General features: G+C 54.3%; 50 protein-coding genes, 1 tRNA gene and 4 pseudogenes (1 of these 55 only partly in view). 29 read left to right on the forward strand and 26 right to left on the reverse strand.

The features are described 5' to 3' along the window. Positions 1–648: the start of a sensor histidine kinase gene (locus AC0QDI_RS03520; RefSeq protein WP_474665278.1), read on the reverse strand. The gene continues 1,182 nt to the left of window position 1, outside the view; the window shows 648 of its 1,830 coding nt (coding positions 1–648); the start codon lies at positions 646–648; its stop codon lies off the left edge, out of view. 183 nt (positions 649–831) lie between these two features. Here AC0QDI_RS03520 and AC0QDI_RS03525 point away from each other — a divergent pair, with 183 nt between their 5' ends. Then, positions 832–1,098: a DUF5827 family protein gene (locus tag AC0QDI_RS03525; protein WP_273738537.1), complete on the forward strand. Its 267-nt coding sequence runs from the start codon at positions 832–834 to the stop codon at positions 1,096–1,098. Next, complete coding sequence (locus tag AC0QDI_RS03530) at positions 1,095–1,931, forward strand: ATPase (RefSeq protein WP_474665280.1); 837 nt, start codon at positions 1,095–1,097, stop codon at positions 1,929–1,931. The genes AC0QDI_RS03525 and AC0QDI_RS03530 overlap by 4 nt, the downstream gene beginning before the upstream one ends. Before the next feature lie 71 nt (positions 1,932–2,002). On the opposite strand, the gene AC0QDI_RS03535 is transcribed toward AC0QDI_RS03530, so the two are convergent. Continuing rightward, positions 2,003–2,581 carry an MBL fold metallo-hydrolase gene (locus tag AC0QDI_RS03535; protein ID WP_474665282.1) on the reverse strand — a complete coding sequence of 193 codons (579 nt, stop codon included), beginning with the start codon at positions 2,579–2,581 and terminating at the stop codon, positions 2,003–2,005. 204 nt (positions 2,582–2,785) lie between these two features. On the opposite strand from AC0QDI_RS03535, the gene AC0QDI_RS03540 reads away from it, so the two are divergent. From AC0QDI_RS03540 to AC0QDI_RS03550, 3 genes are all read left to right on the forward strand, one after another. Beyond that, positions 2,786–4,039, forward strand: a complete 1,254-nt coding sequence (locus tag AC0QDI_RS03540; protein ID WP_474665284.1) for a helix-turn-helix transcriptional regulator — start codon at positions 2,786–2,788, stop codon at positions 4,037–4,039. Positions 4,040–4,215: 176 nt separating this feature from the next. Next, positions 4,216–4,290: transfer RNA gene (locus AC0QDI_RS03545), tRNA-Glu, on the forward strand. A gap of 186 nt (positions 4,291–4,476) precedes the next feature. Beyond that, positions 4,477–5,580, forward strand: coding sequence for a tyrosine-type recombinase/integrase (locus AC0QDI_RS03550; protein ID WP_474665286.1), 1,104 nt, complete (start codon positions 4,477–4,479; stop codon positions 5,578–5,580). A 792-nt stretch (positions 5,581–6,372) separates the two neighbouring features. Here AC0QDI_RS03550 and AC0QDI_RS03555 read toward each other — a convergent pair. After that, positions 6,373–8,550 carry an Eco57I restriction-modification methylase domain-containing protein gene (locus tag AC0QDI_RS03555; RefSeq protein WP_474665288.1) on the reverse strand — a complete coding sequence of 726 codons (2,178 nt, stop codon included), beginning with the start codon at positions 8,548–8,550 and terminating at the stop codon, positions 6,373–6,375. Between the two features lie 772 nt (positions 8,551–9,322). Here AC0QDI_RS03555 and AC0QDI_RS03560 point away from each other — a divergent pair. The 3 genes from AC0QDI_RS03560 (at position 9,323) to AC0QDI_RS03570 (ending at position 11,295) form a co-directional block, all read left to right on the forward strand. Next, positions 9,323–9,763, forward strand: a complete 441-nt coding sequence (locus tag AC0QDI_RS03560) for a hypothetical protein (RefSeq protein ID WP_474665290.1) — start codon at positions 9,323–9,325, stop codon at positions 9,761–9,763. Between the two features lie 199 nt (positions 9,764–9,962). Continuing rightward, on the forward strand, positions 9,963–10,814 hold the full coding sequence (locus AC0QDI_RS03565) for an IS5 family transposase (RefSeq protein ID WP_474665292.1): 852 nt from the start codon (positions 9,963–9,965) through the stop codon (positions 10,812–10,814). A gap of 94 nt (positions 10,815–10,908) precedes the next feature. After that, entirely contained in the window at positions 10,909–11,295 is a 387-nt protein-coding gene (locus tag AC0QDI_RS03570) for a DUF4260 domain-containing protein (RefSeq protein WP_474665294.1), read from the forward strand. A gap of 51 nt (positions 11,296–11,346) precedes the next feature. On the opposite strand, the gene AC0QDI_RS03575 is transcribed toward AC0QDI_RS03570, so the two are convergent. Then, positions 11,347–12,207 carry an IS5 family transposase gene (locus AC0QDI_RS03575; protein WP_474665295.1) on the reverse strand — a complete coding sequence of 287 codons (861 nt, stop codon included), beginning with the start codon at positions 12,205–12,207 and terminating at the stop codon, positions 11,347–11,349. 412 nt (positions 12,208–12,619) lie between these two features. On the opposite strand from AC0QDI_RS03575, the gene AC0QDI_RS03580 reads away from it, so the two are divergent. Further along, entirely contained in the window at positions 12,620–12,856 is a 237-nt protein-coding gene (locus AC0QDI_RS03580) for a hypothetical protein (RefSeq protein WP_474665659.1), read from the forward strand. Between the two features lie 337 nt (positions 12,857–13,193). Here the strand turns inward: AC0QDI_RS03580 and AC0QDI_RS03585 are convergent, their stop codons facing one another. Continuing rightward, complete coding sequence (locus tag AC0QDI_RS03585) at positions 13,194–13,943, reverse strand: proteasome assembly chaperone family protein (RefSeq protein WP_474665297.1); 750 nt, start codon at positions 13,941–13,943, stop codon at positions 13,194–13,196. A 601-nt stretch (positions 13,944–14,544) separates the two neighbouring features. Here AC0QDI_RS03585 and AC0QDI_RS03590 point away from each other — a divergent pair. From AC0QDI_RS03590 to AC0QDI_RS03615, 6 genes are all read left to right on the forward strand, one after another. Then, complete coding sequence (locus AC0QDI_RS03590; RefSeq protein WP_474665299.1) at positions 14,545–15,510, forward strand: transcription initiation factor IIB; 966 nt, start codon at positions 14,545–14,547, stop codon at positions 15,508–15,510. A 286-nt stretch (positions 15,511–15,796) separates the two neighbouring features. After that, on the forward strand, positions 15,797–16,192 hold the full coding sequence (locus AC0QDI_RS03595; RefSeq protein ID WP_474665301.1) for a DUF7344 domain-containing protein: 396 nt from the start codon (positions 15,797–15,799) through the stop codon (positions 16,190–16,192). Beyond that, on the forward strand, positions 16,179–16,430 hold the full coding sequence (locus tag AC0QDI_RS03600; protein WP_474665303.1) for a HalOD1 output domain-containing protein: 252 nt from the start codon (positions 16,179–16,181) through the stop codon (positions 16,428–16,430). Before AC0QDI_RS03595 ends, AC0QDI_RS03600 begins: the two co-directional genes overlap by 14 nt. A gap of 303 nt (positions 16,431–16,733) precedes the next feature. Next, the gene (locus tag AC0QDI_RS03605) at positions 16,734–17,147 is read left to right on the forward strand and encodes a hypothetical protein (protein WP_474665305.1); all 414 of its coding nucleotides are present in this window, start codon (positions 16,734–16,736) and stop codon (positions 17,145–17,147) included. Positions 17,148–17,694: 547 nt separating this feature from the next. Next, positions 17,695–17,835, forward strand: coding sequence for a hypothetical protein (locus tag AC0QDI_RS03610; protein WP_474665307.1), 141 nt, complete (start codon positions 17,695–17,697; stop codon positions 17,833–17,835). Positions 17,836–17,889: 54 nt separating this feature from the next. Further along, positions 17,890–18,096, forward strand: coding sequence for a hypothetical protein (locus tag AC0QDI_RS03615; RefSeq protein ID WP_474665309.1), 207 nt, complete (start codon positions 17,890–17,892; stop codon positions 18,094–18,096). A gap of 1,178 nt (positions 18,097–19,274) precedes the next feature. Here the strand turns inward: AC0QDI_RS03615 and AC0QDI_RS03620 are convergent. The 3 genes and pseudogenes from AC0QDI_RS03620 to AC0QDI_RS03630 form a co-directional block, all read right to left on the reverse strand. Continuing rightward, a pseudogene (locus AC0QDI_RS03620) lies at positions 19,275–19,966 on the reverse strand (IS6 family transposase). A gap of 210 nt (positions 19,967–20,176) precedes the next feature. Continuing rightward, positions 20,177–21,214, reverse strand: a complete 1,038-nt coding sequence (locus AC0QDI_RS03625; protein WP_474665311.1) for a zinc-dependent alcohol dehydrogenase family protein — start codon at positions 21,212–21,214, stop codon at positions 20,177–20,179. A gap of 70 nt (positions 21,215–21,284) precedes the next feature. Continuing rightward, the gene (locus tag AC0QDI_RS03630) at positions 21,285–22,355 is read right to left on the reverse strand and encodes a 2,3-butanediol dehydrogenase (protein ID WP_474665313.1); all 1,071 of its coding nucleotides are present in this window, start codon (positions 22,353–22,355) and stop codon (positions 21,285–21,287) included. A gap of 141 nt (positions 22,356–22,496) precedes the next feature. On the opposite strand from AC0QDI_RS03630, the pseudogene AC0QDI_RS03635 reads away from it, so the two are divergent. Then, positions 22,497–22,599 (forward strand): annotated as a pseudogene (locus AC0QDI_RS03635) (IS1595 family transposase); the annotation flags it as partial. Positions 22,600–22,611: 12 nt separating this feature from the next. Here the strand turns inward: AC0QDI_RS03635 and AC0QDI_RS03640 are convergent. From AC0QDI_RS03640 to AC0QDI_RS03675, 8 genes are all read right to left on the reverse strand, one after another. Then, positions 22,612–23,379, reverse strand: coding sequence for an SDR family oxidoreductase (locus AC0QDI_RS03640; RefSeq protein ID WP_474665315.1), 768 nt, complete (start codon positions 23,377–23,379; stop codon positions 22,612–22,614). A gap of 393 nt (positions 23,380–23,772) precedes the next feature. Further along, on the reverse strand, positions 23,773–24,468 hold the full coding sequence (locus tag AC0QDI_RS03645) for a DUF120 domain-containing protein (protein WP_474665317.1): 696 nt from the start codon (positions 24,466–24,468) through the stop codon (positions 23,773–23,775). Positions 24,469–24,630: 162 nt separating this feature from the next. Continuing rightward, the gene (locus AC0QDI_RS03650) at positions 24,631–25,263 is read right to left on the reverse strand and encodes an FAD-dependent oxidoreductase (RefSeq protein WP_474665319.1); all 633 of its coding nucleotides are present in this window, start codon (positions 25,261–25,263) and stop codon (positions 24,631–24,633) included. A 186-nt stretch (positions 25,264–25,449) separates the two neighbouring features. Beyond that, positions 25,450–26,643 carry an LLM class flavin-dependent oxidoreductase gene (locus tag AC0QDI_RS03655; RefSeq protein ID WP_474665321.1) on the reverse strand — a complete coding sequence of 398 codons (1,194 nt, stop codon included), beginning with the start codon at positions 26,641–26,643 and terminating at the stop codon, positions 25,450–25,452. A gap of 272 nt (positions 26,644–26,915) precedes the next feature. Then, positions 26,916–28,055 carry an acyl-CoA dehydrogenase family protein gene (locus tag AC0QDI_RS03660; protein WP_474665323.1) on the reverse strand — a complete coding sequence of 380 codons (1,140 nt, stop codon included), beginning with the start codon at positions 28,053–28,055 and terminating at the stop codon, positions 26,916–26,918. Between the two features lie 113 nt (positions 28,056–28,168). Continuing rightward, positions 28,169–29,056, reverse strand: a complete 888-nt coding sequence (locus AC0QDI_RS03665; protein ID WP_474665325.1) for a 3-hydroxyacyl-CoA dehydrogenase family protein — start codon at positions 29,054–29,056, stop codon at positions 28,169–28,171. Positions 29,057–29,147: 91 nt separating this feature from the next. Next, positions 29,148–30,578, reverse strand: coding sequence for a zinc ribbon domain-containing protein (locus AC0QDI_RS03670; protein WP_474665327.1), 1,431 nt, complete (start codon positions 30,576–30,578; stop codon positions 29,148–29,150). Next, positions 30,578–31,756 carry a thiolase domain-containing protein gene (locus tag AC0QDI_RS03675; protein WP_474665329.1) on the reverse strand — a complete coding sequence of 393 codons (1,179 nt, stop codon included), beginning with the start codon at positions 31,754–31,756 and terminating at the stop codon, positions 30,578–30,580. Before AC0QDI_RS03675 ends, AC0QDI_RS03670 begins: the two co-directional genes overlap by 1 nt. 1,013 nt (positions 31,757–32,769) lie before the next feature. On the opposite strand from AC0QDI_RS03675, the gene AC0QDI_RS03680 reads away from it, so the two are divergent. The 8 genes and pseudogenes from AC0QDI_RS03680 to AC0QDI_RS03715 all read left to right on the forward strand — a co-directional run bounded on the left by AC0QDI_RS03680 (position 32,770) and on the right by AC0QDI_RS03715 (position 40,780). Beyond that, positions 32,770–33,546, forward strand: a complete 777-nt coding sequence (locus tag AC0QDI_RS03680) for an IclR family transcriptional regulator (protein WP_474665331.1) — start codon at positions 32,770–32,772, stop codon at positions 33,544–33,546. Between the two features lie 160 nt (positions 33,547–33,706). After that, positions 33,707–34,894, forward strand: coding sequence for a CaiB/BaiF CoA transferase family protein (locus tag AC0QDI_RS03685; RefSeq protein WP_474665333.1), 1,188 nt, complete (start codon positions 33,707–33,709; stop codon positions 34,892–34,894). 306 nt (positions 34,895–35,200) lie between these two features. Further along, positions 35,201–35,338, forward strand: coding sequence for a DUF8025 family protein (locus tag AC0QDI_RS03690; RefSeq protein WP_474665335.1), 138 nt, complete (start codon positions 35,201–35,203; stop codon positions 35,336–35,338). An 841-nt stretch (positions 35,339–36,179) separates the two neighbouring features. After that, positions 36,180–36,602 carry an FAD synthase family protein gene (locus tag AC0QDI_RS03695; protein WP_474665661.1) on the forward strand — a complete coding sequence of 141 codons (423 nt, stop codon included), beginning with the start codon at positions 36,180–36,182 and terminating at the stop codon, positions 36,600–36,602. Between the two features lie 139 nt (positions 36,603–36,741). After that, positions 36,742–37,735: pseudogene (locus AC0QDI_RS03700) on the forward strand (IS630 family transposase). Positions 37,736–37,945: 210 nt separating this feature from the next. After that, positions 37,946–38,272: pseudogene (locus tag AC0QDI_RS03705) on the forward strand (pyridoxamine 5'-phosphate oxidase family protein); the annotation flags it as partial. 630 nt (positions 38,273–38,902) lie between these two features. Next, a complete protein-coding gene (locus AC0QDI_RS03710; RefSeq protein WP_474665337.1) occupies positions 38,903–40,351 on the forward strand; it encodes an aldehyde dehydrogenase family protein in 1,449 nt (482 codons plus the stop codon). Positions 40,352–40,564: 213 nt separating this feature from the next. Further along, entirely contained in the window at positions 40,565–40,780 is a 216-nt protein-coding gene (locus AC0QDI_RS03715) for a HalOD1 output domain-containing protein (protein WP_474665339.1), read from the forward strand. 124 nt (positions 40,781–40,904) lie between these two features. Here the strand turns inward: AC0QDI_RS03715 and AC0QDI_RS03720 are convergent, their stop codons facing one another. The 6 genes from AC0QDI_RS03720 to AC0QDI_RS03745 all read right to left on the reverse strand — a co-directional run bounded on the left by AC0QDI_RS03720 (position 40,905) and on the right by AC0QDI_RS03745 (position 50,298). After that, positions 40,905–42,548, reverse strand: a complete 1,644-nt coding sequence (locus AC0QDI_RS03720; protein ID WP_474665341.1) for an ATP-binding protein — start codon at positions 42,546–42,548, stop codon at positions 40,905–40,907. Beyond that, positions 42,548–43,255, reverse strand: coding sequence for a DUF8166 family protein (locus AC0QDI_RS03725; RefSeq protein ID WP_474665343.1), 708 nt, complete (start codon positions 43,253–43,255; stop codon positions 42,548–42,550). The genes AC0QDI_RS03720 and AC0QDI_RS03725 overlap by 1 nt, the downstream gene beginning before the upstream one ends. A gap of 31 nt (positions 43,256–43,286) precedes the next feature. Beyond that, positions 43,287–44,552: a DNA double-strand break repair nuclease NurA gene (locus AC0QDI_RS03730; protein WP_474665345.1), complete on the reverse strand. Its 1,266-nt coding sequence runs from the start codon at positions 44,550–44,552 to the stop codon at positions 43,287–43,289. Then, a complete protein-coding gene (locus tag AC0QDI_RS03735) occupies positions 44,552–47,263 on the reverse strand; it encodes an AAA family ATPase (RefSeq protein WP_474665347.1) in 2,712 nt (903 codons plus the stop codon). Before AC0QDI_RS03735 ends, AC0QDI_RS03730 begins: the two co-directional genes overlap by 1 nt. Next, positions 47,260–48,777, reverse strand: coding sequence for a metallophosphoesterase family protein (locus tag AC0QDI_RS03740; protein ID WP_474665349.1), 1,518 nt, complete (start codon positions 48,775–48,777; stop codon positions 47,260–47,262). Before AC0QDI_RS03740 ends, AC0QDI_RS03735 begins: the two co-directional genes overlap by 4 nt. A 723-nt stretch (positions 48,778–49,500) precedes the next feature. After that, positions 49,501–50,298: a hypothetical protein gene (locus AC0QDI_RS03745; RefSeq protein ID WP_474665351.1), complete on the reverse strand. Its 798-nt coding sequence runs from the start codon at positions 50,296–50,298 to the stop codon at positions 49,501–49,503. 103 nt (positions 50,299–50,401) lie between these two features. Between AC0QDI_RS03745 and AC0QDI_RS03750 the strand changes: the two genes are divergently transcribed. Then, the gene (locus AC0QDI_RS03750) at positions 50,402–52,531 is read left to right on the forward strand and encodes a DUF262 domain-containing protein (RefSeq protein ID WP_474665353.1); all 2,130 of its coding nucleotides are present in this window, start codon (positions 50,402–50,404) and stop codon (positions 52,529–52,531) included. A gap of 232 nt (positions 52,532–52,763) precedes the next feature. On the opposite strand, the gene AC0QDI_RS03755 is transcribed toward AC0QDI_RS03750, so the two are convergent. From AC0QDI_RS03755 to AC0QDI_RS03765, 3 genes are all read right to left on the reverse strand, one after another. Next, entirely contained in the window at positions 52,764–53,285 is a 522-nt protein-coding gene (locus AC0QDI_RS03755; RefSeq protein WP_474665355.1) for a hypothetical protein, read from the reverse strand. Between the two features lie 69 nt (positions 53,286–53,354). Further along, positions 53,355–53,639: a hypothetical protein gene (locus tag AC0QDI_RS03760; protein WP_014053177.1), complete on the reverse strand. Its 285-nt coding sequence runs from the start codon at positions 53,637–53,639 to the stop codon at positions 53,355–53,357. A 103-nt stretch (positions 53,640–53,742) separates the two neighbouring features. Next, the gene (locus AC0QDI_RS03765; protein ID WP_474665357.1) at positions 53,743–54,471 is read right to left on the reverse strand and encodes a hypothetical protein; all 729 of its coding nucleotides are present in this window, start codon (positions 54,469–54,471) and stop codon (positions 53,743–53,745) included. 238 nt (positions 54,472–54,709) lie between these two features. Between AC0QDI_RS03765 and AC0QDI_RS03770 the strand changes: the two genes are divergently transcribed. Further along, positions 54,710–54,862, forward strand: coding sequence for a DUF7837 family putative zinc-binding protein (locus tag AC0QDI_RS03770; protein ID WP_474665359.1), 153 nt, complete (start codon positions 54,710–54,712; stop codon positions 54,860–54,862). A gap of 167 nt (positions 54,863–55,029) precedes the next feature. Then, entirely contained in the window at positions 55,030–55,257 is a 228-nt protein-coding gene (locus tag AC0QDI_RS03775) for a hypothetical protein (protein WP_474665361.1), read from the forward strand. Positions 55,258–55,287: 30 nt separating this feature from the next. Here AC0QDI_RS03775 and AC0QDI_RS03780 read toward each other — a convergent pair whose 3' ends face one another. Further along, the gene (locus AC0QDI_RS03780) at positions 55,288–55,575 is read right to left on the reverse strand and encodes a helix-turn-helix transcriptional regulator (RefSeq protein WP_474665363.1); all 288 of its coding nucleotides are present in this window, start codon (positions 55,573–55,575) and stop codon (positions 55,288–55,290) included. A 146-nt stretch (positions 55,576–55,721) separates the two neighbouring features. Between AC0QDI_RS03780 and AC0QDI_RS03785 the strand changes: the two genes are divergently transcribed. Continuing rightward, positions 55,722–56,030, forward strand: a complete 309-nt coding sequence (locus AC0QDI_RS03785) for a HalOD1 output domain-containing protein (protein WP_474665365.1) — start codon at positions 55,722–55,724, stop codon at positions 56,028–56,030. Between the two features lie 185 nt (positions 56,031–56,215). Continuing rightward, complete coding sequence (locus AC0QDI_RS03790; protein WP_474665367.1) at positions 56,216–57,640, forward strand: hypothetical protein; 1,425 nt, start codon at positions 56,216–56,218, stop codon at positions 57,638–57,640. Positions 57,641–57,671: the final 31 nt, after the last annotated feature.

Below are 57,671 nucleotides of genomic sequence, written 5' to 3' on the forward strand. Positions count from 1 at the left end.
TCGGTAGCGAACGATAGCAACCGCGTACAACGATCCGGCCACGACGAATCCGATCGGTGACGTATCGAACTCGACGAATCCGGCGACGTAGACGCCGTTTGCGACCCAGGTCGCGAGCGTTCCGGCGAGGAGCGCTGCACTCTGGCCCGTGTACAGCGACCGGGACCGGTAGAGAAAACCGAGAATGAGGACCGTTACCAGTCCTAAAACGAGGTACGCGTAGCCGAGGTGGATCCAGAGCAGCGGACCGGGGTCGAGGGACCCGTCGAACGATTCGAAGAAGAGATGTGACGGATTGACGACGGCGAGGACGGCCAACAGTATCGGTTCGGCCGACAGGGCGGCGAGTATCGGAGTCGTGAGGAACTCCTCCCGTCCGGTGTACACGAGGGTAAAGACGAGAAACGTCATCGTCGCGAATCCGACGCCCAGGAATAACGTGCCGGTCAGTACGGTAGTTGCAAGGGGATGACTGATAACGTACAGCAACACCAGCGACACGTCCCACACCCCCGCCGCGAGGACGGTCCCGAGAAGCGAGATCACACCGGTTTTGTCGCGGTGCTGCCAGAGAATCACCGCGAGTCCGCCGCTCAGAAGCGCCGAAAGTACGTAAATCAATAGAATGGGGGCAGGTCCCTGTATCATCGTTCGTACTCGAGTACCGAGTATGTAAAGTGCAATGGCCGTTTCGCAAGCGACCAATGGTCGCGTCGGTCCGGAAGCGGCGCTCATCGAAACACGTACAGATCGCGGTCGACGGTCCGTTCCCGTCTCGATCGATCGATTCGGAACGAACCATTTAGGCACCGGCCGACGGTACGGTGGTGTATGCCCGTCCCGAAATCCGAGTTCGAGAACCTCCCGCCGTGTGACTTCTACACGCCGGCGGAACTCCTCGAGGACGACCAGATGTACACCGTCTACGAAATCGCTCGATTGTTGCAGGGCCTCGAGCCCGACGCGGATATCGATCGCGAGACCGAGGATATTCTGCTCGACTGGGCGATCCCGTGGGTCATGACCAACGCCGAGGACCTCGTGGTCGCGGAGCCCCGCGACGAGGACGAGCCCGGCTATTACGGCCTGAGCGAATGATCCTCCTCGTGGTCGGTGCCGATCGCGTCGACGCCGGCAAGACCACGTTTTCGGCCGGTCTGCTCGCTCGAACCGGCGCGGCCGGCTACAAGCCCCGCGCTGGCAACGACTTCTGGTTCGATCACGACGACTGCCGTCGCGCCCTCGACGAAGGGCGGCTCTACGGCAAAGATGCAACGGCGCTCTCGGCAGCGGAGGGCCGGGGTCGACCGCCCGAACGACTCAATCCCGTCCACCGGCTCTGGCGGCCCACCCCCGGCGGCGGAAGCGGGCTACTCGGGAGGACCGATCGGGAGTTCCTCGTCGACCGGATCGGTCGCGGGGTCGAGGAGTCGCTGTTCGTCCGCAACGCGACCGCCGAGATGCCGGACGCTGTCACCGACGCCCTCCCGCTCGCGGACGCGATCCCGGTCGAGACCGTCGCGGAGTACAACGACCTCGCCGAACGGGAGCACGTCCCCGCGTTCGAACGACTGACCGACGAGATCGAGGCGGCCGAGGTCGCCGTCGTCGAATCCTACGGGGACATCGCGCTTCCGCTCTCGTCGCTGGATCCAGCGTCGATCGCCGCCGTCGCGGCCGTCGAACCCGGTCGCGTTCGGATCTACGACGGCGATCGCTACTGTCGAGCCTGCGAGATCGCGAGTTCGAGCCCCAGAGACGGAACGCTCGAGAAGCGCGTCCCCGACGCGCTCGAGTATCTCGATCCGCTCGAGCGCGTCCGGCTGCCACCGCTGCGTACCGATATCCGATCGGATCCAGAGCGGATCGCCGGTGCGTACGATCAGGCGTACGATGCGTTGCTCGACGCCGCTGGACGAGTACCGGTCTAACCTCTCTCCGCGAATCTACCGCCGCTCCGACCAGCGTTCTGGTCGGCAGTTCGAGGCCGGACGAACCGAGGTTACATCTGTCGCGCCATCTGCGCAGACAGTTCGACGTGCTCGTAGGGATCGCTCGTCACGCTCGGCCCGTGACCCGTATGCATCGCCTCGAGTCCCGGATCTATCCGCTCGAGCACCCGATCGATGCTCTCGATCAGGGTCTCCCGGTCGCCCTCCTCGAGATCGGTTCGGCCGAAGCTCCCGTTCTGGAAGACGAGGTCGCCCGCGAACAGCACGCTCGCGTCCGCCGAGTGAAAACAGAGGTGGTCGTCTTTGTGTCCCGGCGTGTGGAGCGCGACGTAGTCGTCGTCACCCAACCGGACCGTCTCCTCGTCCGCGATCGGGTGGTCGACGCCGTCGATCGAGGTGTCGTACCCCCACGCGTCGACGCCGAAGGCGTCTTTGGCCGCCTCGAGGTTGCCGACGTGATCGCGGTGCGTATGCGTCAGGATGATGGCGTCGATGTCGTCGATTCGATCGCGGACGGCGTCGACGACGTCGAAGTTCGCTCCCGTATCGACGAGCACGGGCCGATCGCCGGGGACGAGAAAGACGTTACTGGTAAACGCTCGGACGCCTTCCGCGAGGTTCGATATCATGGGCGGCGCTACTCGGTCGAGTGATTTGTGGCTATCGACACGGGCCGGAGCGAGCCGAGGGGACGGTGCAACGTGACCCGGCGGTTCGAGAGTTTCGAGCGGATGGCCCTCGAACGCTCCACCGACGACCCGGCCCGTGATCCAGTTTACGGCGATCACGCTATTCACAAGGATTTTTAGCTCCGGCACGTACTGAGTAGACGAATGAACCGGCCGGGCACCGTCGGATTCGTCGTTCTCGTCATCCTCGCGCTCGTGGCCGGGGTCTGCGGACCGATCGCGTCGGCCGACACCGAGTCCGCTTCGCAATCAGTTACGGAGCCGGCCCCGATTGAGGCGCGATCCGCGGCGATGGCCACTCAGGCGGACGGGAGCCCGCTCGTCACCCAGGAAACGCAGGATTTCGACAATACGACGTTCGAGATCACCGTCCACGAAAACGGCAGCGCGACGTGGACGTTCAGATACGAACGGCTGTTCGCGAACGATGACAACGCGACCGCTGCCAGGGAGAACTTCGAGACCTTCGCCGAGGAGTTCGAATCCTCAGAGACGGAGTTGTACGACGGGTTTACCAATCAATCGCACACCCTGACCGAAATCGGTGCGCAGACGACCGGTCGAGAGATGGACGCGACGAACTTCCGCCGCTCAGCGCAGGTCGAAGAACGATTCACCGCAACGGGCGCTGCCGAGAACGAATCTACCGCGACGGGCGTCGTCGAAATGTCGTTTACCTGGACGGGATTCGGCGTCGTCGAAGCGGACCGGATCGTCGTCGGCGACGTCTTCGAACGTATCCCGCTCGCGTCCAATCAAGCGATCGTGATCGAGGCGGGCGGCGATCTCACGTTCCGCTCTATCGAACCCGAGGACGGACAGTACGCCGGCACCTCGCTCGAGAACGCGAAGTCGGTTCGGTGGAGCGGCCAGCGAGAGTTCATCGACGGCCGGCCCCGAGCGGTGTTCGATCGGCCCGGCGCCGCGGGTACCGAAGCCGGACTCCTCGAGACGATGAGTACTCTCGGTCTGGGCTGGTATCTCGTCGGTGCCCTCTTCTGTGCGGGCGTCGCCGTCGCAGCCGTGGTCTGGTACCGACGACGCGGGCCCGGTAGTGAGGACGTCGCCGCTACGACGTCCGATTCTACCGACGATTCGACGCCACCGCCAGCAGCGGCCGACACGAGCGGTGAGTCCGACGGTGAACCCGATCCGCTCTCCGACGAGGAACTCATGACGGACGAGGACCGCGTCGTAACGCTCATCGAAGAGAACGGCGGCCGGATGAAACAGGTCAACATCGTCGAGGAAACCGGCTGGTCGAAGTCCAAGGTCAGCATGTTGCTCTCCGATATGGAAGACGACGGCACCATCAGCAAGCTCCGCGTCGGCCGCGAGAACATTATCAGTCTCGAGGGGTTCGAACCGGAAGCGACCAAGTCGCCGTTCGACGAGTAGCGGCCGCCACCGAAACGCCGGCCCCTGAGCCGCTCTCGCGTGGCAGAGGTCGACAGCCCCGAAACGAAACGGAATCCTTAAACATCGTACTGCGCAACGATTGAATAGAGACGACGCCCGCTCCGACGTCCTGTGTACTACCGCAACGCAGGGCCCGGAGCGAGACGGCGCGTCGCGCTCCGATGGTGTAGTCCGGCCAATCATATTGCCCTCTCACGGCAATGACCTGGGTTCGAATCCCAGTCGGAGCACTCCTTCCTTCCGCTGTCTTGCGATTTTGGCTGTGAACAATGAGTGTGTCCACCATTGCTTCAAGCCAATCCAGAAACTAGGATCCGACCACCCCGACGCCGTACAGCGATTAACCCACTTGCCCGACCATCCTTTTTAACAGGACTAACCAACCGGAATCTCAGCGCTCTCCGGAGGGGTTCGGCATGGTAGATCTTGATGAGTTCTCACTCGTCACCCAGCCAGCAGCGCAGTACTTGAACGAACGCCAGCAGCTTGATTACCGATCCGAACGCGAGGACTGTCTCACGTGGCTGTTAACCTTCGGAAAAACACCAGACAAAGCCGACGGATATGCTCGGGGGACCGTCAAGCCGCGTGCCAACCGGATGGACCAGTTCTACCGGTTTGTTTGGGAGTCCGAGGGCGGCTATACCGCGAACGTGTCCCATGAGCACGCCGATTCATGGATGACTCACCTCGCAAAACAGGATGTTAGCCAGACCCACAAATGCAACTGCCAGAAAGCAATCAAGATGCTATTCAAATGGCGGAAACACGAACACGGCCTCAGTGAGTGGGACCCCGAGATCACCTTCACGCAAGATTCCAGTACAAACCCCCGCGAATACCTGACCCGGGACGAACGAAGCGCGGTCCGCGAGGCCGCTCTGGAGTATGGATCTGTTCCCAGTTACAACAACCTCACCCCGGCCGAGCGGGATCGCTGGAAGCGCTACCTCTCTCAGCGATTCGAGAAACCGAAGTCGGAAGTCAAACCCGACGACTGGAAGAAAGCGAACAGTTGGAGGATTCCCTCGCTCGTGTGGGCAAGCCTCGATGCTGGTCTCCGCCCCATAGAGGTAGAGCGGTCGCGGGTCGGTTGGATCGATACCGAAAACGAGGTGCTCCGAATTCCCAAAGAGGACAGTTCCAAGAACCGCGATAACTGGGTTGTTGGACTCCGAAGTCGAACAGCACGAGCACTAGAGAAATGGCTAGCAGAACGGGAGGCGTACCCAGAGTATGACGACACAGACGCGATCTGGCTGACGCGGAAAAAGAACCCGTACAGTACGAGCTCGCTTCGCTATCTCCTCAAGAACCTCTGTGATCTCGCAGATATCGAGACAGAACACCGGCAGATGAGTTGGTACGCAATCAGACACTCGGTCGGGACCTACATGACTCGGGAAGAAGACCTAGCGGCAACGCAGGCACAACTTCGGCATAAGAGTGCTGAGACAACGATGAAATACGATCAAGTGCCTGTAGAAGATCGGCAAGACGCACTCGACCGGATGGGGTAACCACCCACATACGATCTTCAGCGACCCGCTTCCCACTACGTATCGCCCACTCCTGTGGACTATGGACGAGTAGCCTCTGCATCAATCGCAATATCATCAATCTCGAATTCTCAAGCGAGATACTGAACTCGTACACATCTTCACCTTGATTCACAGAATCTGTTGATACTACTTGAGGCTCTGGGTATCGTACCTCAGTCACGACCGGCTCGGGAACTCCCACCGACCCCGCCGCCGATGAAATGGAAGCTGAGGCCCATTGCCGAGCGCTCAAGAATACGCGGTGCTGAAAACCAGTATGGGGTCACATAATACACCCTTGGCTCAAGTACGTTTCTGGGTACGTACTCGTGTACATCCATGAGTATGTCAACAAGCACGTGAGTACGTACATTCTGCCGAACGCTAGAATCCCCAGTGGATCTCGTGGTATTGTTTTCTCCAGAAATCCGTACTCAGCCGCTATGACGGATACATCTTGATTAAGACGTTCTCAGGATCATACCCAAAGACTCCCAACCAGAGTCACGTCCAATCCTACGCGGCCACAAGCACTGACACCAGTATGTGATAAGCAACGGACCTTCCAATCTTGGGAAGGGCTGAACGTCCGTATTCAGAGTGTGCCGCTTGCACGAGAGCTCGACGGTTCTGGAAGGTCTATTGTGTCACCGACGCCATCATCGTAGGATTCGAAAATCCGAGTCGGCTGAGAGTGGTACTTACTGCGACTCTCGTGAAGGAGCGTCGGGATCACCAAGCCAAGTATCTGAGTCAGAAACGAACTCTGAATCACAGGGTCTGCTGGAGTACAGCATCGATGCGATTAATGACGGACTCGCAATCATCGTCGCGGCGTGTGGTCTCTCGCAGCGTATCGAACAAGTCAGCAAGGTCAGTCGTCAACTCATCATCTATGTTGGTCACATCAATCACAGGCAGTTTTTTGAGAGCTCCCGGCCCCAGTTTTTCCAAACCACCTTGCCGGGTCTGCGTGTAATTGGAAACGACCCGTTCGGCAACGCCACTATTCAAATACGCGAGCAACGCCTTCAGTTCCGTCTCGTTCAGCGTCACGTCGTAGAGTCCATCGAAATTGTGGATGTTTCGGGCCGCTGTCTCATTCAGCAGGAACGTGAATCCGTCTCCGCTCGCGTTTTGAATCAGAACCTGGGGAGAGTCTTGTCTCCTCGGCCGGTACCAGTACGGACGATCTTCGAACGTAGTCGTCTCTGATAGACCGTGCTTGCTAACGCCGTCACGCAGATATGCAAGCACATTCGCTACCCTGCCGGAGTCGTCGTCTGGTAGTCCCGATGAGTCCTCAGCCATCTGCTCGGTAAATACGCGGATCGACTCCGGGATCTCTTGGATCAAGTCAGGATCGAACAACCACACGTCCTCCCCGCTCTCTCGTAGTTCCTCCCAGTCTTCGTCGCGGAAATCATACCCGTCGACGAGTCTTGGCCGCCGAATCAGCCGGGAAAGATGCTCGTTGTCTAATTCGAGGTCGTCAACGTCGGCCTGTGAGAGGCAGAAGAAATCGACTGCACCAGTCGTCACGCCACGATGTACTATGGCGAACTCGTCAAGGCGTCTGAAACTACTCGTATCGATGTCCGTCGGGGTGAATAATGCTTCCCAGTTCTTGACTGGATCGAGCTGTGTTTGTTGCACGCAGTTGATGAATCCCCAGTCGGTGCGTCCCGGCTCACCCTCCTTGACTGCGTCACGAAGTTCATACCCGCTAACCGAGTCATCGACGCGAATGAACCGTGTTTCGCCATCTGCTTCATTCTCAGGTGTTGCTTCTAAGAATGTGATGAGGGCCGTCGTGTGAGCGTCCGGGAAGATTCGTTCACCAGCCGGGTTGAATTGGACGAACGCTTTGATCGAGAACACCTCTAGGAGGAACTGCTTGAGGGATTCTCCGTAACGTGTCGTGAGGAGGCTTTGCGGTGTGAGAAAGGCTGCGCAATCCCCTGCAGAGAGGAACTGTCGTGCGTGGTAGATGAAATACGCATGGAGCGGTGAGCGTGCGCTGATCTCGTTCCCGATCGACTGCTCTATTTGTGCATTGATCCGGTCTTTGTACGCTGCCGGGAGCGAATCTCCACTCGTGTAGGGAGGGTTGCAGATGATCGCGTCGACATCTCGCTGCAGGTCTGCTGGTGAGAGGTCGAGAAAATCAGTCGTACGCGGGTCGTGCGCCTGCCCGTACAGCGTGAGCGCGGTCGTCCCCATGAGGTTCGAGAGGGGACTCTTGTCAATGCCGTTAACGTGGGCTGGTTCTGTGCTCACATCCCACTGCGGGTGGAATGGGCTTGATAGGACACCAGCTCCCATCCCGGGGTCAAGCACACTGTCATCGCCACCGGCTGCCCACGCCTGCATGAGCGTCCCGACAGTTGGGGGCGTCCGGAATTGACCGAGTATCTGACGGTCGTCATTCGACGTCAGGTCTGCATAGAGCCGGCCGATGGCTTCAGCCGGCTCTCTCGACTCCAGCAACCAGTCCCGAGCATCGACTACCGGTGCGAGATCGGCGTCGTCAGCGAACCAAACGATCTCATCAAGAACGCACTCGCTGAACGCTGAATTCTCTGTTTGATCCGCTGCTCGTCGAAGTGCCTCTCGCGTATTGGTGGGTAGCGATGGCAGGTCGGCGTGCTGGTGGTGCCACTCGTAGAGTGTCGTCTTGAGAAGTACGTTCAGTACAGCTTGCCGAGCAATGATCGTCCGAGTATGCGTCGTAACCGGAGCATCAAGCCCGTGGAGTGCGCACCACTCCGTAACCTGATCCTGTAGGGACTCGGGCAGAGCAGAATCGATAGTCGCGGTAAGAGCGTCGGCTGCCGTCCGGAGCCTCTCTACGAGAGTTTCATGCGTGCTCTCGTCGAATCGGTCCGGAACAGGTTCCCAGTCACTGACGCTCAGTCTCTCAGTCCCGGTTGGAGTGATATGCGACACGACACTAGCACTCTGGGTGACGGTGACCCGTTCGGTATCTTGAGAGTTGTAGCACTCACCAGTAGACGGTCGTAATCGACCGACGGACTCTGTTTCTGAAGGAGTTCGAGACATCGGAGTAATGCAATTTCATGAACGCGTATTTTAAAAGGGTAAGCCACTCAAGGAGTTAGCGTTCTACCCACTGCCAGCTACGGCCGCACCGGACACCACGACAGACATGCTTCTTAGCCCCGTCCACGGCGATTCCGAGAGGGGCCCGTCGAATTTCCTAGAACCATAGTTCTTGTTTAGACGGCGAACAACGAGAACGATCAGCGATACCAAGCGCGCGTGAAACCACTCTTCGATGTAATGCTTTCTCCAGAACAACGGAACTCAGCCGCTATGAGGGACACATCTTGGTTGATACGTTCTTAGGATCATACCTACAGGCACCCAATCAGAGGCACATCCGATCTGATACGGCCACAAGCACTAACGGCGGTGTGATGAGCAGCGCTCCTTTCAGAACTTGGAGAATGTTGAACGTCCGTATCCAGAGTGTGCTGCTCGCATGAGTGCGGTTCTATAAGTTCCATTGAATTACCGACGCCATCACAGCAGGATTCGGAAAATCCGAGCCGGTAGAGAGTAGTACTTACTGCGACTCTCGTCGTATTTCCCGAATCCGGGGGGCGGTGCTCTCAGCGGGCCAGGGTTTAAACCACGGTGGTTATTTTGCCGGTGTACCTGAACGGCAAGCAAACATACGCAACCGTTCAGAAGCACTATGACAGAGACACGCACTTCCGACTCGGCTGACGCGGAATGGACGCATCCAATCCCGAAGGATATCGTCATCGCCGTAGCTGACGAACACGAGCTTGACGCACAGTTGTTACACACACTTCTCGAAGAAGGAAGTTCAGTTTGGGACGGGCACAGAGATGACCTGGAGGAAACCTTCAACGCGCTACATTTCGGACCGTCTGGGTTCAGGGTGCACTCGGTGGAAGGGTTTATGATCGCGTGGGGCCCGGACTATCACCCCAAATACCTCCTCCGCGACGTGTATCTCTCAGATCACGTAACGGAGTATCACGGTAAGGCAAGCCAAGTCCGCCTCGTCATGGCAGTAACACAAGCACATCGACGATTTGCTGAACGCTTACAAGGCCATGAAAAAGATGACTGGTACCCAGTCGTGATTCCTCAACCAAGCGAGCAGTAATCTCGCTCAAGCAGAATATAGAACGATTCGAAGGCGTTTTTCAATCTATTCTAATCGAATCAACCGATAAGTAGACAGTGTGAATGAACACTGCGGCTTCTATCAAATGGCAATGGTGTTGAGTAAGTCGTGCTAAATACAAGGCGCAGGCCGTGTTTAGACGCTAGTAATATTGCCTCTATGTCGGGAACTCTAGGAAATGAAGCGAGCACAGGTGGATGTGCACTCCAAACTGGCCCGCTTCACCGAACGATGCGTCAAATTGTCTCAAAAAGCTGTCGGAAGTGATCCAAAAGAACCTCTCAGCAAAGGAAAATGTGGTTACGCTGATTGGGTAATTGTGGCGATTCATGGCCTTCGAGAATACCTCGATCACTCCTACCGGCAATTGCTAGATGTGCTTCGAGAAATGCCTGCTATCGTCGCTAAACTCGGGCTTTCAGTGAATGAGCTGCCGAGCTTCACCACCGTTTGTGCTCGAAAGCAAGAACTCAAGATGCCTGTCTGGCGAATGCTGTTGCAGCTGTCTGCGGAACTATTCGATACCGGAGAGGTACAAGCAATCGACTCGACCAGCATCGCTCATCGCTCGTCTAGCCATAACTATGCAAAGCGTGTCAAAGGGACGTTTGAGTCGGTCGAAACCACTATTCTTGTAGACTGTTCTACGCGGGCTATTCTCGACGTACACTGCTCGATGAATCTACCACATGACACGCAGATTGCGTGGAAAGTCCTGAAAAGGAACCTCGACAACGTGGAAACCGTCGTCGCTGACAAAGGGTTTGATTGGGACGAACTCCGACAGATGCTGCGAAGCGAGGGGATTAGACCGGTGATCAAGCATCGTGAGTTCTACTCGCTTGACGCCGCACACAATGCCCGGATTGATGATGAAACCTACCATCAGCGGTCTATCGCAGAATCGATGTTTTTCGCGTTGCGCAAGCGATTCGGTTCAACACTTAAGGCACGAACGTGGTTTGGACAGTTCCGAGAACTCGTCCTAAAGGCCGCCGTCAGAAACATCGAACAATCACTCAGGGCCTAACTCAGATGATTTCGACCGTCTAAACAAGACCCAAGGCGCATAGTCAGCAATTGACCTGCTATATTTTTTATGCCTCTGATAGAAGAGGTCCCACATGGAGCCACAGACACTCTTACGTATCGAGGGATTGGCCGCGGTGGGAATCGCGTTGGGGAGCTATTTCACGCTTGACGGGCCAATTTGGATGCTGGTAGTTCTGGCGCTGTCCCCTGACTTGTCCATGATCGGGTATCTTGCAGGCCCACGACTCGGAAGTCTGAGCTACAATATCGTGCACACGTACACACTACCGCTCGCGCTCGGTGCCTTCGGTTTCTGGGCAGATAGCCGACTCGCTCTTCTCATCGCACTAATTTGGGCTGGACATATCGGCGCTGATCGAGTATTCGGCTATGGTCTCAAGTTCGAGTCCGGGTTCACGGATACCCATCTCTCCACCCAGTCAACCCCACTTGAGTCCCCCACAGAGGCTGACCGGTAACATACGTACTCTGCCGAATACTCGCTCTGGGCCTTGTTTGAACGCGTGATTTCACGGGTGTGAGTCCTCGATGGCGCGTTCGATGTTGCGGACCGCGGGTTTCATGACAAGTTCACGGAATTGCCCGAACCAGGTTCGCGCCCAGAGCGTATCGCCGTATCTGCGTCGGAGTCCGAAAAACACCGATTCAGCGTTCGAGCGCTGGTGATACGCCCGATCCTTGATGAGCAAGTTTCTCGCCCACCTCCGCATCCCAGGATCTCGTTGCGGAATCAGCGGCGTGATACTTTCTGCACGCAACCTCGTGCGAAGTTCCTCCCAGTCGTAGCCCTTATCGGCAGCGACAGTCGCCAAATTGTCGAGATTCCGCACTAACACCTGCCAGCCGACTTGCGTATCGTGCGGTTGTTTCATCGAACAGTGTATGTCGAGAATCGTACTGGTTTCACAATCAATGAGCAGCGTCGTCTTCACCGCCTCGAACGTGTAGTCCGTCCGTTTTGCGTAGTGCTGGCTGGCCTGGACGCGATCGACACCAGTTGCATCGATCGCCTGTACATTACCGAGATCATACAGTTCGATGGACTGATCGAGGATCGCACGCCACTGCTTCATCGGAATCGCCTGCTTTCGTGTACATACAGTCGAGAAGTGTGGGACCGTTTCAGGCGTCAATCCGAGTGATTTCGTCACTCCCGGCATCTCGCGGAGGACGTCCATCAGCTTCCGGTACGGATGACCGATATACTCCTTCAACCCCTGAACGACAAGAATCACCCAGTCAGCGTAGCCTTCTTCTCCCGGACGGTAGGCCGGAGCTGGCGGACCAACGACGGCTTTTTGGGCGAGCGACACAACCCTCTCTGTGAAGTGGGAGGTCTTCGTGTGCACAACGAACTCGTCCCGCTTCACTTCCTAGTAGATATGGTATTTTCCCCGAGCTACTAGCACGTCGATATGAGTTCGATCGACTCTACACTGCGAACGTTTGAGCATCTAAACAAGGCCCTCGCTTTGTATTCAGCACGTTGCTTTTGGCAGCTATCGGAGAGGAAGATAGCCGCTCCGGTAACGCCTTTGCCTGTACTGAATGCGGGTTTCACGAGCAGTTCTGGATCAAACAATCGTGCTCCTCTCTGCGGCTAATCAGATATACTAGTACGTGACATCATGTACACTCGATCACCGTGCGAACGGTCACAAGTACTGTGTTGACAGGCAAACCTGGGGATATAGTTAAGCCCGAGCATCTAGAACAGTCTGTTGATAGGTGACCTGACAGATGTCCCTGACCACTGATCCACGTCCACCACTTTCCGACTGGGTGTTGGACGCATACAATATCCTCTGTGATCACATCACCAGGCAGGAACACGGTGAAAGTCAGCGCCACGTCCTGGCGATCCCTCGTGACGAGGCGATCAAAGTGCTGCGATCCACTGACGAGATCAGGCTTGAACCGGGGGATGCTGACCATGCACTGACGCGGCTGCTCGAGCGTGGCTACCTCTACGAGGTTGACAACGAACTCCGCGTCACCGAGCCACCTGAAGACATCTGAGTCCACACGCCGCCCCGTATTATTAAGACGAATATCGCAGGACAGCGAGTAGACAGACCAGCGAAACGCTTTTCGGCGTTACTGGTGAAACAGGCACGAGTGATTCAATATGGGGGGCTGGGAGCGTCTGAAACGAGCGGTCTCGACAGACAGGGAACCGAAACGCCCAGATGAACCCGAATATGCGGACGTGATCCATGAGTGTCGGCACTGTGGAACGACTGTGGATCAGCGAACAGAGTACTGTCCGACATGCGGTGGATCAGAAATTGCGACATACGCGATCGAATAACCGAAATACCGGGTCAGCGTGATCTCCCAAGATCGAGGTGATCTCCTATCGAAACATCCCCCGGACAGGTTCTTCCTGCTGGCCCTGCGCCTGCTGTAATTGCTGTGCGACCTGCTGTTTCTGGCGCTGAATCTCCTCTGCTTTCTCCTGTAGCTCACTGGTGTCGATCTCGAACTCGACGAACGGTTCAAGCGCGTTCTCGATCACGGACCGGGCCGCGGCCGGATCCGGGAGCCGTGGATCCGCCCGGACGAGCAGCAACGCTGCCGGAACATTCGCCTGATAGCACGCATTGATGAGGGCACCGGTCACACCACTCACAGCGCCATCCTCCTCTGCAAGTGCGATATCCGCCTCCTCGAGTTCCGTCTTCAGGTCATTGGTTGTTGCCACGCCGACGACGTTACCCTGCTGTTCCTCAGACTGGGCCGGTGCACCAGCAAGGAAGATCGCCCGATTAAAGTCCTCTACCAGCTCCTCCAGCACACACTGGCTCAGATCCGAGAATGCGTCTTCCGGTATCGGGACATCACTCTGCAGCGTCATGATATCAGGATCCGAACCACCGTAGACGCGTACCGAGTCTTGGACCAGACCGTCCGTAAACGATGCAACAGGTGGCAAAGTATCGGACCGGATCGCCCCATACTGCTCGAGGTCCAGCTGGTCGGTAATCTGATCGACGGCGATCGAAGCCACCAGTCCGTGGCCCGGTAATCCCTCGATCAGTGTCGGTGCCGCCGCATCGAAGTTAGCTGACCGATGAAACGTCACATCAGGAGTCTCTGCGGTCATGCCTGACGACCTACACCGACTAGTCAGATATGCGTACGGGGAACCGGCAGGTTCGTATCGGCCACTTAGGCACCTATATAGCACTACACGCCCTGATTCTCCGGTGGAAAGTAGTCTTCCCGTGTCTCACCCTCCGGCTGCTCCGCCACGTCAAGCACCGGTACGTCCTTGTCCCTCTTGTTAGTCGCAGAAATGTCCGCATCCTTCTCCGTGAGTCGTGTTGTCGGTCGTGGTGATCTTGTCAGTGTGCCCCGGGAAATAGGTCTCGCTCAGCTCGAACCAGACGCTTGTATCGACGGATGCATTTGAACAGTCCACTCTTGGCCATTCGTCCCCACGTGAGCCAGCCCCGCGACACCCAATCTACACCGGCGTATGAGTCCATATTCGCTTATGGAAACTCAGTGGACTACCTCGAGCAGTTCACGCTCGAGAAAGCAGAGGGTGAGCCCGATGTCTGAGGGAGAGGGTCAGTATCTCGAGCCATTCAGGAAGAGTATGGTCTCGGTTGCTGGTTGAACCGGTCGACCAACAGCCGAACCGATCCATCACTAATACCCTGAGTGTTTAACCTTCCAGAGAGACAATAGACAATTGACTGATGGAACGCCCGACTCGTCAGAAAGAGCGTGATGATGAGACAGAGCGCGAATCAACTGAACAAGAGGACGTTCAGACCTGTCCTGAATGTGACTCAAGTACACTCATTAGAAGTCCAGATGAGAGCGAAGTGAGCTGCGAGGATTGTGGGTTGATTCTTGAAGAAGAGGCCATCGATCACGGTCCGGAATGGCGCGCATTCAACAACTCGGAAAGGGAAAGCAAATCTCGCGTTGGTGCGCCGATGACCCAGACGATGCACGATAAGGGGCTCACCACCACGATCGACTGGAAAAATAAAGACGCCTATGGGCGGTCCCTCTCTGCAGAAAAGAAGAGTCAGATGAACCGGCTGCGGAAATGGCAAACACGGATCCGAACAAAGGATGCTGGCGAACGAAACCTTCAATTTGCGCTTTCTGAAACTGACCGGATGGCTTCTTCGTTAGGAGTCCCGCGATCTGTTCGGGAGGTAGCTAGTGTCCTCTACCGTCGCGCCCTTGACGAGGACCTCATTCGCGGACGCTCAATTGAGGGCGTTGCCACGAGTACACTGTATGCGGCTTGTCGTATGGAGGGGATTCCAAGATCGCTGGACGAAGTCGCCGCTGTCTCACGCGTTGAACGCATGGAGATTGGTCGCACGTATCGGTATCTCTCCAAGGAACTCAGTCTTGAGATGGAACCTGTTGACCCGAAGAAATACGTGCCTCGGTTCAGTTCTGAGCTTGATCTCCCCAAAGAAGTACAGGCAAAGGCAAATGAAATCATTGACACGACAGCTGAAAAAGGGATGTTGTCAGGAAAATCACCGACTGGATATGCCGCGGCTGCGATTTATGCGAGCGCACTCCTCTGTAATGAGAAAAAGACACAAAGGGAAGTTTCCAATGTTGCTCAAGTAACTGAGGTTACCATTCGAAACCGATACCAAGAACAAATCGAGGCATTGGGGCTTGGTAATTAGGAGAGAGTTATTGGACGATTCTCATAGGGCTATTTTCGTTCCGATTTCGGTGACCCAACCGATATGTAGGTGTGCGAATCTAACGCTGGTACCTCTACCAACTATTGGTGACTTCTGTAGAGCCGTGCTGAATACACAGCACACATCTCGCAGTATGGTTCGCTGAATTGGCTGCAAGGGCAGCTAAGATGGAGATCCTCGATAGATATGGTAAAGTTAAAATATGGAAATTATCAAAAGTTGCACGCCAACAAGGGTGAAGTGCGTAGAGACAATTGGCCAGAGTATGACTGCAAGTCCGTCTAACGATGAGGAATGGGCTGAGCGGTGGAATAAGTTATTTGATATCCTTTCTGTCGAGCCGCGGCGAGAAATCATCAATTCGTTGCTGGATGTGCCACAAGAGCGGCGGCTCTCGCTACCTGAGGCTGCAGAATCCCCTAACCAGTCGATGGACTCTGAGTCATTAGCTATTCACTTGCGCCATCATCACCTCCCTAAGCTCGCCGAAGAAGGGTACGTTCGCTGGGATCCCGAACGGTTCTGTGTCCAGCGTGGCCCCAACTTTGCGGAACCGGCATTTATCGTTGAGAACGTGTTCGAGTCGATGGACGAAATCCCCGAATCCTTGATTGACAACTGTAGGATTATCCAGAAGAAAATTAACGATGACGCGAACTGACGTTGTCACCAACGTTGTCAAAGCGGTGGCCGCCCAAGATGCGGTAGAACCAGGGGAACTCGATTTGTTGTACGAGTACATCGACCCGGAAATATTAGAGAAAGTGTATGAGCAAGAGAAGGGCGACTGGACCTTTACGTTCCAATATTCTGATCATCAAGTCACTCTGACCCACGAGGAACAAATCTTCGTCGATGGTGTCCTGCATACGCCGAGTGTATCAAGAGGGAGTAAATGACCAGTGAGTGATGCGGGTTCTCCACTGTGAACTCGATGTCTTCCAGGCTAACTTCCACCGCTGCATTCAGCACGCAGTCTCTGCTATCTCCCGGATAAATCAGTCGTCGATCCAACACCTACTTGACCTGTACTGAACGGCAACTATGTGTGCGAACTGAACGAATAACAGGGAGGAAAGGCCATTTGACCGATGAGAAGACTTATGCTTGTGTTATGATGGATTATTAATGTGAATCGACGGATGCTACTGGGAACTGTTCTCCTTCTCATCATAGTTCCGCTCGCTGGCTGTAGTCTGACCATGGACTATTCGACAACTGTTGGGGAACCCACCAATGGCACTGTAATTGAAAATGCTTCTGCCGAGTTCGTTGATAACTGGCAAGGAGTGAATTACGAAATTGAATATAACTCCAGCTATATAGATACGAACAATACCTCTGTTGGGAATTCAACATATAGTTTCAAAGTATATGAGCACGTAAATGGTTCTCTGGAGTTTGTGGACCAATCGGGTTTCAATACCATAGAGCCAGCCTCACCACCCGTATATCAGAATTCAGTATCTCCACCGTGGGACGCTGGTGAGGAGAGAAAATATGAAATTCGTGTTGTTGATACTACAACTAATACTACCACGGACAATATCAGTGATGCTACCACGGATACCGTTATTGACTCTGTAACCATAACAATCGAAAACCATGGTTCATGATACGTTCTTCCCCTGTACTTACCGTGTGTTTCACGAAGATATCTGGATAAAGAAAACATGCTGCTATCTACTGTTAATGAACGCGATGATGAGAAACTCACGGTGATGCGCTACAAGGACCTTTACGAGGACCGTCGCCCGTCGTTTCAGCCGATCATGAAGCGGTGGGACGGTTCATTTGTTGACTCTCGAGCCAAGGCGCTCGAGACCACGTCGGCAGAAAGGTCTTAGCGTCGCCAGTCGCGATACTCTTCTATGGCCGAATCCGTATCCGAATCTCAGTCCCGATCGCTCCGATTCAAAGGCCGTTCTCCACCGTGGAAGGCCGACGAAGACAGCGAGGACGGCGAGGAGAGTCCGAAGTGGGAGATCACTCCGTGTACCCGTCGTCAAACCACAAACGACGATTCAACGGCGACGTGTGCCGTTACAGACCTTACGGTTCCACTATGGCCGATATTGGGAACGGGCAATGATTGGACCCCAGTACGGTTTTAGTCGGTAAATGTGACTGTCTAAGTATGGTACGTCCAGTGTTCCACTATTCATGAGTACACCAACAGAGCCCGCCACTGACACGACCTACGTCGGACGCTTCGGAACGCTCTGTCGATACATCCCACTGTTCGACGCCAGTGCTCCGGACGGCTGGACGATCACGCACCGTGCCTACGACCGGACGGTCTGACTGCATCTCGAGACCGATATCTCGATCGAGTGTCGGAAGACGCCCGACGGGTGAGTGCTACTGCTCACCGATCGCCAGACCGATGAAGAGTATCCCGCGCTCCCGACGAACGCGACTCGGTGGAACGCCTACGGCGCAGTTCGATCCTTCTTCAAGGGAGAACCACTGCTACCAGCATCTCCGAGTTCCGGCTCAGAGTGGGAGACGCATCGAGAAGGCGTTCTGACGCTCGAGCGGATCCAGAACGAACGACAGGAGTGAGTCGGCGGCCGAATCACTTTTACCAGCGGTCGTTGGCCCCGATGGTATGCCTGCGTCTCTGACGATTAACGACCTCCTCCTAATCGAGGTGTTAGTCGCCTACCATAACGACCTTCGAGAGCGTGATCCTGACCACGCCCGGCAAGTATGGAAACGGGCACGGAATCTAGCCGCCGGGCGTGGCGAGACGATCGACGATGTGATGGGCCGGTACCACCGTCGTTAGCTCGACTCTTTTTATTGGATGCCGTGGCCAAGGTCGGCGATGTACGATCGTACTCCCCAGGAGGAACTCCTCGTGATCGAGGCTCTCGTCGAGTATCACAGTGATCGGAAAGACGTCCAACCCGAACAGGCGGCTCGAGCGTGGGTGCTAGCGAACGAAGACACGACCAGTAGAACCGAACAGCGAAACGCACGGCGAAAGCGTCTGGCAGCAACTGACGCCGGACGGCATGATCGAACTGTCGCGCATACCTCGGACGCGACAGTCGGGACTATCACGGCCGGGGGGTATCAATTGCGTGGCCAGTAGGTTTCATTCGAAACCCGGTGTATCTCGAAAACCGCCCGCCTAGATGTTTGAGAGGAGTCGGCGGGCATGTCGCGTACTGTGGGTGTGACGCGACAATTGTGCCCACCATATCATGAATTATCAATTGCGTGGCCAGTAGGTTTCATTCGAAACCCGGTGTATCTCGAAAACCGCCCGCCTAGATGTTTGAGAGGAGTCGGCGGGCATGTCGCGTACTGTGGGTGTGACGCGACAATTGTGCCCACCATATCATGAATTATCAATTTAGTGGCTCGATGAACGTTACACGTGTATCTGAAAGAGCCGCGGCGGCGCGAGGCAGGAAAACGCCCGCTCGCGGCTCAGGGGGAGTCGCGTTTGCGCTAACGCGACAGCTAAGCCAAGGGACGCGATCGTGTTGAATTCGTTGCCAATAGAAATTGGTCCGTGGCGATTGCCAGCACAACAGCTATCAGGCGCTAGTCGAAAGACAGCGCTGGCCGTCGCGTCTGCCGGTCGCTTGGAGGTTGATTTGTTGCCCCCTGCCGAGGCCGATCGTCACGGTGGTGGATTTTTGTTAGAGGTAGTGGATACAATGCAGTCTGAGAAATTTATACTACAGCACTGTATAGTTTAGCACCTCCGCTGGAACTTGTTTGTTAATTTACATGTTCGGTAGCTGTGTGTTATAGTAGTGAACAAACTATTCAAGTATTCTCTTGGGCTCGCTCGACTGCCGACCCACGAGTTATGGAAGCGGTCGATCCGCATTTTGAGGGTGTGAAACAACTTTTCGATGTGGTTTCGATCGACGCAGTCGAGGTGACCGCTCAATCCTAATCGATGAAGGGCAGTCAGATATCCAGCACCATCGACGAGAAACTCAGCACGAGAGAGATCGTGTTTCTCGGTGAGTCCATGCAGAAACGCAGCAGCTGGATCGTGCCTCGCCGTCCAAAGAGCGCGATGTCGAGAATGAGTATCGTGTCGAGGTCTATTGCAGCGTACATCCAAGATTGGTCGCCATTAATCCTGACAGCGGTTTCATCAACTGTGACCCGCGACGGCTTCACCGTCCTCAGAACGGTTCGCGTTCTAATAGGCCGCACGAGATCTTCGCTCTCGTGGACGTCGGCGGGTCTGGCACGCTGTCAGCCAGCCGATGTACCCAGTTCCGGATCGCTTGATGAGAGCGTTCAACGCCGAGTGAGCGAAGAATTGCTTGTGTCTCCCGAAGGAACAACCGGTCGCATGGAGCCGGGCGGCGAACGCCCTAACGGGCGTTGCCGTCCGCTCACGCTCTCAATTTTCATTAAATTCCGCCACGTAGCTCTCGCTGAGCAGGTCTGCGAGCATATTCCAAACTAACTCTACGACCTGCTCACTGCTCAAACCGCGCTAACTAGACGGTGCCATGCCATCCAGAAGGCCTGTTTAAAGACCTGTGTCTGACTCAGACTCTTCGTTGGAGACGAGGGTAGTTCTTGACCACCAGATCCAAAATTTCAAACGACGGTACGAGCCCAAAATGAGAAGTCCGTGATCGGGTTCGACCCTGACTCACTACTAGTTGACTTTCACCAATACCTTGATAGCTTCTCGCTCGTCCATCGCTTCATATCCCTCGGGAACGCTGTCGAGGTCGACGGTCTTCGTGAAGACTGGGGACGGATCGAGGGTGCCCTGAAGAACGTCGTCCATGAGTTCCTCCGCGTAGGCCCGGACAGGGGCAGGACCACCGGTCAGCGACGCATTACTGAAGAACAGGGGCTGTATGAACGCCGGATCTTCGACGTGCGGGACACCGACGTAGCCGATATCGCCACCAGGGCGGACCATACCGGCCGCGGCCTCCAGCGAGGATTCTGCGCCGACACATTCGAGGACGTGATTCGCGCCTCCGTACGTGAGTTCTTGAACTTCCTCGATGGCTTTCTCACCCCGGTTGGAGACGGTCTCCGTCGCGCCGAGTTCCCCGGCGAGTTCGAGGCGGTCCTCGTGGTGGCCGACCGCGATAATGCGCTCCGCGCCGAGTCGTTTTGAGGCGAGAACGGCACAGAGCCCGACGGCACCGTCACCGATGATGACGGCCGTGTCGCCGGCCTCGACATCCGCACAGACAGCAGCGTGGTGGCCTGTCCCCATCACGTCCGTAAGCGGAAGGAGTGCTTCAAGCGTGTCCTCGTTGTCGGCGTACCGGTCGGGGACGCGGACGAGTGTCCCATCGGCCTGTGGCGCACGAATTTTCTCGCCCTGCGCGCCACGGCCCTCGCCACTCCAGGAGCCACCGTTCAGGCACGACGTGTGGAGTCCCTTACGACAGAGTTCGCATTCGCCACAGCTTATCGCGAATGGGGCGAACACGCGGTCGCCGGGTTCGACTGACCGGATGTCGTCGCCGACTTCCTCAACGATCCCCATCGGTTCGTGACCGACGGGTTCTCCCTCTTCCTGTTCCTCTTCGCCGCGGTAGAACCAGAGGTCCGACCCGCAGATGGCGGTGTGCGTGACGCGGATGATAGCGTCTTTCGGGTCCTCGAGTTCTGGTTCGGATTGCTCTTCGATTCGAATGTCTCGTGGGCCTCGGTAGACTGCTGCCTTCATAGTTAGTATACAAGTTAAACTGCGACCTCGTATTAAATGGGTTCGGTGCTATCCAGAATATTTCATGGGATTAAGGTTTGACGAGTATCTTCACCTGATCACTTTCCGAGTCAAGTAGAGGTTCGAACCCTTCTGAAACGATATTTTCGAGATCAATCTGGTCAGTAATCATCGTCGAGGGTTCAAACCGACCCTTGTCGAGAAGATTGAGCACGCGTTCAAATTCCGTTTTAATCGGGCCCGTCTGGTATGCCAGTGTTCCATTGATGTCTCGCTCGGGGATGACGATGCTGTTCGTATCAATCTCGTGTGAACCCTCAGAGATACTGACAATAGTCACCTGACCTCCCGGACGGGCACTCTGAATCGCATCTTCGAACCCGTTTTGAACGCCTGTAGCTTCAAGCGTTACATCCGCACCACCGTTCGTGGCATCGGCGATCGCTGTGACTGCATCGGTTTCGGTCGGATCAATTACCAGATCAGCTCCAGCGTCGGTTGCGAGTTCTCGCCGTGAATCACGAGGTTCTGAGACAAATATCTTATCAGCACCAGCAGTAGCCGCACACTGTACGAGCCCGATCCCGATGGGACCTGCGCCGAAAATGGCGACAGAATCGCCGGTTTGAATCCCAGCGCGTCGAACTGCTCTGAGGCAGACACTGAGTGGTTCGACTAACGCGGCATGTTCAACAGGAATGTCATTCGGCATTCGATGAACGTTAGAGGCTGGGACGGTGGCATATTCGCCAAATCCACCCGTCTGTGCTGAGAGCCCGATGAAGGCTAGATCTTCACACAAGTTGTACTGACCTTCGTTACAATACTGGCATGATTCACAGGCGATACCCGGATTAACTGCGACGGGATCACCGGGGTCGAATTCCGTCACGTCAGCACCAACCTCATCAACGACACCACCAAACTCATGACCAAGACGTACCGGTGGTTCAGCTCCCGTAATAGGGTTCGGTTCACCGAAGTTCGGGACGAAGATCGGGCCTGCTTCGTACTCGTGGAGGTCGGTACCACAGATTCCGGCCGCCTCAACTTTGATCCGTATCTCGTTCGATCCAGTTTCCGGAATCGAAACGTCCTCTACACGTACGTCTTGCTGCCCGTGGTATATAGCCGCTCGCATGATAAGAACAAGCATTCATAGTTACTAATAATTTTCGGTGGGTTACCAATCCAAAGAGTTGGGTCAGTTTCGGTGTACTCTCACGGCTAAGACGGATACTGCTGAAAAATAAAGAACGGTTGGATAGCGGTACATGGCTTCGCAAAAAATATAGATAGCTCAATGATTCGACTTCTGCTGGCTGGTCGCCAGCAGGAATCACTAACCGTCTACCGACGGCTTTCAAGTGGACGAACCGTTTGACTACGTAAGTGCGCTACCAGTATCCATTTGCGAGGAGGCCACCGTCAACGACGAGGTTGTGACCGGTAACATGCGAAGACATGTCACTTGCTAAAAAGACGGCAGTCTTGCCAATCTCTTCGGGGCTGCACAGCTCACCGAGCGGAAGATGCTCTGCATGTTCTTCATCAATACCGGCGTCGGCCAGCATCTGGGTTTCAACAAGTCCCGGATTAATCGCGTTGACGCGGATGTTGTCGGGGCCAAGCTCGACGGCCAGTTCCCGTGTGAGGTTGGCTACTGCGCCTTTCGACGTGCAGTACGTTGAGGCTTGGTCAAGGCCACTTAGTCCACCCACCGACGAGAGGTTGACAATTACGTTCGTCTCGTCTTGCTCACGCATCACCTCTGCTGCAGCCTTACATCCAAAGAACACTCCGCGGATGTTGATATCGAGCGTCCGATTAAATTCGTCCTCTTCCACATCATAGAGTGATCCACCTTCGAAGATTCCCGCATTATTCACCATAACATCGAGTGATCCGAAAACGTCAACAGTTTCCTGGACCGTTGCTTGCAAATCATCTATCGAAGTGACATCTGTCTCGACGAAATGTGCCTTAGCGTCGTGTTCCGTTTCAATCAATTCGTGGGTCGGCTGACCGCCCTCGCGGGGTTCCTCACGGAGATCCGCAATAGTCACGTTCGCGCCGACTTCTGCCAGTTTCAGTGCGATTGCTCGTCCGTTCCCTGATGCGCCACCAGTTACAATCGTGGCTGCGTCATCTAAGCTTGCTAGCATGCAACAGAACACTGTATACGATTCGATATAAATATTTCCTCACAAATACTGTATTTTGGTGAGTTGAATTCGGTTACAAGGTAGGTTCAAATACCTCGTTTCACAATTTTTTCGACGGTATTGCTTAAGCTAGTGAAGGGGCTCCATAGTACAGAAATATCCCACTTTCTACTGCCGCTGTGCCTAAATAGACAACCTTTGGCAGAATGTCACTCCCGTTCAACACCGAACCTTTTGAATTTCAGCATGGAGACTTAGAGCACGGACCATCTTGGCTTTCAGCCTTTATTGAACAGTGGCCCAGCACAGTGTGTGGCATTTGTTACGAACTGATCCGAGTACCAGTTCGACAGAATTCTGTCGCCAAATGAAAATCAACTAACCGAAAAGCGTTCACTTAGTTATTATTTCTACCATATCTTTATCTGATAGATTTAATTTATCTCTTAGTTTTACATCTGATAATAGTTCAAGCTTGCTGTCCTCGTGAGAAGTCCGTTTCGGAACGATAACATGTGCTTGCTTATACCAAGATCCGTCATCTACGTGAACAGTCACTGGATAACATTGGGCAGAACCAAAGTCTTTATCCCCATCTGTCCAGCTATCAATAGGAATAGATTTTTGAGACTCAAGACGGGGTCTTCGTTCTGTACTCTTTTCTGTAAGGGAAATATTCAATGTCCCAGGATATGGTTCATACCCGAGTTTGTCAATAAACTGTTCTTGATAGCCTTCAAGCGAAACAAATTCTTTTCCTTTGCCAAGGCCACTCGTCACTGTGCCCTTGAGAAGTTGTGGATAATCTGCCCTAATAGATTTCCCATCATTATCACTTGGCCTATGATCGTGCTTATACGGATCCCGAGACCAGGATGGGCCATCATATAGTGAATCTTCCTTGTTTAGTTCCTTCACCTCTGTTTTTTTCCTACTAGCTTGTATCGAAAGAATGTCTTCTAAGAGTTCATTGACATGGTCTATGCAATGTACTATAGAAGTGTGTGAGTTCAGTACAGGAATGTATTCATTCGAAAAATAATTGCTGATGGGACTATTTCCATGATTGTGGTTGCCAAACCCGTGCATAGATGATGTACTATCTTGCCAGCCACTTAAAGGTAGCCCTTGTGAGACTACAGATTCTCTGCCTTTAGCTGCGTCTCAGACCTTGGTTTGGTAGTGGTAATGGAAGCTGTACATTTTTGCTGAAAGTATGGCTGCTAGTAGCAGTTTAAGCTGATTACGAACTCAAGCAGGCCCAAAGTTCTCGATCTCGATATCTTCTGACGGAACACCATCGTTCTCTAGAGCTTCTTTAGCTGATTTAACGAAGCCAGCAAACCCAAATATATAGACAGTCCGACCATCATTGATTGACTCAAGTTGAGAGATTACATCTTTGACAGATTCTGCCTGAACGACTTTGCCACCGTTTTCATGGATCGAACGAATTCGATCTTCATGCGGTGTGGTCTCTCCCTTATACCCGATTACTACTTCACTTTCTTCCTGTATGGCTCGCTCACCGATCCCGACAGCAGGACCGATGCCAGGACCAGCAGCAAGGACAATCGTATCGCTGGTACCCGTGTATCGAATGTCGCCGTACGGTCCGTCAAACGAGAGTGTAGTGTCGACAGGTTGACCTGCAAGCCACGGTCCAAGTGTCCCTTCAGGATCAACGCCGATTGTAATCTCAAAACTGTCGGTTACTTCGGGCGAAGAGATCGTATAGTAGCCAGTTTCCTCCTCTCCGTCAATCTCAGCCTTGATAAGGATAAATTGACCTGGTTCTGCCTGGAACTCATCAGGAGTTGCGACAGTGAGTGCGACCGTTTGCGGGCCAACCGATTCACTTGATTTGATAATTGATTGGTGCACACTCACTCGATTCTAATTAGATGCATATAAGCATTACCCTCATTGATAGCTTGCAGATCACTTCTCTACTGTAACGCTTGAGCACTATGACGTACTCCAAATCCAGGATGTTCCATCTCCCTGTGAATAATTATAGGCCAAAAACAGCTTGAGAGTCCAAAAGAGGTGTAGATCAGTTATTTCCTATCAGAAGTGGCGGCTGTCGTCCGAACCATCGAGTTTAAATACATCGTCATCAGGAACCGGTTCCTCGTAAGGGTTGACTTGGCTTTTGGAGAACTCACGCGGACCTAGGCGAGACTTAAATGCAGGCATAACTTCTTTTGCGAACAATTCAAGTGACTGATCCCACTTGTGCCGTGGAACCTTCCAGTCGTGGTGATTGATTAGCAATTGACCGAACTGCCCAATTTCTTCCTGTATTGCCTTGATTTGTTTGACAACATCTTCTGGAGTGCCGATAAGTAGAGGCAGGTTTTCGGCAATCCATTCCATCGTCATATCCTCTCGCTCCAGTTCTTCATCCGTTGCCATGATGGGAGCGAGACCAAGATCAAACATATAGTCGTAGTAGTCTTTGGCCCCGTCACGGATCTCTTCGAACGCTTGTTCTTTGCTCTCAGAGATGTAGATATCACGGACAATACACCATTCTTGGCGTGCTTCCAGTGGATCGCGACCGGCATCCTCGGCACCGTCCTCGATCGCCTCCGCAGTCTCAGCAAGGCTAACACAAGCGGGGTTATTTGGTGCCTTTAGTGGGATGAAGCTAAGGCTGAGTGGACGGTACCCATCCTTCGCTGCATTATAGAAGGAGCTCCTGGAGGTCAATCCAGCAACCGATGATTTCGGTTCCTTTTGGTATGTTGGGAACTGGATCAGACGATCCTCGTATTGGAAGAATTCTCCATCATAGTCCGTTGGTTCTTCTGCCTGAAGATACGTTTCGATGACGTCGATCGCTTCCCACATTCGATCCTTTGCCTGGTCATCTGTAGCGTTGAACATTTCCATGTCTGGCGGCAGAGCACCACCACCGTACCCGAGAATTACCCGTCCCTGAGACATCTGGTCAAGGAAAGCAAGCCGCTCAGCGACCGAGAAGGGGTCATTAACGTCATACGGTAAGTTGACCGTTGCTGGCATCAGCTTAATTCGGTCCGTAACTTCTGCCATCCGTGCAAGTTGCATTTCGGGAATTGGGACCGTTTCGTGACCTCCGCTGTGGTGTTCTCCGACCCAGTATTCGTCAAATCCAAACTTCTCGGCCAACTGTGCCTCTTCGACCATTTGGTCGAGAGACAGATTCCAGTTCGTTTCTGGCCGCCATGCTGGTTGAGCAAAAACCCCGAACTCTAACTCCACATCGTTCTGTGACATTCCATTGTACACGTGGCCCCCATCGATAATAAAAATTATGTTTGATAGCTGATTGTCATGGCATTCCCCTCATCTTTAGATACGGTTTCTTGCAAGTCATTGAAGTTGATTAGATTCGGATGTGCATCATCGTCATTTGGCCGAAGATCAATCATCTTGTTTTCACAACCAATGATTTGGCTAAACCATCCCTCAGTTCCAATGACGATATCAAAGTCCAGGATGAATAGAAATACATACTGATGGCGAATGGAAGGATCACAGCACGTTAATCATAGTAGCTGATCCGCGATGATATTCTTCTGAATTTCGCTCGTTCCTTCGTAGATTTTCGTGATACGGGCGTCTCGGTAGTAGCGCTCGGCCGGGTAGTCTGTCACGTAGCCCGAACCGCCGTGAACCTGAATACCCTCATCCGCCACCTCAACCGCAATTTCGCTGGCGAACAATTTCGCCATGCTCGAGAACTGTGCGGCGATATTCTGATTGTTCTGTTCGACTTCGGTCGCGGCGCGGTAGGTCAGCGACCGGGCTGCCTCAACCTTGGTGGCCATCTCGGCGATCTTGTGCTGGATGGCTTGGAAATCGGCGATCTTCTGGTCGAACTGCTCGCGCTGGTTAGCATATTCGATGGCAGCGTCGAGCGCACCCTGTGCGGCGCCGACGGCCTGTGCGGCGACGTTGGTTCGGCCAGAGGCAAAGAACTCCATTAGCTGGTAGAAGCCTTTGTCAACCTCCCCGATGACGTTCTCTTCGGGCACGCGCGCGTTGTTGATGACAACCTCGGCAAGGTCCGACGCACGGATACCGAGCTTATTGTTGATCTTCTCAGTCGAGACGCCATCAGTATCCATCGGCAGGAGGAACGCGGTGATCCCGCGGTGGCGCTCTCCTGGACTCGTTTTCGCCATGGCGACGCCAACGTCGGCGACCGTCCCATTCGTGATCCACATTTTGTTCCCGTTCAGGACGTACTCATCGCCATCTTTCTCAGCGGTCGTCTCAATCCCCGCAACGTTCGATCCGTGGGCAGGTTCCGAAATCATCGAACAGGAAGCAATTTCTCCGCTTACGACCCTCGGGAGCCACTCCTCTTTCATCCACTCGTCGCCGAACTCAACGATCATATTCGTCCCAAAACCTGCGCTGCCGACCGCGGATCCGATCCCGGGATCAGCTCGCCACAATTCCTCGGTAACAATCGTCTTCGAAAGCTTGTTCATGCCGGCACCGCCGTACTCGATCGGGATACTCGGTGCGACGAAGTCGTACTTGGCAGCTTTTCGTCGTAGCTCTTCGGGGTATTTGCCCTTGCGGTCATGCTCCTCTGCTACCGGTGCCATCTCGTTTTCACCGAACTCACGAACAGCATCACGGATAGCTTCGTGCTCATCAGACAGACTGAATGCCATGCGTGCACTCTACAGACGAGTGTAAAAGTAGTTTCGAGTTGAATCGGTGCGGCGGAGATCTAGTACGTAGCCGACCGACAGTAGTTCATATCCTTATTGCCGTTAGGTGTCTCTCACGCATTGTCAACCCAGTCGCCGCTCATGCCAACTCGTTCGCCGTCTTCCCAGATGTAGAACCCTTCACCCGTTTTCTTACCGAGATTGCCTGCCCTGACTTTCCGGCGAAGCGTCTGCGGCGGCCGAAATCGTTCACCTAACTCTGAACGGAGATATTTGGCAATGTGGAGACGGATGTCGAGCCCGACGTGATCTGTCAACTCAAGCGGCCCCATCGGATGGCCGTACCCGCTCCGCATCGCCTCGTCGATATCTGCCGGGTTGGCGACGCCTTCTTCGACCATTCGTATCGCCTCGAGCCCAATGACGACGCCGAGTCTTGAGGAGGCGAACCCAGCAGTGTCGCGAACAACGACATCTTCTTTTTCGAGGCTTCGGACATAGTCAATGGCGATCATCTCGGTCCGTTCGTCCGTCTGTTCGGCAATCACAATCTCGACAAGGTCCATCAAGTGGGGCGGATTGAAGAAATGAAGGCCGACAGCGCATTCCGGACGTTCAAGCGCACTCCCAATCTCTGTTACTGACAGCGAAGACGTGTTTGAGGCAATGATCGTTCCCTCGTCCGTCGCATCCTCAACATCAGTATAAATTCGCTTCTTGAGGTCCATGTCCTCTGGCACCGCTTCGATTACCAGTTCGGCGTCGTCAACTGCCGATTCGAGATTGGTCTCACCTTCAATTCGGTCGAGCGTCTCCACCATCGCCGTTTCCGACACTTTGCCACGGTCAACACCGCCCTGCAAATTCTCGCGAATTCCCTCAAGGCCCGCTTCGACGAACTCCGATTCGATGTCTCGAAGAACGACCTCGTGGCCCGCCATCGCCGATACCTGTGCGATTCCGTGTCCCATACTACCTGCTCCGAGCACTGCAGTTCGCATAGATAACTGGACCGAAAGTATCGTGAAAAACGTTCGCATTCGGGTTTCGGTGTGAACGGACCGTTCGATAGAGTACTGGCTTTGCTCTTAGTTACTTGTTTTGCGACGGTCGAATCTTGAACCCGTATCGCGTCACACCCTCTTGAGTGTAGATCCGACGGATTGTTGTCTCGACTCGATCACCGACAGCGAACGCTGATGGCTCAGCGTCAGTTCCCATCGCCGGAACGCTGACAGTCTTCTCATCGGTTTCGACCTCCAGCGCGACGATTGCAGCCGCATAGTCGCCCGATTGCGACTGCTGGGTGGCGAACTCCGGCGGCGCGCCACCTTGTGAGATCGTCGTAACAGCTTCGACAGTCCCATCGCCGGGGAGCTCGATGGAGTCATACTCGTTGAGTGCACCGCAGTCGTCGCAGCTACCCTCTGGCGGGAATGCGAGTGTGCCACACTCGAAACAGCGACCTGCCTCAAGGCGATACCGTTGCGGGATCAAGCGACGCCAAGAAGGGACGCTGACGTACGCACCACCGCCCGCCGGCGGCCCCGAGGTGACAACGCCCCGTTGACGCAGATATTCAGCGTATGAGAGGCTATCACCACCTTCGAGGGTCGTCTCCGTCGGGATATCGCCATCGACGGTGACGAAGAAGGCATCCGCGCCGGCGCCGCTGCCATGGGAAACGCCCAAAATGGACTCATAGCCGTCTGTGAGAGCGTTAGCGAACGAGACAGGAACGCTCGCAGCACCGAGGTCACCCAACTGGTGGACAGTCGTGGCGGCCTGAATTTCGTTGGTCCCGACGTTGGCCGCGCTCGCGGCGCGGTAAGGCAGTTTCCCGTTCGGTGCTTGGATGGCTGCGGCTTCTGGTTCGGACTCGACTTTGAGGCCGGAGACAGCGCCGCCGATCGTCTCGGTGAACGCCTGCCGATCATACTGCGTAACACCAAGGCCTTGGGTTTCATTCTCACCAATATCTCGGAATCGTGTGCCGGGATACGGCGCAGCGTACTCCGCTCGGTCAACAATCTCGGCAGGCCCGTCGGCCTTGAGGACGAACGCCGCCGCCCCGGCCCCGGAGGCGTGATCGATCTCATCGTCCGGATCACCATGCGGGGCGTCGGCGGCAACGATGATGGCAGTGCTGGCTGCAGCCTCGATTGCGTCTATTCCAGCCCAGAGTCCCCGTGTACCGGCACGCGTACTGCCAGTAAAGGTCTGTCTCGTCGTGGTCGAAGAGAGGCCAAGCATCGCACCGAGACGGGCAGTGATATCTTCTTCAGCCACCGGTGGCCTCGAAGACGCAAAGCCGAGCCAGTCGATTGTCTCTGGCTCACAATCGGCCGCCTTGAGCGCGCGGGTTGCGGCTTCGTAGGCCATCGTCAAGGAGTCTTCGTCGGCAGCGAGGACAGCTTTCTCGGAAATGCCCGATGCCTGGAAATGGCCCCACGCGTCTGCAAACTCCTCAGCCGTGATACGGAATCGTGGCGCATAGGCTCCGATGGCCGCGATGGCAACCATTAGGCGTTCACCTCTGTTTCCTTCTCGAAGATGTGAATCACTGAGGCGCCACCACTTCCCCCGACATTGTGCGTAAGCCCTCGTGTGGGATTATCGACCTGTCGATCACTAGCCTTTCCGGAAAGTTGCTTGAACACTTCGACGACTTGGCCAGCGCCGGTTGCACCGATTGGATGGCCCTTTGATTTGAGCCCACCCGAGGTATTTATAGGGAGGTCACCGTCAAGTTCGGTCGCACCGGATTCGATAAACTGGCCGGCTTTACCTTTCTCACAAAACCCCAGATCCTCGTAGGCCAGCAGTTCAGCGATCGCGAAGCAGTCATGAACCTCTGCGAAATCAAGATCAGCAGGATCGATGTCGGCCATTTCGTAGGCTGTTTCGGCGGCGCGCTGGCTCGCTGGGATACCGGTGTATGAATCGCGCTGGAAGAGCCCGACGCTATCACTGCCGGCGCCGACGCCGGCAACCCGAATTGGGTCGTCAGTGTACTCGTCGACGATTTCCTCGCTAACGATCAGTGCGCAGGCTGCGCCGTCGGAGGTTGGACAGCAGTGATAGAGATTAAGCGGGTCCGCGACGATTGGCGCCGACTGAGCGTCCTCAAGTGAACACTCAAAGCCGAGCTGAGCATGTGGATTCTTTGCGCCGTTTGCGTGGTTCTTCACGGCGACGCGCGAGAGCTGTTCGCGCGTAGTGCCGTACTCCTCCATGTGAGCGCTGGCCATCTGAGCGTAGACGCCCGAGAATGTGGTGCCAGAGAGGCGCTCCCACTCGGTTTCGCCGGAGACACCGAGCCAGTACTTCGTCGCATCCGAACTCATGTCCGTCATAATCTCGAAGCCGCCCGCGAGGACGACGTCTGCCATGCCGGATTTGACCGCTTGGACGGCTTGACGGACCGCAAAGCCGCTCGCCGCGCAGGCGTTCTCGACCCGTGTGCAAGGGACACCACCAAGGCCGACGTGTTCGGTTACTGCCGGACCCGAGAGACCAAGCTGCCGACCGCCGACCCCGAGAGTGCCGATGAAGGCTTCATCGATATCGCCCGTCTCGAGCCCGTTTGGGACGCTCTCTACTGCCGTGTCGAATGCCATTCGAAACAATGACCGGTAGCTCTCATCAGGGAACGATCCATAGTCTGATTGTCCTGCACCGACTAAGTACGCGTCTGGCATACGTGTGCCAGTATTGATCGATACAAAATAAGCACTCCGTTGTTCACACTAAGTACAATCGGGAAATAGATGACTGCAAGTAGATTATAGGCGAGTGTTGGCTCGATAGTAGTGGGACTGTGTAGCAGCTATTAGAGATACACGAGGATACCATTACGAAGTCAGAATCTCCCACCTAAATGGGACTTATTATAGTACTTCGCAGTATTACAAAACATTTGTAAATACATTCAGCCATTTGAGTCGGAAACAAAATTGGAATGCAAATCGGAAACAAGAAAGCTAGCTGAAGTCCCGTTTCATAATTCGAAATCTCCTTGGTCACGCTGATCACGCAAAGCACGGATCTCCATTCAACCGATAAATGAACCTAATTGGCAGAGAGAAATAATCTGCTTTACAGTGGTATGTTTGTATAGCAGGGAACAGTAGTACGAAGAACCATTTACTACTGTAAATCACATCTCAATCTATCTATTACAGTGCAGAGACACCGAAAGATAATTCTGAGAATTTGTGGTATTGTGAAGGCAGTGAATGGGATAGTTCAGCACATATTTTACCGTACCATTCGAACGGCATACTCCTCTTGGCCGATCACAGAAAATAACCCCAGAGCACGATCGATGTTTCGCAATAAGAAACGTCACAGTGATAAGAATCTAAAGATAGACTCGAAGAGAGGAGTGGAATAAATAACTTACCAGCGCGCGAAAGAGCGGTTCCCGTCAATAAGAGTTGAATGCGCAACGGAGCTCGGTGTCGGACTATTCGTACACTCTTCGAACCTAGAATTCCTTGCTAACGCCGATCACAGCTGATTTCGAAAGTCATAGTTCAATAACCAACTGTGGTCTCGTCATTCCCATCTCCCACGAGAACTCAATAAATGTAACTCATGGCTTATAACTTACTTGTCTCGAATACCTCGTCGTAGAGCCAATGAAACTGAAACGAACACAGACGGATTTCGAATGAGTAAATTTTTACCGTGAGAAAATGTATACCGAACCATGGCTCCACATGAAAACGGTTCAACAACGACACGAATCAAGAGTGTCGAAACCACTCTTGAAATAATTGGTGTACTGAAATGCCAAAATGGAGCAACCGTCTCAGAAGTGGCCACGGCAATCGACATGTCAAAGGGGACAGTACACAAACATTTGGCTACGTTACGGGAGCACGATTATGTCGTCAACAACGATGGCAACTATCAAGTCGGTCTCCATTTTCTAGATATCGGCGGGTATACGCTCTCCCAGTTCGACGGCATCAAAAAGATTGAGTCCAAGGTGAGAGAAATCGCAGACCAGATTGGCGAAACAGTCCAATTCTCAACCGAGCAACACGGTCGCTCCGTCGTGCTAGCTCGAAAGGCAGGACACAAGGGTGTCTTTAGCCGCGCGCGTCTCGGAAAGCGGTTCTATATGCACCAGACCGCCGGTGGAAAAGCGATCCTTGCCAATCTACCAAAACAACGTGTGGAAGAAATCATTGACCACCATGGACTGCCCACCGCAACGGATTCAACGATAACAACTGAATCTGAACTTTTTGAAGAACTAGAAACAATACATAATCGAGGGTACGCGTTCAACAAAGCTGAAAGTACAGACGGACTACACGCTGTCGGTGTACCGCTGATGGGGCCAGACGGGGACGTTCTCGGGGCGTTTGCTGTTGCCGGACCAAGCCGTCGATTGCACAGCGAGCGGTTCGAAGAGATAATCCCAAACGCCATACAAAGCGCTGTCAATGAAATTGAGTTGAATCTCACATATTCGTAATGTAGGGATACTCGTTATCTTCTGGCACCAACACTCCATACTCCCAGATCATCTGTACTGTTTTCGTGACCTAGTACGAATAAGATAGTCTCGAAAATGGGAGATGTGAAAGTCGGCAGTTCCCAAAAGACTTTCTTAATCCGGTATGATTATCACCAGTATGCAGCCGTTAGACGATCTTACCATCGTTGACTTAACCCAATCAATAGCCGGTCCCGTCTGTACACAGTTACTCGGGGAAATGGGGGCAACCGTGATCAAGGTCGAGCCACCATCAGGCGATAACTTCCGGAACTTGATGGACGGGAGCATGTTCACTCCGTTCAACCACGGCAAGCAAAGCGTCTGCGTCGATATGAAAACCGACGAGGGCCACGCAATCGTTACGGAACTGGTCGACGAGGCAGATATCGTCGTCGAAAGTTTCCGACCAGGGGTCCTTGAAAAGTACGACCTCGACTACCAATCGGTACGCGAGCGAAACAAAGACATTATCTATTGTTCACTATCAGGATTCGGCCGAACTGGGCCCTATAGCTCGTATCCTGGATATGACCCGTGCGTCCAGGCAATCTCTGGCTTGATGGCGATCACAGGCTACCTCGACCGACCCCCAGTCCGAATCCGTGCGAGTCTCATCGATTGTGGGACGGGCGCCAACGCCGCGTATGCAATTCTGGCCGCTGTCCGCCAGCGAGACCGAGGGGGTTCGGGCACTGAAATCGATATTTCTCTGTTCGACGTCGCCGTGGCGTGGATGTCCTACTGGATCTCGCGGTACGATCGAACCGGAAAATCCCCCGAACGCGCAGGCGGACAGGGTATCGGAAGTGCACCCAATGGTGTCTTCCCAACGGGAGACGGGTACATCTACCTCGCAACGCTCTCAGAACAGATGTACGAGCGACTCTGTCGATTCCTGGGCCGCGAAGACCTGCTCGAAGACGAGCGTTTCGAGACAATCGACGACAGGCTCGAGCACCGTGAAGTTCTCAAAGACGAGTTCACTTCCGAATTCGAATCGTACGAGTCAATCGAACTCGAGAAAGGCCTCATGGACGCCGGTGTCCCAACCGGAGCAGTACGGACTGTCAGTGATATTGTGGACACAGATCCGCACGTTGCCGATCGGTCGATGCTCGTCGATTCATACAATCCAGAAACCGACGAAGAGGTTGTCACGCCTGCACTACCATTCAGGTTTAGTTCCACAGTTGACGACAGAACGTTCTCTTCCCAACCCCCGAAAAAAGGAGAACACACGGCCGACATCCTTGAGGCACTCTCGTACGCAGACAGTGAAATCATGAACCTATTCGAACAAGACATCGTCTTCGCCGAAGAATAACATTTGCCAACAAGCAGTGGTGTAGAAGTCTGCACAAGAGAACGGCGCGATGTTCGGATTAGGGTTTGAAGGCGTGAAGGGGTGAATGATGCTTAAATTTAGATGACTCACACCATATAGCAGTAATACTCTGCTGTAATCTGTGGCTCCCAACTAAACTGTGCCGCATCGGCGGAGCTCGAGCCTTTACGCTGGAATCAACAGCGACACCCTTCAGATTGCGCTACAAGAGTTAGTCGAGGCACAGATCGAGACCGCGAGTAAACATACACCACAGCGGCGTTCTTCTACTTCAAGGCAACTGGAGTGTTCAAATGGCATGGCGCCTATCGCGCGGCTTACGAGTCAGAGATATTTGCGGCCGATTTCGAGTCCCGTTATGAAACCTGTGACCTGACGATTACCGTCGAGGAGGTCACGCAGTCAGGGCAAGACACGTCCTAACGGCTCGACCGAGTAGTGGGCTCAACACTGAACACAAACGGGGCACATATCACCTCCCGTATGGCCGAGTAGCTGCTCAGGGTGCGTGACCTCTCCAAGTTAACCAACAGGGACTAATCATGCAGGAAGGTGTTGGTTAACACAGACTGACACCCCATTTCTCTGCCCCTTGAGAGGGTTCGGGGCGGCCGGATGCGGCCGCGCCTGACCTAACTCATGTCGCTTGATACCAGTACCAACAGCAGCACTGTGTGTGAATTTGCCGTTGCCAGACAAGAGGGTGTCATAGAACTCTTCCCACACAATAGTCACGATGGATATGGTTATAGAGAGATACTATCTTAGATAGGCGTGTACCAAGTGAACAGAACCTATAACTCGTCAGATCGTCCCTTTTCGTTTCCGAATAATGATCTCTCGTATCCATTCCATATGGTTCGACTTAAATTGGACGAACGCTGTGAAGATTGTCTCGACAATCTCGGAACGGCTCCAAAATCTCACAGCCAGCGGCTAGTTCATCCACTTCTTGGATGGTCTCTTCATCAACTGCAACGCCGAATTTCATCTTTGCCAAATCTGGAACGTGCTAAGAGTGGCCTGCACCAAGTGCACGCCGATTTCAAACTGCTGAACAGGCCATGCGAACTCTTCTATGACACGCTCACACACAATCCAACTGTTCGAGGGAGACGGGTACGCGGATCAGTTTCGGGCATATCAAAGAACCGGTGAAAAATTAAACTTAACGCCTCGTTCTACTCTTCCTGATGACGGTGTTCGTTAATGTACCCGAAATAATTATAGGGCATGCTACCGGAATTACAATATGACTCGAATAATGGCACAGGGTACATTCGACATTCTCCATCCTGGTCATTTGCACTATCTTCAAGAAAGCAAGAAACTAGGAGATAAACTCTATGTCATCATTAGCCGAGACTCACGGATGAACGAAAAGAAAAATCTCTGTATGAACGAGGAAGCACGCCGACAGATCGTGGACGCTCTCACAGTCGTTGACGAGGCCGTTCTCGGTTCTGAAGGATCGATTTTCGAGATGGTAAACCAGATTGAACCGGATGTCATTACGCTTGGACACGACCAGACCTTCGATGTTGACGAACTCGAAACGACGCTCGCCGAACATGGCCACCCTGATATCCGTGTCGTTCGAATTAGTGCATTCGAACCGGAGGAAGATGACGAGATAGTTTCGTCGAGCAAAATAAAGGAGAGACTCCAGCGGCCTCGGTCGAGATAATCGGGGCTGATACAACCGTTCGTAGAGATTTGGTCCGGGCTTCCTGTCCTCTCTCATCTGTTTGTGCTATGCTCGTCCCGATGACCGGTAACTTATAGTAACCGTTAGAACTATTCACTCGACATTTTCGTTGAGTATAGTGGATCATCTTGACGAGATCTCTGTCGAAGAACTACAAACGACCCTCGGTAAGGTGGAAGAAAAGAAGCCGACACCCGGCTATTAGCCGCAACAGCGTACAAAAAGGTCTTACGCAAACTGAACTAGCTGTGTGGTACGACGTTCAGCGACGGACGATCTATAGCTGGCTCAAGCGACTCAACACCGACGAGTCGCTTGAGCAGGCTGTTACTGATGCTTATCGATCTGGGAGAAGCCGAAAGCTTTCAGAACAAGAGCAAAAAAGTTCGAAGAAACTGTCCATGAATCGTCCGAAGGATTTGATATTGACGGGGCGGCGTGGACGCCGGGGCTCTTCCAGCAATATCTCGACGAGACCTACGATGTCGAGTCCTCAATCCCGAGCTATCGGCGGATGCTCAACGAAGCGGGATTAAGTTCTTAAAAACCTCTCCGTACAGCCGCCGAATCTGATGCTGATGAGCAAGAAGCGTTCCGTGAGAATCTCAAAAAACGGCGGGAGATGGACGTCACGGTAGTCTATATCGATCAAACTAGGAAATCTGTCCAAGTCGCGCCGCGTGCTGCGTGGTTCCGCGCGGCACGCGGCCGTCTTTCGAATTATCCGGACAACGTGAGTGGACATGTCTTTTGGGCGCGACACCGAGGACAGTGATCGCTTTTTCTCTCGATTCGAAGAGTACGTTACCGCCGATCACGCAAAACATATCATTCTCGAATTATGCCAAGAATTTGAATATGACTTGATCATCGTGTTAGATGGAGCACCGTACTTTCAGGTGTCGGCTATCACGGACCTGGCAGCCTGTGACGACCTTGCCTTCGTCACGCTACCGGCGTATTCGCCGGAACTCAATTCGGTCGAAGAGTGTTGGAGACAGTAACAAATGGCTCTCAGCAATCGGTTCTACGACTCAATTGGCGAGTTAACAACGGCAATCGATACCGCGCTTGATCAACTCACTGTTCTAAAAATGAGTAGTTACTTCTAACGTCTACTGTATATAATATTTCATGTGGGTGTCGGTAGAGCGACGGGCAATTGTTTTTCTCGCCGCCGAGCGACAGGGGGTATGGAGTCTATCCCCTCTGAGTTCGAAGACCTCTTTGAGCGGCCGTCGTACGGCGTCCTTGTGACCCTGCTCCCGAACAGCATCTCTCACCAAACCGTTGTCTGGGTCGATTAAAATGGCGAACACGTCCGTATCAACATGGCGCGCGGCCGCCGGAAGGTGGCTAATGTCCAGCAGGATCCCGGCATCGCGTTGTGTGTGATTGACCCCAACATCCCGTTCCGCTACCTCTCGCTCCACGGTGAGGTGACGGCTGTCACCGAGAAAGGGGCACTGGACCACATCGATACGCTCGGCCGCCGGTACCAGAACGTCGAGAACTGGTCGGATCGGTACGACAACGACGTCGTCAGAGTGACACTCAAAATCGATCCACGGGGGGTGTTCACCCGGAGCCGTACGGCATCGAGCGGAAGGAGTAGCCTCACACGCCCAGCAGCACAGCCACCGCGATAACGAGACGGCCGCAACGCCGTAGAGGACGAGCGTTGCAAAGCGACCGAAATCAGCTAATACCGTCTGGGGCACTGGGTATCCCTGTCTCGCGGACTCTATCTGTTCAGTCAAGGCTTATAGGAAACACACTATTCAGGGCAAGATTGAGTTTTCAATTTGATATAAAGTATCTATAGTACTGCAGGCTTCGGTTCGACTATCGAGCAAATCGACCTTTGAGGCGTGAAACGTCCGAATTCGGGGATTTGAGAAGAGTGGTGAAACGAGGGGGTGCTGGGAACCGAACTGTTACATACAGGGCAAGCAGTTACCGAAGCGGCTATCGATCTATCCGAAATATGCCAAAAGTCGCCTGTTGAATAGAGAGAATCAGTACGGTACTCTCGTTATCAACAGAACAGGAGAATACCCCGGGGCTTAACCTCGAGGCGATATAGTGCTCATACAGCCTCGTGTCAAAAGGACTCTGTGATCTCGTTCATTGGCTTTCCTTCGAAACTCAATAGATGCTGAGGTGACAAAATTTGGTTATTGGAGGGGAGGAAATATGGATATTAACCCACATTGTAAACTATGTGTGGTTACCCCTATGACTTAGATATTTATATAGTAACTTCATTGTAGTATCTGATGTCCGAATCAGAGCAAACCAGTCACGATTTGTTTATCGGCGGCGAGCGCATGAGCGCGTCGGCTGACGAGTATTTCACAACGATAGATCCTGCTACAGGGGACGAAATAGCCCAGGTCGCGGCGGCAACGTCGGAAGACGTTGACAGTGCAGTCGCAGCGGCGCGGGAATCACTTTCTGCGTGGCAATCGAAGTCACCTATCGAACGCGGACAGATCGTTCACAATATCGCAGAGCGCATCCGAAAGAATTCGGACGAACTCGCGATGATCGAGAGCCGGGATCAAGGAAAGCCGCTTACACAGGCTCGCGACGATGTCGAAGGGGCCGCTCGATACTTCGAGTACTATGCGGGTGCCGCCGACAAACTCGAGGGAGAGAGCATTCCGCTCGGCGAAGACAAACTCGATCTGACGACGCGAGAACCGTACGGGGTGAGTGGTCAGATTATCCCGTGGAACTTCCCGCTGAGTATTACCGCTCGTGGTGTGGCACCGGCATTAGTAGCCGGAAATACGGTCGTCGTGAAACCGGCACCGACGACGCCCCTCTCTGCGCTCCACTTAGCGGAGATCTGTGCAGACGCTGGTGTTCCCGGGGGCGTCGTTAACGTCGTTCCGGGCGGAGCAGAACCGGGCGTTGCCCTCTCATCACATGACGACGTCGATCAGCTCACGTTTACCGGAAGCGTACCCACGGGAGAGGCAGTGATGCAATCCGCTGCCGAGACCATCACTCCGGTAACGCTCGAGTTGGGTGGGAAAAATCCCGCTATCGTAATGCCTGATGCGGATCTCGACGAGGCAGTCTTTTGGATTTCGACAGGAATCTTCACCAACGCCGGTCAGATCTGCTCGGCGGCTGATCGAGCGCTCGTTCACGGATCGATCTATGATGAATTTGTCGAGCGAATCGTCGCCCGGGCGGAATCGTATACGCTCAATCCCGAAATGGACGACCCGGATATGGGACCGCTCAACCACGCTGAACACTTTGAGTCCGTCCTCGGGTACATCGATATTGGGACGAACGAAGGGGCCACCCTCGAGACGGGGGGTGCACCCCTCGATCGAGACGGTCACTTCGTCCCGCCGACGGTCTTTTCTGACGTTGACAGTGGTATGCAGATCGCCCAAGAGGAAATCTTCGGACCGGTACTCACGGTTATCCCGTTCTCCGATCGTGACGAGGCGATCACCATCGCAAACGACGTCGAGTTTGGGCTTACTGGTGGTGTCTTCTCCCGGAACATTAAACAGGCGCTAAACATGGCTCGAGAGATCGAAGCAGGGAGCGTCTACGTAAACGAATGGTTCGGCGGCTCGACTGAAACACCCTTCGGCGGCATGAAAAAGAGCGGAATAGGCCGTGAGAAAGGTCTCGAAGCGCTCAACTCGTATCTCCAAACGAAAAACATCTCCGTGAACCTCGACGAGGTAGATCACTGAGCACTCACCGCTGGTAAGGTAATTTTCTTTTGTTAGCTATTGAAAATACCGATACTGTTCTGATAGCTGTACTGAGCATTCGACCTTAACTCACCGCATTGATCGTGGTCAGACTCGTGCTACACTCGCCGAGAGCAATCAACCACCATGGTCGATAATGGCTTACTTTAATTCACGATTCAGTTATAAGCGGGAACCGTCAAACTGAGTCCAATGGGGGACACCATAACAAGTACACAGTCCAGTCCATCCCTTGAAATTGTAGATAGAGTGGCTGAAATGGAGGAACAGGATCCACTGGACTTGCCACCTCTATATGATAGCGTTGACCCTGATGCGCTGGATCGACTTTCTGAATCAAACAAAATCCAATTCGAATATACTGGATACAAGATAACTATAGATAGTGGCACAATCAGGATCGATTAGTAAGCACGTGTAGTGAGCGGATGGTTCACCGCGTTCAACGTGAAACAAACAGAGTCGTGCTGTACTCATCCTCTGTATGCATCACACTGTTTGTATCAGATTGTGAGGGTTCAAACAGAATCCATTAATCAAGACTCTGAACGCCAGTCGAGTCTCCTTCCCCGAAATCAGCAGATTCGGACTGTGTCGGTTCACGTTGCCGTTCGTCGTATGCTTCGCGCCATTCCTCGATGACTGGCCGGCTTCCAGCACCGTGCGGTGTGCGTCGCTGTCGAACCTGGATCAGTGCCGGCGTGTTCATTGCATCACCAGACACGACCGCTTGCCCTGGGGTCAAACCGGGCAACTCTCGAAGCACGTCTTCGCCAGCGGCCTCCACGGAGTTTTTGATCGCGTCCTGGTCACTCGGATTTTTGATCTGCATCGAAATCTGCGTTCCGCACTGCGACAGAACGTCTTGATCGATTTTCGACGGGCGTTGACTGATAATCCCGAGTCCGAATCCGAACTTGCGGCCTTCAGACGTAATCGTTCGCATGATCCCTAGCGATGGGGCTTCACCGGAGGCTGGAGCAAACCGGTGCCCTTCTTCGAACAAGGCGAAAATCGGATGCTCGATATCTGAATCCCGGTTCCGCACGTCACCGAGTCGCTCTCGATACATTCGTCGCAGAAGAACGGTCGTAATAAGTTGCTGATCCCGCCGATCCAACGTATCCATCTGAAGAACGGTACACTGCCCTGGGTCTACGATTTCATCCAGCGGCACGTTCTCTTCAGGATGGAAGAGGTCATTTCGCTCGATCGATCGGCGGAGCCGCCACTCTAATGCGCCGACACTTGCGTCATCAGCCCCGAACTCGGCTTCCATTTCCGCAATGAGCGCATCGATCCCCCACGTCCGGCTTTCACGGTTCTGCATCGATCGCCACGCCGTCGAGAGGCGATCTTGCATTCGGTTACTCGGGTTATCCAACACCGCCATCACATCGCCGATTTCCAACTCGGAAATTCGAACGCGAAGCCGCTCTGGATCGTAGTAGACGACATCTGGGTCGTACCCATCTGCACCTTGGAACGCCTCTTCACCCTGCATTTCCGCCAGCGTATCGTACTCACCGTGCGGGTCAAACACGAGTAGTGATGCACGCGAGCTCGGACGCATCATCTCCTCGATCAAGACCGACGCTGTGTAGGATTTCCCGCTCCCAGTTGATGCAAGAATCGCTAGGTGTGTCGAAGCGAATTCTTCGATCGGAATGTGTAGATTTGTCGCCTCTGCCGGTCGATTCAACAGCCAGCCGACGTGCGCGACTCCATCAAGTGTTGTGACATCCGTGCTGTCAGTTTCACAGCCGAGATTCGGCAACACGGTTTCGAGTTGTTGATGCGGTGCGATCGACAGTGGCGTCCCCGGGTCAGGCAGCTGGCGAGGATTAGCGAACGTCGTCATATTCGTGTCATAGTACCCGATGACCGTTGCTGTCAACCGGTACAACTCGGTCTCATCAGTCGGCACACCGAGCGTTGCCGCAACTGTCTCCGGCCCAACCTCCGGATCCGCAAGGAACCCTTCAGGAAGCCCCCGAATCAGTTCACGGTTCGTCACGCGAGCGAACACCGATCGTGGCTCACCTTCAACCGAGACAGTGTACGTGATGAACTCACCTGTCTTGATCGACTTGTCTGACGGAGTCACGAACACGAATTCGTTCGGATCTTCACCCGGTCCAGCGACAGTTCCGACCACGTCTGATCGGTCTACCATTAGACCACCCCTCGCTGTTCACGCGCTTGCCACTGCACGTTCTGTTCAACCACATCTAGTACTCGCTGGTTTGGACCGTCATCCGGGAGCATCCCTCGTAACCGGTCAATCAGTGCGACGATGACCTCCGACCCGAGGTCACCAGCAATATCCAAGAGCCGGTCCATGTACGCCAACTGAATCTGATCGTCGACGGTATGGAAGGAAACCGTGACCTGATCCGGACAGTGGAAGACGGTATCCTCGACTTCTAACGTCCACCGGGGCATTTGATGCGTTGGCTCCTGTATTGCCCCATCCTCGGTGACGACTGCGGTACCGAGAAGCGCCACGCCAGCGAGCGTGGTACGCTCTTCAATGTATCCCGGCGTGAATTGAGCCTGATCGTCCTGCGCTAATCGCGGCCCGGTTCGTCCCTGGTCTGGATCGACTAACTGCGTGTCATAAATCACTCCCATAACCGCGTACTCAGTTCCGTCGACGGTTTTCTTGATGAAGACTGGTTGCCCGAACTCGCGCTCGTGAAGTTCCGGTGGACGATCACAGTCCCGTTCCTTGTACACCTCAACGACGTAATCTAAGTGGCTGTTCGAGGACACGATGCTGCCAATCCGAACGCACGAATCGAGATCCGGACTGTCTTCGTTAGTTGCTGTGTCTGTCATAGCTCCGTCTCCGTACTGTTGTCTGGTCGTCGAGCGGTGCATCCTGCTGGTGCGTGTGGGGTGTGGTGGTGAATCATCGTCGTCGAAGTTCCTTGCTTAGCGCTTTGCCGTCCCATTCCAACGGCACATCGTTCGATTCAGCCCAGCGTTGGACGACACGCTGGAACTGTTGGCGGTCTTGATGGTCTAACACAGCGTCGCTATCGGCCTGTTGCAGAATTTCAGGATAGCCGCGTCCGATGCCTGCTTCTGCCCGCACAACATCGACCGTGTACTCGTACATTGAATCGTACCCGTCGGGACCGGGGCTGCGGCACAGCCACCCGGGGAATTCGATTCGGTCGAGTCCAGCGCCTGGCGGCACGTTCAGGTACGAGAACAAGATGTCATCGCGGAATTCGTACGCTTCCCCGTCGTACATTGTCTGCAACGCGTCGATGCTCCCATCACGTTTCGAGATGAACGGGATCGTCGTATCGCCCCACGGGCTCATCAGCTCTGTCAGGACGTGCGCATCCGGAATGACGCGGTCAGTCTCGAACTCCTCGCGCAACAGGAGTCGCGTCATCTTCACGAGTTCAGTCGCGCTCGAGCCTGCGACGTACCCGACTAGCGGGATCTCGTGGTGCTGACTCGCTGCAATAACTCGACTCAGCGTCGAGATGTACCGCTCTCGGGTCTCCGGCTTCAACGGATTCGCAAACGACGCGATCAACGGCCCGTCATAGAATACGACCGGCGTATAGCCGATATCGCCTGCATCACGCGCGTCAGCTAAGTCCGAGAGCTGGTCGATGAGTAGCCGCCCTTCGTGTTCGAACCGGTGATGCCCTACGAGTTGGGAATCAACGAATCGGTAGTCACCGTCCTCTGATTCTTGTGTGATCTCGTCAGGCGTCAAGAGTCGCCCGTCAACGCCGCGGTCAAGCCGTCCCTCGGCGTGATGATGGTTGACTGCCCATGCCGCTTGGATGTACGCGAGCGGGACGTTGAATTGCGTTGTCGGCGGGAGTTGTGACCCATCGACAGCCATCACCGGCACGTCACGAATAATATCGCGCGCCCACTCGTTGACCTCCTCGTGATTCTCCCACCCGTCACTCTCCGGGTACGGGACGATGAGACTGTCCACGTCATCGAACTCGTCCGTCGGATACGCCCCTGGGTATGACGCGTCTTGGAGCGAGGCTTGAATCTCAGCACTCGTCCACTCGCTGGGTAGCCGCTGAAACGCGTCTTGATACCGTTCTACGATCCCCGTATCGTCTTCGAGATACGTTTTAATCGTGTCAACGTTCGCCTCCAATTCAGACGCGACGCCGCGTTTATCGATCGGCATTAATTGACCGACACCTCTGACGTCTGCCGGTCTTTCTCGATGGTGATCGTGTAGTCAGTCATCGAATCGAACGTCTGGTCGTGGCTAATGACCGTGAGTTGCTCGAAGCTATCCAGTTGTTTGAGCTGGGTGACGAGATTCCGTTTCTTTTGTCGGTCGAGGTTTGCCGTTGGTTCGTCTAAGAACGCGATTCCCACAGACGCTAACTGTTCGAGAATCGCCAGTCGCACCGCGAGTGCAGCCGCCATCTTCTCCCCGCCACTCAGCGTTGAGAACGACTTTCGGACATCCGCATCGTGCACGATGATCTCGTAATTGCTCGTCCACTCTAGCGCCTCGGCCGACGCGCCGCGAATCGACCGGAACAACTCATTCGCCCGGGATCCAATCCGGTCCGTGATGATCTCGCGCATTTTCGGCCCGGCCTCCCGGACGTTCTCCCGAACCCAGTTGGCGAACTGCTGGTCCGCTTTCAGTTCCTTCACCTGCTGGAGTTTCTCCTGACGCTCCTCTAGCTTCTCCTCTAACTCCTCGATCGTTTCACGAACCTCCTCTAGGTTCTCCTTCTTATGCTCTAATGACCGCCGATCACCTGCCAGTTCCTCTTTGAGATCCTCGATTTCTGATTCCAGCGTCTCGAATCGCTCTTCATCGAACGACGCGTTCGTCTCCTCCAGTTCTGCCTCCGTCTCTTCGAGATCTGTTTCGAGATCCGCAAGCTCGCTCTCCAGGTCTTCGACTCTCTCTCGCCGATCCTCTACCTGTGACGCTTGCTGCTCGTGCTTGATATACGTCTGATGTGCTGACTCCGTCTCGTCCAGTGTTTCCTTGACCTCCGTTAACTTTTCATCCAAATACTCGAACGCTTCTAACTCGTCTTCGATCTCCGCCAGCGCCGAGTCTTCCTCCTCTAGTTCGGCCCGTTTTGCCTCCAATTCATCGGGGACATCAGCATGCTCCTTATCTCGGAATTCAGCAGTCTGGTACTCGTCGTATGCCTCCTTCAAGTCGTCTCGCTCGGCTTCGAGGTCCAGGAGATCCGCTAATTCGTCTTTCAAGTCTGCTAACTCCGCCTCTGTCTCTTTCTTCTCGGTACGCAGGTTTTCGATCTCATCTTCCAGCGACTCGATTTTGTCCCGGTGAACAGGGAGCTTATCAACGCGCTGTTTGACCTCCCTCGCCGTGTCACGCCGCTCACGCAATGCATCAAGTTCCTCGGCGAGTTCTTCTCGTTCTGTTTCGATTTCCTCGATCCGGACTTCACGCTGCTTCATCGTCTTCGACCGGTGATCCTCTTTTAACGGACGGTCACACGTCGGGCACGGCGCATCAACATCCGTGTCACGCAACCTGTCCAACTGTTCTTCAAGCCGCTCGCGCTCGCTCTCTAGTTGCTTCCGGCTCGCCTCCCGGTCGCTGATTTCATCGGAGAGCGCTTCCGGATCCGTCGTCGCTTCCCAATCGTCCTCTGTCTCCGCAATCGTCTCCTCTTTCGCCTCGATTTCGTGCTTCTTCGATTCGATCTGCTCTGCCAACTGCTCGATTTCCTCCTCGAATGCCCCTACGTCGTCCTCGCGGTCTTTCAGCGACTCAATGCGTTCATCGAGTTCCTCATACCGTTCTTTCTCTTCTTCACGCGCCTCCAACGTCTCCTGAGCTGCCTCCAGTTCTTCCAGGTCATCTTCGAGTTGCTCGACCTCGAATTGGATCGCCTGGATCGTATCTTCCTGTTCGTCTCGTTTCTCGACGAGTGCGTCTCGTTCGGCCTCCTGTTCCTCTAACTTGTCCTGCCGTTCGCGTGCCTCCTTGTACCGACGGTACTCCTCACGGTTCGCCTCGCACTTCTCCTGTGCCTCTTCGGCGGCCACGAGTTCCTCTTTGGCCGTCTCCAAATTGCTCTCTGTCGAGTCGATGTCCCCCTTCAGCGAGTCGGCTTCCTGGTCAAGACGGTCGATTTCCTCTTCAACGGCTTCCAGTTGCTCGTACTCCGCCTCCTTCTCCGACAACTCGCCGGTTTTCCGTTCGATTCGCGCGTCAATTGCTTCAACGTCGTCGGCCAACGACTCCGCTTCCGCCCGCTCGTCCGGCAGACCCTGTACCTCGCCAGTGAGCGTATCAATGTCCCTGCGGAGATCCTGCTGTTGGTTCTCAATCGCGTCCGGAACGTCCTTGAGCGTCTCCCATGACTCCTCGTACGCGTCAAGATTCAGGAGCGCATCGAACGTTGCTTTGCGATTCCGAGGCGTTTGCGAGAAGTCCGACAAGAATCGCGTTTGGGGTACCCCGATGCTGGAACTCCAGAGACTGCTAAGCCCGTCTCCATCTTCAACATCGAAGCGCGCACACAACCAGTCCACCAACTGTGTCTTGGAATCGATGTCTTGATCGATCCACTCGTCAGCATCGGGATCATACCGGTGCACGCCGTACTTCGACCGGCCGACCGATCGAACAACTTTGTACCGGTCCGTCCCGTTCTGTGTGTCCTGCTCGAACGTGACTTCGACCGTTCCGGAACTCGCGCCTTCTCGCACAAACTCCTTGTTGTTGAAGGGGAGCGAGTCGAACAACGCGAATCCGATGGCCTCCTGAACCGTCGATTTCCCCGCGCCGTTCTCACCGAGAATCGCCGTCACGCCGCCTTCGATCGGCACGACAGTCCGGTCCCCGTACGATTTGATGTCTTCCAGCGCAGCCTCCGTGATTCTCATTGCTCCACCACCTCCCCTGTCTCCGCCTCTCCGTCTGCTTCATCGCCGCCCATCGTGTCACCAGACGTCTCCTCGCCTATGTCGGCATCGGCGAACGGATCTTCTTCAATGTCCAGCACGACGTCGTCTGTCAGTTCTGGGAACAACTCCTGGCGCGCCGAACTCACGGAGTCACGAATATCCTCAACGGCTTCGCCAGCTTGGGCCATCTGATGAGCGTTCCCTAACACGTCAGCGACATCGGCTGCGTGGTCATCGTAGATCGATTCCTTCGCAATCGTCTCGAAAACGCGGTGCTCTAACGCAGCCGTGTTCAACTGCCCATCCTTGAACACTTCGTCCTCGTCAATCTCTGAGAGGAGTTGCTGCACGTTCGCCGTCCGAATCCCTGTATTCACCTGGACGTACAACGCGTCGCACGCCTCTTCCACCCACGCCGCAAGTTCATCCGTCCGGAAATCCCCACGGCTAAACTGCAACGTCCCCGTGAACCGAAGGTCGATAATCGATTCCCGCGGCTCGCCTCGTGCCGTGAACTCATCCTGACTACAGTACTCTGTTATCGCAGCCTGCTCGTCCCGGACATGGTTCTGAAACGCGGTTTCGAGGTCGCCAGGTGACTCATACGCAGTAACATCGAATTCAATCTGGTAATACGGCCGTCGCTTCGTCGGATGGTGCTCCGTATCGAAACCAATCGCGTCACCACCAGCCTCGGATCCTCCGGCATCGAGTCTGACTGAGTAGTAACCGTGCTCCCACTCAGCCCGCCCTTCCCGCGTGTTATGCGCTTCCGGCGACCCGGGATTGTAGATCCACCCACCCGACTCGTACCGCTTGTGAATGTGCCCGAGCGCCAGGTAATCCACGACGTCCTTCACGTCTCGCAGCTCGCCATGGGTTACTGTCCCGCCGAGCGTCGGCACCTCGTCTTCCATCCCGAAATGCGCCAGCAACACAGTCCACGCCGGCTCACCATGCATCTCATTCGTCTCCTGGATTCCCTTCGCTACCTGCTGGAGCGCCTGGTCTGTCTTCGCGCCGCGCCACTGCAGGCCGAACACGCGAATCGGCCCGTCTACGTCCGCGGCATCAATATCATAAAACCCTGCAGACTGCCCCGGTTCGTCCGGATCGTACGGGTTGAGCCACGCTGTCTCCGGGTCCGCATTCAGATCAGCCTGCAAGAACACGATGTGTCCGCGCTGATGAAGGTAATTCAGCCACGTCACGTCACGCGGCGTCAGATTCTCGTCGTGATTACCGCGCGAGACTAACACCGGTACCTCATCGGGGATCTGTTTGAGTTCCTGTTCGATCTGATGCAGGATCTTCGGCCGCAGATCCCGCGAGTGGAACAGGTCACCCGGTAACAGAATCGCATCCGTCTCGCGCTCCTCAATCATCTCTTGGAACGCAGCACGCGTGGTCGATACCATATCGTCCTCGCGTTGTTTCAACCCGTATTGTCGATGGCCAAGGTGCGTATCAGCGATGTGTGTGAGTGTCAACATTATCAGTGTATCGTGGAGGGTACTTGTTCAGCCGAGCGTGCTACCAAATCACGGGCCTGAAAGTATGTGACTACGTGTGACCTGACGGCTATTAAATACCAGTCAACCAGGGTGAAAGTAGATCAAAGACGATATACAGCATAGTTATCCATACGGGTGTTCAGAAATCAAAATGTTGGAGTCTCTAAGCTCTCTACTTTCACTTTGGATGGCTCGGTTTCTTACGAATCGTCGCTGTAATAGCAACATAGACGTATGACCTCCAAGATCTGCCAAGCAATCCAGGAAAACCGCGTAATCGAATTCCGCTATGACGGTCATTACCGAAAAGTCGAACCGTACTGTCACGGCACCAGCAAACGCGGCAAAGAATCAGTACGAGGGTATCAGGTCGCAGGAGGAAGCAACTCTCGCAGTATCCCGTTCTGGCGACTCTTCACCGTCGCAAAGATCGGAGATCTAAGCCTCACCGACGAAACATTCCAAGGAAACCGACCAGCGTACAACCCGAACGATAAGGATCTACGCGTCCACTGTAACATCTAACTCGGAGTTCTCAACGACCAATTTCCGCTTAGCGCATCCAGATTTATACTTGGCACGAGTCTAATCTCAAACACGTTGGCACCGTCCTACGTGAGCCGGGGTTCAGATATCGATGAAGAACTCGCGGAGCGGCTGATTCAGCGTGTACAAGCGGATCCCGCAAAACCGTGGACTATCTTAGAAGATTTCATCGGCATCACTTTCTGTCCAGTTCGTATCGTAGCTGGAGAACACTGCGGCGTCGAAGACACAGGGTAGCACATCGGCTGTCAAGCAGCCATCCTGAACGATGTCCATGATGAAGTGGTAATACTCCGGCGTGCTGAGTCCTGACCCGGAAACGTGGTAGGGAAGATCGAAGTTCTTGTTCAGCCACTTCGTGATACGAGAGTCAAGTGGAATCTCGAACCTTGTCAGACCGAGAATCTGGAGGATGTTCCGCGCTTGCTTTGACCCTACTCTGTGGAGTCCATCACCAGCGAGCCGCTCGGACAAGTAAGTCGCTGCTTCCCGCTCCGTCCCCGGATCGCCGGCTTTCGGCTCCCGGGTTCGAGCCTCAAGCAACAACTCTAATTCACTCCACAGTTCGTCCCACCCGCCAGAGTCCAGACGTTCAAGATTCGTCTCACAGGCATTGCCGATGTTGTTGTAGTACCGAATCCCTCCGTGTTCTTCGAGCGTCTCGGAAACGAATCCGCTGACGTCATCGACATCCCGACACTGATCGAGACTCACCGTCTGAATTTTGTTCTTCAGAAATTTGGAGACGTGACTGTCCGGTCCTGAGCGCTGCTGGGAGGTGAGTAGTGCTGCGAGATGCGCGTTCCAGAACTGATCCGGAGTAATTTCGATCTCGGCTTTGTTCACGTTCTGTTCCCGTCGTTTCTGCACAAACGGGTCGTCTTCTTGGTCAGCAATTATCTCAAGAACGTTGTCGATTTCCTCATCCGAGAACGTCCATTCGACCTGAGCCATACGCATCCGTCTTATGCACCGCCGAAAAATCTGTTGAGGATGCTTTAACTCCAGTAGCGTGATTCCCACAGGAACTTTCTGCCTTCTCTGAGCAATCAGGTGTATGGAATCGGGAAAGAAATCGTTAGAAGAACTGACGACAGCAGGGGTGTTCCACGTTCCGGAGTACCAGCGGTACTACTCGTGGACCGAGCCGGAGTGGGACGACCTCTGGACTGACCTCTACACGCTACCTCCGGACAAACAGCACTACTTCGGGACGATCATCATCCAGAAGACGGACGAAACGGAAAGCGGCGGGAGTACTGGTGGATACGGCTCTTCCAGAGAGAAACCGATCAACCTCCTCATCGATGGCCAACAGCGCATCACCTCGCTTGCGTTGTTAGTGCGCTCAATGACGGAGTGTCTGGAGAATATCGCCCCGGAAACGGATCACGAGGCTGAGATACTCGGTGACGTCGAAGTGATGCACGAGACGCTTCTTGTTGAAGACAACATCTATCAGCTCCAATTACTTGACGAGGAGGACAACAAGTACCTCGAATGGCTGCTTACCGGGCACGACGTCCATGAACCTGAGCGCCCGTCCCAGCGGAAGATGATTGAGGCGAAGGAATACTTCGACGAGCAGCTCGATGATCTCACTGCGTCCCCCGATGTCAATCCTGTAGACGTCGCCACCGAACTCAAGCAACTCTGGGAGACCATCCTCGAACTCGAACTGATGGTGTACGTTGTTGACGCAGCCAACCCGGAGAAGGCGACACTCATCTTCGACAGTGTCAACGATCGCGGTCGGTCCCTCTCAACGTTCGACAAGACGAAGTCATTCCTGATGCGGATGGCCTACCTCGCTGCGGCCGACGAAGCTGAGGCCCAAGCAACCATTCGCCGCATTCGGCAGTCCTTCGGAGAGATGTATAATGACCACCAGACGATGCTGGAGTCACCGTACGTCACCGACATCAGCGACGATGCGGTCCAGCGGTACCACTTCATCTCGTACTTCGACTGGTCGAACTCCGACGAGTACAGCGATCCCGCCTTCCTCACCGAACTGAAAGAACACGTTCGCACGCTTCGAAGGGAAGACCCTCAAGCGTGCTTGGAATACATCCGCGACTACACCAACAGCTTGGAGCGCGGGTTCAACGCGTTAGCGAAAGTACTCGACCGTACTGGCGACGACGACATTTCGACGCTCGTCCAGCGGATACATCGCCTGCGTCATGCGACGAAGTTCTACCCGTTGCTCCTCAAAGCCTGGCCGAACCTCGATGAGGACGGGAGACAGGAGCTTCTGAACGCGATTGAGACATACATCTTCCGCGTCTACTCCATCGGGAACCATCGGAGCCACACTGGTGAATCCAGCCTCTACGTCCGCACTCGGAACCTCAGCAAGGACAGCCCTGCGGATGTCTGGGTGAGCAAAGTCGTCTCCCTGATGAATCGATACGAGGACGACTCGCAATTCCGACGGTCACTGTCCGCTGCAGACCTCTTCTCGAAAGCAAGCTCACAGGATCTCCGGTACCTCTTCTACTTCTACAACGAACACCGAGCTGACGAGAAGGGTGAACGTGGGGGCCCGACGCTCTCGGAAGCAATGAGTAACGAATACACGGTCGAACACATCTGGCCACAGAGCCCTGACGAACTCCCTATCAAGGATGCCGACGAGTATCCGAGTCCCGAAGCTCGGTACGACGCATATATTCACCGTCTCGGGAACCTCACGTTGGCGAGCAGATCCTGGAACTCGAAGTGGGGGAACGCTACGTTCGAAACAAAGCGCGACGACGGGTATGTCGAATCGAAGCTCTGGGTGCAGTGGGACATCCAGGACAACTATGACGAGTGGTCCGTCGAAAATATCGAGGACCGTGAGGAGGCGATAATCGAGTTTGTTCTCGAAGAATGGGAGACCCCTGAGACACGTCTTGGCGGCGTTGAAGAGCCTGCAGACGCCATTGACCGGCTTACGACGGAGGAACAGTTCGTCCTCAAGGCGCTCCGACAGAACACCGGCGGCGCGGTTCGCCGCGTCATCCACGGCGATGTGTGCGAACTCCCCGATTCACCGTTTAACGAACCAAATTCGAACGCTACAGAACGGAACGAAGTGGGTTCGATTCTGAGCCGCCTCCAGAACGTTGGTCTCGCTGAGCAAAACAAGCATACCTGGTCCCCCACCGACGAGGCGCTTACCGTGGATACCCCCACCTGACACCCGGTTTCTGCCATCCGTCGCATTGGGACTTCAAGGTGCTCGACGGCCAGGCGGAGGGACGGTTCCGTATCGGGGACAGTCTCCATGTCTTCGCGGATATCGACGACGCGGACGATACGATCCGCGTTTACCGTGCGGCGCGGCGGGAAAACCTGTACCGGTAGTAGATTAGTCCAGACGGACTTTTTCTGACGGGAGGGACTGTCGTAGGATCATATCCATGATCTGATTAGTTCAAATACGGAACATATATGAGGAGGACACTGGCGATGAGAACTGGCAGTTCGTTCAGCAGTTTCCAGTTCCGGATCTCTATATGTATTAACGCATATCCGAGGAGGATGACGGCGCCACTGGTCTGGACGACTACATAATCCGCATAGGTTTCGACCACTTTAGGGATGAACAGGCCGATAACGATACCGACAACTGTCATCAACCCAATTTTCGTAAGAAACGCCATCTCCTTCCCATCAAAGGTTCTCGTGAATGCTTTGAAAAACCGGTTGCCTTGACTGAACAGTTTCCAGCCAAACATTCCGACAATGATCCCCTGCAATGCGGCAATCACGATTTCACCGAGTGAGATACCGTGCTGAAACGTCATATGATCAAGACTTCGAAGCATCCCTGTTACCAGTCTGATCTCGGTATGGATGGAGACGCTGATGAACGCAGCGCCGATTAAGAAGTAGATTTCCCAGTTATCATACTGACTGTCGTCAATCCTCTGCTGTACCTCGTTCAACATCTGCCGAAGATACTCTTCTAATCAGATATCAACCTTCGCTGAAAGAACTGGCGTGACGATAGCGGCAAATCAGTCGTCGATCCTCGTCGCAGTGAACCCAAGTTCTTCGACGAGATTGGTGCATCGCCGGGTGTGTCCTTGCCGTCGTTCCGTACCAGTTGCATGGGCGATGGCTCGGCCGACGATATACTTGAGTGGATAGTCATGGCCGCCGTAAGACACGTACCAGTGCTTCGCACCGTGATTCTCGCTCGGATCGGTCTCTGCCAACGCAGTAAGGATATCCACGTTGGTGACAGCGATTGGTTCATCAAGATTCGGCCACTCTATCGTGGCTGCGGTGATTTCTGTCATGTACCTCAGAGGTACGGATGGGCAGCCTAAATCATTGATGGCCCGACAACTTCTCGATTTTGAGATGTATGGACTGAGACACAGCCGTAGAAGTATCAGTTGATCATGCGAGGTTCTCGTCTAGGACGCGCTTGATCACCGTTGTCTTGGGCTGCTTCTCAACCTCTTCCTCGAGATTCCGTGACAGATCAAACTGGTCACCAAGTGTGTCATCCTGGCCCTGTGCGATTTTTCCCCACCACACGTCATCGTCATCTGCCAGCACAAAGAGAAAAGTCCGAATACGGTCTTTCTCCGTCTCCTCATCGAGGATCCGGTTGTACTTGTAGACTTGGCCCAGCACCTTGTCTTTCGAGAGATTCCCTGCGATCTTTGATTCAATCAGGTAGCATTTGCCCGTCGGCGTGTGTTCAACGTAGAGATCGAATTCCGTACGGGTATGGTCGTGAACCCGATGCTCCCGATACACCTTGTAGTCATCACCAAACTCGTTCCGGAGCGCTCCATACATTTGCATGGACATCATGAGTTCCCGAGGCCGTTCCTCACCACAGATCGGTGTCTGCAACAGGACATGCTTGATTCGGGTCTCCGGTAGATACGGGCTTTCACGGAGAACCTCGTCATGGATCTGCCGGACGATTTGCTCAAACGAGTACTCACCATCCTCCACGGAACTTTTCGCAGAATCGCGGATACGTTTGGAAAAAGCTGTTTTCGCTTTCCCAGGAGGGGATACCTCACACCAGTCACATCGGCGGCGAATCGCCCGCAGCTCGCTTTCATCAAGTGTGTCGAGAACCCGGTACAGCCCGTGCCATGGACTCGCCATACAGATCCAGCCCGCAGTGCATCAGTATAGCTCTATGGAAACTCATCTCCACGAGACTATTTGAGTTCGTATGATCTTCTGGATCTCTGTTGAAGGACAAACTTTGACACTATCATCCGCGTAGTTTCAGTTTCACCGCGGTTGGATCGGCTATATACGGATCTAGGAACGATACTGGAAGTAGAGGGAGCATCCCCAACCACCCTGTCACAGTCACACGCTCCCTCTCGCCTAATCTATGTCCACGACGAACCACTCGTCTCTCGGTACGTGCCCGTTCTGCCACGCCGCAATCACAACGATCGACGTGATCCTCGAACACGAGACCGAGACGAGACCAGCAGTATACGCGGAGTGCCCCGAATGCCGCGACGTCGTGAACCCGGAGTGACCTATCGTATCATGCTATCCAAATGTATGGACCGTCTGCTGTCCCGGACAGACCAGACAGGAGTCGTGTACGAGTGCCGGCGGTGCGGAACCTCTGTCGACAGTGATACTACTACCTGTCCTGCATGTGGTGCAGACGCGATCATCCAGCACCAGATATCCTGACCGATGGCAGAGGAATATGACCAGGTCCTGGACGTTGTGGCGGAGAATCCAGGAGCCACCGCCGAGGAAATCACGGACCTGGCACGTGACCGCAGCATCAACAACACCGATATCTCGGACCCCCTCTCACAGGCGGTCAGCAACAACGATCTTGTTGAATTCGATGGACGGTACTGGGTGATGAGGACAGGAAAATACCGGTTCAACCGGTACGACCATCCAGAGACCTGATATACTAGTCGGTAATACGAAGAGGCAACGCTATTCGGAGAGAAGGCCGTCCACGTACTGGTCTTCCCAGTCGCGCCGTGCTTCGATCTCTCGCTCTCCCCGACGGGTGACCGAGTACACGTTGGTCCGGCGGTCGGCCTGTCCTTTCTCGATCAATCCTTTGTCGACGACCGTGTCGAGGTTCGGGTAGAGACGGCCGTGATGGATTTCCTTCTCGTAGTAGTTCTCGAGTTCCTCCTTGATCGCCAGACCGTGTGGTTCTTCGAGGCCAGCCGACACGTAGAGCAGATCACGCTGGAAACCGGTGAGGTCGTACATGTCAGAACCCATGGCGATATGCGGCTTAAGCATGGTGATCGGCGGATTGAGAATACTGATGATAGCGTGCCGTCAGACATGAACGATTGTGAGGAACCCATCAGGATTGGGGGATCCTTTTATGACTGGATCTGGGATCACAGGCCATGCGAATAATGGACACGCCAATCAATGCGGACGACTCTCCAGATTCTATGACTACGTCGATCACTGCCAACTGGGACGCTGGTACAGAGAATACTCCTGTCTACGTGGTTGTCTCCGCTGTTGCCGAGGCGGAAGGTATCGATCCCGTTGATCTGCCACCGCTTTACAACGTGACCGATCCGGAAGCGCTGAACGCTCTCTTTACGTCTGATTCTGGTGGCGTTTCCACCGTCGAGTTCGAGTACGCTGGTTATTCTGTTGTTGTCCGCGGCGAGGGCACGGTCGAGGTTCGACCGGCTAACGTTTAGTCGACTGTTCTGGATAGGGGGTTCCTGTTCCCACCGCAGTGAGAACGTTCTCACTCCGAATCAATCCTCTGTGAGGAGTTCACTGTGACGATAACTGATATTATTTTTTGGTTCCTCCCCCATATCCCAGAAACAGGTAATATGCGGCGAAAGTGATTTTTGCTTTGGTATGGTATCCGGTGTAAATGGACCTCTCCCGCCGCCAACTCCTTTCGATCTCTACCGCAGGCGCGATATCCCTCTCCATGGCAGGAACAGTACAGGCCGCTGCAGACAGTGCTTCCTCTGCTAATGCCCGATCGGATCTACCTACATCAGACGGTCCTATTGACTCGGTGATTACAGAGACCCAGCAGGAAATCGAACTTTCAGAAGATAATCCGTACAAGGCCTATACCTTTCCGAGGTTTGATGAAACTGCTGTCATTGAGTACGAGGTCCGGCCGGAAAAGTCAGGGGCGGAACCTGACGTTCTCGTCCTGGATCATTATGGGTTCAGTGAATACGAGGTGCAGGTCGGTTCATACCCTGTTCTAGGCACTACAATGATTGATCTTGGAAGGTTCGGCACCCATCCGTTCCCGACGGTCAATTTGAATAATCTAGAGGAATGGCGGCAGCAACGGCAGCCGTGGGATGTCGAAAGCGTTGTGAATAACAAGGCGTTGGACTGTCTAACCGAGAAACGAGCGACGAAAGCCGCTCACCGTATCGGGACAGGGACGTACAATATCGTGTTTGATTGGAGCAGTAAGGTTCTCAACGAACCAGAGGATGACAGTACAACGGTGGATGTATTGATCCGTGCCCGATACCGGGATGAAGAAACCGCGGTCAATGAGGCGACAGTCGAGATCGCATCTTTCTACACCTTGCTTTCAGGATCCGAATCGTTGACACGGACAATGGTGCAGATTGCGGATGATATCTGCAGTCAAGTTCCTGCAAAGATGGATGGTCTCGCGGCCGACGATATCGATGATGACGTCTCTGGAGCGGAACGTACGGCATCGGTTCTCCAATCGGTGCTTGAGGTGATCGAGAACAAAACCGGGTATAGTGCGCCACTGGCGGAGGCCCTGTTAGAAGAGACGGCAACGTGGACACGATGGACCGGCCAGGTACTCCCTGTCGTATCCACCGTCGAAGAACTGGTAGAGGACTCGTGTACCGTATCCCAGTCTGCCCCGGATACGGTCACTGGTGACGTGGAGAACATGTTGATGAGTCTGGGAATACTCGTAGCGGAACTTGTGATGATAAAATACGGCCTGGTTAGCCGCGCTGCATCCTTTGCCGTACGGAAACTAGACACGTATCTTCTCGGTGTCGTACGGGAAGTTCTGGGGCTGAAAACCTATCTCGTGCTACTGCGGGAACTGTATAGGACGCTAGAGTACGGGATCGACGAGATTCTCGATACGATTGAAGACATAACGCGGGATGTCGTCGATACACAGAGATTCCTCTCTGATAGAGATGTCGACGATGTAAGCGTAGTGAAGGATATGAATGATGAAGACGACCTCGAGGAACTCAGATTTGACAGTGATTGGCATCTTGGTCCGTTTGATCCTAGTCCGAAGTGCCACCCTGATTCATTCTTCTGATCTCTTGGCCGTGGTGAATCGCCCGACGTAG

This window comes from Natrinema sp. LJW11, from assembly GCF_056135975.1.

What these genes read in the sequence shown, in the direction of transcription:
- AC0QDI_RS03525 (WP_273738537.1), top strand. Translation starts at nt 832, where the DNA reads ATGCCCGTCCCGAAATCCGAGTTCGAGAACCTCCCGCCGTGTGACTTC.
- AC0QDI_RS03530 (WP_474665280.1), top strand. Translation starts at nt 1,095, where the DNA reads ATGATCCTCCTCGTGGTCGGTGCCGATCGCGTCGACGCCGGCAAGACC.
- AC0QDI_RS03535 (WP_474665282.1), bottom strand. Translation starts at nt 2,581, where the DNA reads ATGATATCGAACCTCGCGGAAGGCGTCCGAGCGTTTACCAGTAACGTC.
- AC0QDI_RS03540 (WP_474665284.1), top strand. Translation starts at nt 2,786, where the DNA reads ATGAACCGGCCGGGCACCGTCGGATTCGTCGTTCTCGTCATCCTCGCG.
- AC0QDI_RS03550 (WP_474665286.1), top strand. Translation starts at nt 4,477, where the DNA reads ATGGTAGATCTTGATGAGTTCTCACTCGTCACCCAGCCAGCAGCGCAG.
- AC0QDI_RS03560 (WP_474665290.1), top strand. Translation starts at nt 9,323, where the DNA reads ATGACAGAGACACGCACTTCCGACTCGGCTGACGCGGAATGGACGCAT.
- AC0QDI_RS03565 (WP_474665292.1), top strand. Translation starts at nt 9,963, where the DNA reads ATGAAGCGAGCACAGGTGGATGTGCACTCCAAACTGGCCCGCTTCACC.
- AC0QDI_RS03570 (WP_474665294.1), top strand. Translation starts at nt 10,909, where the DNA reads ATGGAGCCACAGACACTCTTACGTATCGAGGGATTGGCCGCGGTGGGA.
- AC0QDI_RS03585 (WP_474665297.1), bottom strand. Translation starts at nt 13,943, where the DNA reads ATGACCGCAGAGACTCCTGATGTGACGTTTCATCGGTCAGCTAACTTC.
- AC0QDI_RS03590 (WP_474665299.1), top strand. Translation starts at nt 14,545, where the DNA reads ATGGAACGCCCGACTCGTCAGAAAGAGCGTGATGATGAGACAGAGCGC.
- AC0QDI_RS03595 (WP_474665301.1), top strand. Translation starts at nt 15,797, where the DNA reads ATGACTGCAAGTCCGTCTAACGATGAGGAATGGGCTGAGCGGTGGAAT.
- AC0QDI_RS03600 (WP_474665303.1), top strand. Translation starts at nt 16,179, where the DNA reads ATGACGCGAACTGACGTTGTCACCAACGTTGTCAAAGCGGTGGCCGCC.
- AC0QDI_RS03605 (WP_474665305.1), top strand. Translation starts at nt 16,734, where the DNA reads ATGGACTATTCGACAACTGTTGGGGAACCCACCAATGGCACTGTAATT.
- AC0QDI_RS03610 (WP_474665307.1), top strand. Translation starts at nt 17,695, where the DNA reads ATGAGTACACCAACAGAGCCCGCCACTGACACGACCTACGTCGGACGC.
- AC0QDI_RS03625 (WP_474665311.1), bottom strand. Translation starts at nt 21,214, where the DNA reads ATGAAGGCAGCAGTCTACCGAGGCCCACGAGACATTCGAATCGAAGAG.
- AC0QDI_RS03630 (WP_474665313.1), bottom strand. Translation starts at nt 22,355, where the DNA reads ATGCGAGCGGCTATATACCACGGGCAGCAAGACGTACGTGTAGAGGAC.
- AC0QDI_RS03640 (WP_474665315.1), bottom strand. Translation starts at nt 23,379, where the DNA reads ATGCTAGCAAGCTTAGATGACGCAGCCACGATTGTAACTGGTGGCGCA.
- AC0QDI_RS03645 (WP_474665317.1), bottom strand. Translation starts at nt 24,468, where the DNA reads ATGCACGGGTTTGGCAACCACAATCATGGAAATAGTCCCATCAGCAAT.
- AC0QDI_RS03655 (WP_474665321.1), bottom strand. Translation starts at nt 26,643, where the DNA reads ATGTCACAGAACGATGTGGAGTTAGAGTTCGGGGTTTTTGCTCAACCA.
- AC0QDI_RS03660 (WP_474665323.1), bottom strand. Translation starts at nt 28,055, where the DNA reads ATGGCATTCAGTCTGTCTGATGAGCACGAAGCTATCCGTGATGCTGTT.
- AC0QDI_RS03665 (WP_474665325.1), bottom strand. Translation starts at nt 29,056, where the DNA reads ATGCGAACTGCAGTGCTCGGAGCAGGTAGTATGGGACACGGAATCGCA.
- AC0QDI_RS03670 (WP_474665327.1), bottom strand. Translation starts at nt 30,578, where the DNA reads ATGGTTGCCATCGCGGCCATCGGAGCCTATGCGCCACGATTCCGTATC.
- AC0QDI_RS03675 (WP_474665329.1), bottom strand. Translation starts at nt 31,756, where the DNA reads ATGCCAGACGCGTACTTAGTCGGTGCAGGACAATCAGACTATGGATCG.
- AC0QDI_RS03680 (WP_474665331.1), top strand. Translation starts at nt 32,770, where the DNA reads ATGGCTCCACATGAAAACGGTTCAACAACGACACGAATCAAGAGTGTC.
- AC0QDI_RS03685 (WP_474665333.1), top strand. Translation starts at nt 33,707, where the DNA reads ATGCAGCCGTTAGACGATCTTACCATCGTTGACTTAACCCAATCAATA.
- AC0QDI_RS03695 (WP_474665661.1), top strand. Translation starts at nt 36,180, where the DNA reads ATGGCACAGGGTACATTCGACATTCTCCATCCTGGTCATTTGCACTAT.
- AC0QDI_RS03710 (WP_474665337.1), top strand. Translation starts at nt 38,903, where the DNA reads ATGTCCGAATCAGAGCAAACCAGTCACGATTTGTTTATCGGCGGCGAG.
- AC0QDI_RS03715 (WP_474665339.1), top strand. Translation starts at nt 40,565, where the DNA reads ATGGGGGACACCATAACAAGTACACAGTCCAGTCCATCCCTTGAAATT.
- AC0QDI_RS03720 (WP_474665341.1), bottom strand. Translation starts at nt 42,548, where the DNA reads ATGGTAGACCGATCAGACGTGGTCGGAACTGTCGCTGGACCGGGTGAA.
- AC0QDI_RS03725 (WP_474665343.1), bottom strand. Translation starts at nt 43,255, where the DNA reads ATGCACCGCTCGACGACCAGACAACAGTACGGAGACGGAGCTATGACA.
- AC0QDI_RS03730 (WP_474665345.1), bottom strand. Translation starts at nt 44,552, where the DNA reads ATGCCGATCGATAAACGCGGCGTCGCGTCTGAATTGGAGGCGAACGTT.
- AC0QDI_RS03735 (WP_474665347.1), bottom strand. Translation starts at nt 47,263, where the DNA reads ATGAGAATCACGGAGGCTGCGCTGGAAGACATCAAATCGTACGGGGAC.
- AC0QDI_RS03740 (WP_474665349.1), bottom strand. Translation starts at nt 48,777, where the DNA reads ATGTTGACACTCACACACATCGCTGATACGCACCTTGGCCATCGACAA.
- AC0QDI_RS03745 (WP_474665351.1), bottom strand. Translation starts at nt 50,298, where the DNA reads ATGGCTCAGGTCGAATGGACGTTCTCGGATGAGGAAATCGACAACGTT.
- AC0QDI_RS03750 (WP_474665353.1), top strand. Translation starts at nt 50,402, where the DNA reads ATGGAATCGGGAAAGAAATCGTTAGAAGAACTGACGACAGCAGGGGTG.
- AC0QDI_RS03755 (WP_474665355.1), bottom strand. Translation starts at nt 53,285, where the DNA reads ATGTTGAACGAGGTACAGCAGAGGATTGACGACAGTCAGTATGATAAC.
- AC0QDI_RS03760 (WP_014053177.1), bottom strand. Translation starts at nt 53,639, where the DNA reads ATGACAGAAATCACCGCAGCCACGATAGAGTGGCCGAATCTTGATGAA.
- AC0QDI_RS03765 (WP_474665357.1), bottom strand. Translation starts at nt 54,471, where the DNA reads ATGGCGAGTCCATGGCACGGGCTGTACCGGGTTCTCGACACACTTGAT.
- AC0QDI_RS03770 (WP_474665359.1), top strand. Translation starts at nt 54,710, where the DNA reads ATGTCCACGACGAACCACTCGTCTCTCGGTACGTGCCCGTTCTGCCAC.
- AC0QDI_RS03775 (WP_474665361.1), top strand. Translation starts at nt 55,030, where the DNA reads ATGGCAGAGGAATATGACCAGGTCCTGGACGTTGTGGCGGAGAATCCA.
- AC0QDI_RS03780 (WP_474665363.1), bottom strand. Translation starts at nt 55,575, where the DNA reads ATGTACGACCTCACCGGTTTCCAGCGTGATCTGCTCTACGTGTCGGCT.
- AC0QDI_RS03785 (WP_474665365.1), top strand. Translation starts at nt 55,722, where the DNA reads ATGCGAATAATGGACACGCCAATCAATGCGGACGACTCTCCAGATTCT.
- AC0QDI_RS03790 (WP_474665367.1), top strand. Translation starts at nt 56,216, where the DNA reads ATGGACCTCTCCCGCCGCCAACTCCTTTCGATCTCTACCGCAGGCGCG.